The sequence below is a fragment of the Rhodobacter sp. TJ_12 genome, assembly GCF_020023995.1.
Taxonomy (GTDB): domain Bacteria; phylum Pseudomonadota; class Alphaproteobacteria; order Rhodobacterales; family Rhodobacteraceae; genus Rhodobacter.
The window spans coordinates 188,685-246,355 of sequence record NZ_NRRD01000003.1 but is presented as its reverse complement, the minus strand read 5'-3'; the positions used below and the strand labels follow the sequence as shown (position 1 = coordinate 246,355).

The following is a 57,671-nucleotide window of genomic DNA, read 5'->3' as shown; positions in this document are numbered from 1 at the left end:
TGGGCTGCACCCGCACGCGCCTGTTCGCGCGCCTTGCCTTGCCGCTGGCACGCCCGGCCATCGCGGTTGGGGCGAGCCTTGCGTTGATGGAAGCACTCAATGACATCGGGGCCTCTGAATTTCTGGGCGTGCGCACGCTCACCGTGTCGATTTACACAACATGGGTGACGCGGTCAGACCTGCCGGGGGCGGCGCAGATTGCACTGGTGATGCTGATCGTGGTGGCCGCTTTGGTGGCGCTCGAACGCTTCGCGCGGCGCAAACAGCGCTTTGCGGGGGGCGCGCAGCGCATGCGCCCCTTGGTGCCTGAGCGGCTGACGGGCCTGCGCGGTTGGGCGGCACTGGCGCTTGGCGCGCTGCCCGTGGTTTTGGGTTTTGGCGCGCCCCTTTTGTGGCTTTTGTCAGAAGCGGCTGGGCGCATCGGGGAGGCGGGCATTTCCCCACAGCTTTGGGCCGAGATGCGCGCGACGCTAGGCTTGGCCGCGGCGGCGACGGCGGCGGTTTTGGCGGGCGGTATGATCGTGGCCTTTGCCGCACGGCTATGGCCGGGGGGCACCACGGCGACATTTGGCCGATTGGCGAGCCTTGGCTATGCGATGCCGGGAACCGTCGTGGCCTTGGGTGTCTTGGTGCCCGTTGCGGGGCTCGATCGGATGATCGATCAAAGCACGCAGATGCTTTTCGGCTTTGGCACTGGGCTTGTGCTGATCGGCTCCGGTGCGGCCTTGGTCTATGCTTATGTCGTGCGGTTTTTGGCGATGTCTGTGGGCGGGATCGACAGTGGGTTTGCGCAAATCCCCCGCGCGCTGGACCACGCCGCGCGCAGCTTGGGCGATGGGCCGGGGGCTAGCCTAAGGCATGTGCACCTGCCGCTCTTGCGCCCCGCGCTTGTGGCGGCGGCCCTTTTGGTCTTTGTCGATACGATGAAGGAGCTTCCGGCCACGCTGCTCTTGCGCCCGCTGGGGGTTGAGACGCTGGCCACCCACCTTTACAGCGAGGCCGCGCGCGGCACCTATGAAGATGGCGCGATCGCCGCGCTGGCCATTGTCGCTGCCGGGATTTTGCCGGTCATTGCGCTGGCGCGTATTGGCCGCCGGACTGGTGCGGACCGCTTGGCGCAGCGCGCTTGAGCGCTTTGCGTGCGGCGATACAGTCTTGGTGAATTGGGCCCCCTTGCGAATTCACCGGACGACGCCGTGAGCAACTAGCCTCGTGGCTCGATGTCTGGTGGGTCGAATACCGTAACGTCAGGAGCCGGTCCCCGGAAACGCTCCACATCCACCAGACAGGTAAGCGCTGAAGGTCCCTGGGCGATGTCCGATGTCGGTCGATCGGCGGTCAGCACATTCGGATTGCCGTGCTTGCACAGCGTCGGGTCGCCGTCGCGGTCGGGGTCATACCATGCGCCGGTTGGAAGGCTCAGAATGCCCGGCCGTAGGTCGTTGCTGAGTTGTGCGACGCTCAGGCAGGCGCCGCGGTCGTTGAAGATACGCACCATGTCGCCCTCGCGAATGCCGCGGGCGGCGGCATCTTCGGGGGTGATGCGACAGGGTTCGCGGTTTTTGCGTTTTTGTGCCCGACTGACGGGACCGTGATCCAATTGGCTATGCAGCCGGGATTCTGGCTGGTGAGAGACAAGATGAAGGGGGAATTTTTGGGCGCGTCGGCAGCCCAGCCATTCTGCCGGCGCGCGCCAGACCGGATGTCCGGGCAGGTCGCCGGCTGCGAAGCCCGCGACCCTCTCGCTGAAGATCTCGATCCGTCCAGACGGCGTCGGCAGCGGCGCGTTTTCGGGATTGGCGCGAAACGCCTCCAGCATGACGCGCGGCTTGTCGGGCGGGGGAATGTCGATGAAGCCCTGCGCTCTGAACCCTTCGTAAGAGGGCCATGCGTCGCCGCCCGGTGTCGCGGCCCGCGTTGCATCATACAATCGGCGCAGCCATCCCTCCTCATCCAATCCTTCGGTGAATTGGTCTTTGAAGCCCGTCTCTTCTTGGCCATTCGCGCGCAGGCGCGCAGCGATGCCAGTGAAAATGTCATGATCGTTCAACGTCTCTCCAAACGGCCTCGACACCTGACGCGACGCCAGCACACGGGTTTCGTTGAAGGTGCCGACAATATCGTTTCGCTCTGCTGGCAATGTGGAGGGCAGGACGATATCGGCGCGTCGCGCCATCGGCGTCCAGAAGGGTTCGTGCACGATAACCGTCTCGATACGTTCCCAGGCGCGGCTAAGTCGGTTAAGATCCTGATGGTGGTGAAAAACATTTCCACCGACCCAGTAGACCAGACGAATATCCGGGTAGGTCAGGGTTTGGCCATCGTAGCGATATGTCGCCCCGGGATTGAGCAACATATCGGAAATCCGCGCCACCGGGATGAAGCTACCCGTCGGGTCGCGCCCCGTCGGCAGCGCGGCAAGCGACAGCGGTGAGAAATCATTGCCGACCCCGTTTAACGCGCCGAGCCCGATCCCGAAGCCTTCGCCAGGGCGACCGATGCCGCCCAGCATGGCAGCCAGCACCACCATCATCCAGTAGACCTGCTCACCGTTTTCCTGCCGGGTCAGTGACCAGCTGGCGTTGAGCAGGGTCGGCCCGCGCGCCATGCGGCGCGCGAGATCTTCGATCGCTGCCGCGGGCAGGCTGGTAATGGTCTCGGCCCAAGCCGCATCTTTGGGCTGGCCGTCGCTTTCGCCGGTAAGATAGGTCAGAAAAACCTCAAACCCGACGCAATGAGTCCGCAGGAAATCCGCATCGTGCAAATCTTCACGCACGAGCGTATGTGCCAGCGCCAGCATCAGCGCCACATCCGTGCCGGGACGGATGGCCAGCCATTCCGGTTCCAGTTCCGCCGAGACATCCGACCGGATCGGCGCGATGTTGACGAAACGGGCACCGCAGCGATGTGCCTCCAGCATGGCTTCCTGCTGGATGTGTCGGCCCAAACCGCCAGCGTTCACCTGACCGTTGCGTTTTGCCAGCCCTCCGAAAGCAATGACCAGCGAACCGGCCTGCGCTATGGATTTCCACGAAGTGTGGTTGGCCAGAAGCTGCATGAACGGCCCGACCACATGCGGAAGGATGACCTCGGCCGCGGCGCAGCTATAGGTATTGACCGAAACGGTGCTGCCGCCGAACATGTTCATGAAACGGCGCAACTGGCTCTTGGCATGGTGGAACCGCCCCGCGCTTGCCCAGCCGTAAGAGCCAGAATAGATGGAGGCATTTCCATGCGCGCTGCGCACCCGTTCCAATTCCGCAGCAACAAGATCAAACGCTTCATCCCAACTGACCGGAACAAAGCTGTCGGCGCCACGTCGTGCCGTATCGTGCCTTAGATCCGGATCAAGGAAGCCCTTGCGCACCATCGGCTGCGGGATACGGCAGGGCCCCGAAAGCGTTTCGACCACCCCTTGGCCGATCGGCGATGGCGCCGGATCGTCCGCCAATCCATGAAGCGCAACCAGTTTGTTTCCCGATTGCGTCGCGCGATAGGCGCCCCAGTGCATCGCCACGATGGGGGCTTCTTCTATCGGTTCCGAAGCATCGTGCGCCGGTTTCTCCCCCATTGCCATGTCGCAAACTATCTCAATCTGTGGTTCAGTTAGGGTGGCTGTTGGTCTTGCTGCGTAACATGAAACCAAGCGCGGGGGAAATCTGGCCGCAGAATATAAACGGCGTTTCTGAGCCGTTCTGGGTTTGCCGCAGGCTGATTTTGGCTAGTTGCGCGGCCATGTTCTCAGTTTCCGAGCCGCGTAGAGGTTGGCCGCGTCAACGGTCATACCATCTGTTCCCCGCCCGCGCGGGGGTGAACCGCTTGCGGCGGATGAAGGATAAGGTTGCCCGCGATCCGCGCGCCAAGGCGCGGGGGCGGGTGTCAGGTGAAATGCCCGCGCTGCAAGCGCAGGTCGAAGATGACATGCGGCTGGAATTGGCCTCCGGCATCCCTGGGCGCGGCCCTGAAGCGTCTGCATCACATCGGCACCGTCTCGGTGCATTCCGCGCCAGATCCGCGCCAGAGGCGAACGCGCGTTGGTTTTCATCGAGCACCGGCAGAAGCAATATCTCCTCCGGATGCGTCGCCTCATCGGACAGGCTGACCGCGAGATTCGAAACCTTCTGTGCATAAATATCCGCATCCCCAGACCGCAGAGCGATGGGATCCGGGGCAGGGGGGGCAGATATATCGTGGCGTAATGGCAGTGGCTTTTCTGTTTTGTTAAGATTCTGGTAACCTAAATTGAGAGAAGCTTGTCCGGCAGTCTCGATGTGGTTTTGTGAGTTTCAGGTTGGACGACGGTTACGAGAGCATCGCGAGGACGGGGTCCTCCGCTTTGGCGCCATCTGGCGCGCTGCGCTCTGCACGCGCGGAACGTGCGATGGGCCATTCGCTGCATGACGGTGCGCGGACGAACGAACTTGCCTGGATCGAAGATATTTTTGCGCAGGCCCAACAGATCGCCACCGTCAGCGGCGCGCTTGGTCTTGGGCTGCGGCTTGTTGATGCCTCTGGCCCTTTTCATCGCGTGCAGATTATCCCGCTTGAGGAAGAATGGCCCACACACGTCTTGCTTGATGCACTACAGCAAGATGTTGCCCCCGATGACGCGCGGGCTGCCGAGGCGCTCGGTTATCACCTGATCCACGCCGATCTTGGCGAGATCGGCGCGTTCACGCAGGCCAAGATCGTGCTGATGGTGTCTGCGGAGCACCCGCTTGAGCCGGCCTACCAGCTTGCCGATGCACTTGGCGCGTTGATCGCAGATCTGCTCCAAGTGCGTCAGGAGCGCAACCAACTTGCGCTGGATATGATCTTTGAAAAACGCCGCGCCGAGCGCTTTAAGCGACTGGCCGAGATGGATCACCTGACCAAGCTCGACAATGCTTCGACTTTCCGCAACAAAGCGCAGGAGATGATAGCGCAAGAAGATATGGTCCATGCGCTGATCCTGATCGATATCAATCATTTCAAGGCTGCAAACGATCTCTATGGCCACGCTTTCGGGGATACTTATCTGGTGCGGGTCGCCGAGGCGATCCGGCGAACCTTTTCCAACGGGGCGCTTGTCGGGCGGCTTGGGGGCGATGAGTTTGGTGTCATGATGCCGCTCTTGCCGATGGCCCAGGCAAAAGTGCGCGAGGTGCCGGAAAACTTTATTCACGAGGCAATGCAGGCCTGCGCCAAGCAGATTCTTGTTTCGGTCAGTAAGCTTGGCAAGCCGGGGATCGGTTTTACCGCGCAGGGCTGCGCGCTTGCACCCTTTGATGCCAGCACGTTCGAGAGCCTGTTTGAGCAAGCCGATGCGGCGCTTTATAGTGGCAAGTCGCGCAAGGGGGCGTCGGCGATCGTCTATGATGAAACCTTGCACGGCGCCTTCTCGAACCGGATTTTGCGCAAGCGCTTCACTGCCGCCTTGAGCGAGCAGCGTTTGCAGCCATGGGTGCAACCGCTTGTGGATTTGCAGTCTGGGGCGATCATCGGCTATGAGGCGCTGGCGCGTTGGCACGACGCGCGTCGCGGCGTGTTGACGCCGGGGCATTTTGAGCCAGTGTTGCGTGACCCGGAACTGGCGCCAAAGCTGACCGATGCGGTCGGGGGTGCGGCCTGTAAATGGCTTGGGCAGCGCAATGATGAGAGGGATGCGCCGCCCGCGTCGATCTGGATCAACCCCTCGGTGTTCGAGTTCATGCACACGGAGTTCGTGTTTGATCTGCAAGGCTATTTAGATCAAGCGGGTCTGGATTGGTCCGCGCTGGTGGTGGAGTTGAACGAAACCATCATGCTGGGGTCGGATGACGGCATGCTGATGCGCAATCTGACCGAGCTACGCTCTCGCGGTGCGCGCATCGCCTTTGATGATTTTGGTGTTGGCTTCAGTTGCTTGCAGCATTTGCGTGAATGGCCGATCGATATCATCAAGATCGATCGCAGCTTTGTTGGCACCGGGGAAATCGATCATCGCGCGCGCGCGGTTTTGCGTTCGGTCATCGATCTGGGGCATGATCTCGGACAAAAAGTGGTTGCCGAGGGGATCGAGAATATTCAAGCGCATGAAACGCTGTGCGCGCTTGGTTGCGATTACGGGCAGGGGTATTTTTATGCGCGCCCGATGCCTTGCGACGAGGCGCTTGGCTATGTGCCTGATCCCTCACTTTTTCCCAATGCGAACCGGGCTGACGCTTTCTCGGATATCGCCTCGTAACGGTCGCGGTTTTCCAGCAGGAGCGCGGCGGCATTGTTCAGCTCGGTCGCAGAGACCGGTTTGGTCAGCGTCAGCCCCGGAGCTTCCACCCCCTTAAGGCGGGGCGGCGCGCCCGGCGGGGCGAGCGAAATCACCGGCAGCGCACCCTGCGCGGCCCGGATCGCCTGCACCAGCCACTCTGCTGTATGCAGGCCTTCCAGATCAAGGACGCACAAATCAATTCGCGTGCCGCTCTTGGCGCTTTCTAGGGCGGCATCGGCGCTTTCCGCGACGGTGACCGCGGCGCCGGTGAGGCGCAGCCGCTCGGGCATCAACAGCGCGTAATGCGGGTCCGTCGACAAGATCAGCACGGAGCGCCCGGCAAGGGCAATCTTTGCAGGCGCGGCGTCAGCGGCGATTTCATTGGGGTCGGGCGTCCGGTCCCCCCAGCGATCCGTTGGCGTGATTGGCAAAGTCATCGTGACCTCGGTGCCCACGCCTTGAAGCGAATGCACCACGAGGCCGCCACCGTTCCGCCGCGCGAAGCCTTCCACCATTGCAAGGCCGATACCGCTGCCGCCCACCTCTTTGCGCGTGGTAAAAAATGGCTCGGTGGCATGGCGCAACACTTCGGCGCTCATCCCCGGCCCGTTGTCGGCAACGGTGATGCGCACCGCGCCTTGTTCACTGTCTACGCGGATCGTGATCTGCCCGCCGCTGGTGCGCCCGGTTTCGGCAATTGCATGGCTGGCGTTGAGCACGAGGTTCAAAAGTGCGCCCTCCAGTTCGGCGCGATCCACCCAAGCCTGCAGGCCTTTGGGCACCGGAGTAATGTCGAGTGCCACGCCCTTGGCGAGCGAGCCACGCGCCAGTTCGACAAATTCAGAGATCATCGGGGCAAGCGGCACATGACCATCGCCCCCGCTCCCTTCGCGGGTCAGATCAAGAAGGCGGGTGATCAACAGCCCCCCCCGTTCGCAGGCCCGCCCGATTGCCTCAAGCTCGGCGCGCGCGCGCGCGGGCAGGTCCGTCAATTGTGCGCTGTCGCTTGATAGGCGGATCGCTCCAAGAAAATTGCCCATCTCATGGGCGACCGACCCCGCCATTTCGCGCAGCATATCCGTGCGCTCGACCTCATGATAGCGGCTGCGCAACTGCCATGTTTCGGTGTCGTCGACCACGGTCACAACAAACTGTGCCAGCGCGTGATCCGAAGTTTTGAGGCGGCGCGCAGAGAGCCGAAGCGCGCGTTCCGCCCCGGTCGGGTCCAGCCAGCCAACGTAAAAGGCACCCGTCGGCGGGTCGTTCAGCAGGCGGCGCAGCGGATGCGCCGCCCCCGTAAGCCTAGCGTGATCGCCAAGGCGGTGAAACTGCGCGCGCTTTAGCCAATCGCCCGGATCATCGCGCACCATTGTTTGCGCCGATTGGTTGGAGGCGAGAACCGCACCCTCGGCATCGACCAACAAGGCGGCGACATCGGTCCCGTCCAAAAGCACCATCTGGCGCACAATCTGCGCGCGCCGCAGGTTGCGCGTGCGGGTTGCGTGGATCCCCACCACCACCGCCAGCGCGGCAAGCGCAATCGCAAGAATGGCCATCGCCACTGCCGCGCTCAGATGACCGAGCGCGATCATGTGGAACATCCCCCAGCTTGCAAAGATCAGCAACGCGATCAATAACGGCAGGCTGCGGCGTGCGCGGGCGCTGGCCGGGGTATCGCGCAGCAGCACCGCAATCCAGTTCTGGGCCCCGCGATCCAGCACCAGGGCGGTGAACAGCAAAGACAGACAAAACGCGGTGTGCAGCGCCGTGGCCGAGAGCACGAAAAATTCATAAAGTGCCGGGGCATCAAATAGATATCCGACAAGCGCAATCACGCCGACCATCAACCCGAAAGTGCTGAAAACCGTTTGCACCCACACACAGCCCGCGCGTGGACAGCCCGAGATCAACACGGCAAGTGCGGCGATGGCCAGCTCGCCTGAACTGGTGACGGACATACGGTCGGTATGCGCGTCGATCTGCGCCATCTGTGCAAAAGTGGTGCCAAGCTTGAACAGGCTGACCCCCAGCACCGCCAGCGCCAAAAGTTGCGATAGCCGCCGCCGCCAGCGCGGCGGGTCGGGGTGCAAGATCAGCAAGAGCGCAACACCGATGGTAAAGATCGCCCCCGCAGTCGAGGGCACCATCGCGGGAAAGTTTGGCGACAAACGCACCAGCACATCGATCCCGAGGCCCCAGCCGCCGACCAGCACGATGCCGGAAATCGCCAGCGCCAATGCCGCAAAGACGCGCCCCAGCCGTTCGGGCGCATAGGCCAGCGTTTCTTCCTCCAAAGTGGGCTCTGGCGCGCGCGGGGGGGCAAGGGCGGCAGGGTCGGGCAGGGCGCTCATACTGCGGTAAGGCGCCGGATCAGTGCATCTATTTCTTTCAATGGGGTGTTTTTGCGCAGCCGCTCGCTGGCATAGCGCAGCCCGCCCAGAAACAGGGGGGAGTCATAAAGCTCGTCGCGTCCGGTGATCAGCACCACAGGCAGATCGGCGTGATCGCCGTGCAGCCGATGCAACGTGGTTGCGCCGCCGCCCTCGGGCATCATCAAATCGAGAAACACCACATCAAAGGGTGGATTGGCCATTTCGACCGTGGCAACCACCTGCCCACCATCCTTTAGTGCCGTCACATCATGCCCAAGCGCCTCAAGCGCCGATGCGAAGGCGCGCCGGAAATCGGGGTCATCATCTGCAAGTAGAACGCGGGACATGGGGGACTCGTAAAGGGCGTGCGCCCTGCACAGGTTTGAATGTGTATTGCGACCCTTCAAATCTGTGTTATTTTTTGCCCCATAACAAGTAATAGTTTGGGGGGATCGATGGCGCAGCGGGCAACGGGCGCAACGCCGGGGCAAAACAGCAAGGGCGCAGCCGCTTCCCAAAAACAAGAAAATGCCGCCCCCGATGCCATTGCGGCGCCAGATGAAGTGACGGCACTTGTGGCAATTGGTGCCTCCGCCGGTGGGCTTGAACCGCTTGAGCGTCTGTTCTCTGCCGTGCGCGCCGATACCGGCTGGTGCTTTGTGGTGATCCAGCATCTATCGCCCGATTACCGATCGATGATGCATGAGCTTCTGGGGCGCAAGACGCGGCTAAAGATTCGCCATATCGAGGAGGGCGCGCGCCCCGAACCGAACACGATCTTTCTTAACCGGCCCAATACCGCGACGGAATTGGTCGATGGAGCCTTCCGCGTGCGCGAATACGATGCGCGCGACGAGAACCCGCATCTGCCGATCGACAGGTTCTTCACCTCCTTGATTGGGCGCGACATGAAGCGCACGATCGCGGTGATCCTGTCTGGCTCGGGCAGTGATGGCACGCGTGGTGCGCAAAACCTGCATGTCGCGGGCGGGCGGGTGATCGCGCAACTGCCGGCTGAGGCGGCCTTTCCTTCGATGCCGCAATCGGCCATCGCCACGAATGTTGTGGATCACGTTTTCATGGCGGGGGCGATTCCGGATGCGATTGGCACGTTGCTGGAGGCCTCAGATCCCGCCAGGCCTGACGTCGGCGGTTCAGAACCGGGCAGCGTGCAGCAGATTTTGAAGCTTCTGGAGGATCACCACGCGCTCGATTTCTCGCATTACAAATCCGAAAATGTGTTGCGCCGGATCCAGCGCCGCCAGCACTTGCGCGGCCTTGCCACGCTTGAGGAATATCTTGCGCAAATGTTGGTGGATTCCGAGGCCATCGACGAACTTTACCGTGACCTGCTGATTGGCGTCACCGCTTTTTATCGTGATCCGGATGCTTTCGATGCCTTGCGCAAACAGGCGATTGCGCAGTTGGTGGAACGTTCAAGCCAAGACAAGCCATTGCGGGTCTGGGTGGCGGGCTGTGCTTCCGGCGAAGAGGCTTACACGATTGCGATTGAGCTTTCAGAGGCGCTGATCGCGGCCAATAAACCTCTGAATTTCAGAGTGATTGCAACAGATGTTCACCGCCATTCGCTGGATATCGCCTCTGCGGGCATCTATTCCAACGATCAGGTGCGCAAGGTGCCTCAGGCTCTGCGTGACCGGTATTTTACCTGCGGGCAAAACGGATGGGCGGTGACGCACGAACTGCGGCAGCGCGTGATCTTTTCTGTGCATAATGCGCTCACCGACCCGCCGTTTCTTGACCTTGATCTAATTTCGTGCCGTAACCTTTTGATTTACCTCAATGACGAGGCGCAGGCGCGCACGCTCTCGTTGTTCCTCTTCGGGCTTCAGCGCAATGGTTTTCTGTTCCTTGGTTCCTCAGAGAGCCTTGGGCGTTTTTCCGAGGAATTCGAAACGATCGAGACGCGCTGGCGGCTGTTTCGCAAATCCTCCTCGAAACGGCTTTATGACCCGGCATTGCTTGCCGCAACGATTTCGCGCCGCGTAAACCGCCCCTATCAGGAGGCGCTCAACAACGTGCCTGTATCTGCGAGCGGGCTTCCTGCGGCCGATGGCGGGTTGCGCGACCTTGCCGCGCGCCGCTCGCGCGATGCGCTGATGCGCAGCTATGACCTGCTGCTTAAGCATTATGCGCCTTCCTCTATTCTTGTTACTTCGGATGGCGATGTGCTGAACTGGTTCGGCACCGCCTCGATCCTGATCGACACGATGAACAACCTCGCCGACTGGACGGTGGAGGGGATCGTCAATGCGGATCTGCATTTCGTAATCAACGTCGGAATCGAGAAGCTGCGCAGCGGTGAGTTGGTGGAACTGACGCGCCAAATCGACGTCAACCTTGGGGATGGCCGAATTCAGCCCTGCACGCTGACGCTGGAATCGCTCGATGTGAGCCCGGCCAAGCCGCGGCTGATGCTGGTCAAGCTGCGTCTCGAAAATGAGGCGGAGCGGCACGAACCCGATCTGGCACAGGGCCTGCCGGTGGTGCAGGAAGATTTCAATGTGCTTACGCGCCGGATCTACGAACTGGAGCGCGACCTAAAGCTGACAGAGGAAACGTTGCAACATGTCACCGAACGGCTTGAGGCCTCGGGGGAAGAGTTGCAGGCCTCAAACGAGGAGTTGCAGGCCTCAAACGAGGAACTTCAGGCCTCGAACGAGGAATTGCAGGCCTCGAACGAAGAGCTTCAGGCGGTGAACGAGGAACTGATCACGCTTTCCGCCGAGCATGAGCGCAAGATCAGGCTGTTGTCGGAACTCAATCAGCAAACGGAATACCTGCTGGGCATTCTGAAAGTTGGGGTGATCTTCGTCGATGAAGATCTGCAAATCGCGCGGTTCTCGCGCCTGCTCGGCCAGTTTCTGGGCGATGAATTCTCTTTGCAAGACCAAGATATTGGCCGCAGTTTGCGACAGATCGGGCCGCGCCTTGATGGGCTCGATCTGCCAAAATTCTGCGCGCAGGTGATCGCAGACGGCGGCAGCCGTCGGGCCCGGGCGCAACATGAGGGGCACGATTTGGAGATTGAGGTTCATGCGCTGCCCGATACCGGCTCTGGCGCATCGCGCGCCGGGGCGGTTGTGTTGTTTCGCAATTGGGAGCCGCAGGCGTAGACGCGTGTGATGTGATCCGGCGCGGCGCGGTGTGGTTTTGTTCCACGCGGTGCAATGCGCAAGCAGGTGGAGAAGGGCCTGTGCGCATCCGTCACGCAAAAGAGCTCAGACAGGCGCCCGCGCGTTGTAAGACTTGGCACATGCTGAACCGCTAGAACCGTTTCGTCAGACCCAGAAAAAGCGTCTCGCGATCATAGGCGGCGCGTTTTTCGCGCGCGATCGTGGCGCGCAAGGTCAGCGTGTCATCCACCTTGTAAGACAGCCCGACAAAAGCGCTTTGCGTGTCAATCACGGTTGCGCTGTCAATCTCGGGCGCGTCGGCGTAGCCGATGACCCCAACCAAGCGTTCCGAAAGACGCCCCTCTAGCCGCGCCATGAACCCGTCAGAATGGAGCCCGTTTTCCCCCTGGCCGTGCAACCAATCGGCGGAAAGCACCATATCGCCGCCAAAAAGCACAAGCTGCGGGCCCAGACGTGTCAAGTCGACCCGGCCATTTTGTCCAAACTCGGCCCGTGCCTGCGCGCGCACCCAAAAGGCCGCGCGCTCATCTGCCGAAGCCCAGACGCGGACCTGCCCGCCCAGGCCAACAACGACTTCGGGCAGAAAATCCGGATCGGGCGTGGCCCCGATCAGGCCAAAAAACGATACTTTGGGGGAAACGCGATGGCTGAGGCGGGCGCTGATTTGCGTGTTCTGGGTCGTCCCGCGATCTGCATGCCGCAAGGTGCCAGACACAACCGTATCGGGCGAGAGCCTGTAGGACAGCGTGGTGATCGCTTCGCGCCATGCCGGGCGCCCCGCAGTCAACCGATGATATTCCTCGCCAATATCCAGCCGCCATTTGGGCGGCGGCGGGGCTGCCAGCCGGTCGCGCAAGGCCAAGGCCTCGATACGGTCCGGTTGGGCGGCCAGCACGATCTCGACCAATTGCGTGGCGCGGGGCCGGTTTTCTTGCCGGAACGCCAATTGCGCAAGACCGAGCCGCGCATCTTGGTAATCCGGGGCGATCTTGAGCGCGGCTTCAAATGCGGCCTGTGCTTTGGGGCCATCTTCCAGCGCCAGATGGCTATAGCCCAACAGCACATAGGCATCGGTATTTCGCGGGTTCAGCCGCAAAACCGCTTCGAACAGGCGGGCGGCGGCCGCGAAATCCTGCTGTTCACGGGCGGCAACGGCCTGCGCGTAAAGCTGCGCCTCTGACGGGCCGGCATGGGCCAAATTGGGGGGCGCGAAGATCAGGCCAAGCATCAACAAAGCCGGGGCCACCGAGGAACCTGCGCGCGTCACTGGCCAAAAGGGAAGGTTCAGCATCCTCATTACTCCGCACACTGCGCTACCAAGAATCGATCCCACGGGGAAAGTTTAGCGGCGTGACCTCTGCCGAGATAGACGCCACACAATGGCGCTTTAGCCATCGCGCACACGCTTGGCGCCTTTGCGGCGCATCTCCCCCCAATCATGGGTGCCGATCAAGAACTCCCAAAGGCCCCGGATCCGCCACAGGCTGTTCAACTGCCGGTATCCAAAATTCTCGACCACCGCGACCAGCCCCAGCAACAGCAAGCCCGAAACATGCGGTGTGCGTTTCAGCTCCAGCTCCTCGATCACCAGCGCCATCACGCTGTAAAAAACACCAAAGACGACAAACAGGCCAAAAAAAGCCAACAGAAATTCGCCCTCAATAGCGCCCGCAGCGAAGAACAACGGCAGCAAGAGGAAACCCGCGATTTCTGCCACAGGCGCAATCAGATCGACCAGTAGGCTATGCGTCAGCCCAAGCAGGCCGAACCGGCCATAACGTGGATTTCCGATCATGTCGGCGTTGCTCACCAGCACTTGTAGCGCGCCGCGTTGCCAGCGCTTTCGCTGCGTTGCCAGCGTGCGCAGATCTTCGGGCGCTTCCGTCCAGCAAACTGGCTCGGGCACATAGCGCATGGCGTAAGGCCGTTTCGTCGCCTGCATGTGGCGGTGCAGGCGCACGATGAAGTCGTAATCCTCTCCGTGCGAGGCCTTGTTAAACCCCCCGATTTCCAGCGCAAGATCGCGGCGAAACAAGCCAAACGCCCCCGAGATGATGGAAAGCATTTGCCAATGGCTCCAAGCCAGACGGTTCACCAAGAAGGCCCGGATATATTCAAGGCTTTGTATCAGCGGCAAGAACGACCTTGGCAGACCAATCTCGACGATCTGCCCATTTTGCACGGTGCAGCCGTTCAAAACCCGAACCGTTCCGCCCACAGCGGTCATCCCTTTGGGATCTTCCATGAAGGGACGTGCAGCCTTCAGCAGGGATTCCACCTCCAGCAGTGAATCCGCATCCACCACACAAAAGAGCGGGTTTCGCGACAGGTTTATCGCTGCATTGATCGCATCGGCCTTGCTGCCCCCATTTTGTTTGTCCACCACCAAAAGCCCGGGATAGGCCCGCGACGCATAAAGCCCGCGGATCGGTGCATGATGCAGGTGCAGTTCATGCGCGCGCAGTGTCTGTTCCAGCGAAAAAGCCTCAACAAGCTGCGCCAATGTGCGGTCGGATGAGCCATCGTTGACAACGATCACTTCCAAATCCGGATATTGCAAAAACAGCATGGAGCGGACGTTGTCGACGATCGTCGCTTCCTCGTTATAGGCGGGGACCAAGACACTGACCGGCAAGGTCGCATCAGAAATAAGCATGTCCCATGTCGCATCGCTGTCTTCGACCATGGAGTAGCGCCGCAGTTCGCGCAGGGCCGCGGGCAGTTGCACGAAGCTGATGAGGTTGATCAGCAAGCCAACCGCCAAAATCCCCCAAGAGATCGTCTCGATCACGGCGCGATGCTCTTGCAGCACAAGGGAGGGCACAGACCACAAACCGTCCACCATCACAGCACCGCCATTTCCGCCAAAACTTGGCCCGCGATGTCGCCTTTGACATCCTTTTCGCGGCTTATGGCGCGCAAAATCGCAATGCCGCGATCTTCGAACTTCGCCAAGGCGCAGGCTGCATGGAAGCGCGCCCACCACGCCGTGTCGCCCAAGGCGTCAACCAAGGCGGGCAGGGTGCTTTCGTCTTGTAGCAATCCAAGCGCTTGCGCCGATTGAATCCGCACCTCGACCTCTTTATCGCGCAAAAGCGCAGATAAGTCCCATGCGATCGCGGGGTCGCCGATGCGCCCCAGCGCGGTGACCGCCGCGGCGCGGACATGGGCGTTTTCATCGTGCAAAAGCGGCAAGAGCGCCGCAGACGACGACAAGGCGCCGATATTGCCGATTGCCGTGATGGCTGCCACGCGCACATGCTCATAGGTCTTGCGGCGATGGCGTTCACGGCGCAAAGCGTGGAAGGTGGCGTTGGTTCTCCACTGCGGGCGTGGCACCGGCGCAGCCAGGGCGTGCAGTTCGGGCAGGGCACGCTCTCCGAATTGGTGCAAGACATCGGCAAGCATCAGGGAATTGGTGTGCAACGTCGCCCCCAGCGCCCTAAGGGCCTCGGCGTTGACGCTGGCATCGGGGTGGCGCGCCAATCCCCGCAGCGCTGTCAGTTGCACATAGGGATCGGCATCATCGACATGGGCAAGCAACAGCGCCCGGCTTTGCGATGGTGGGAAATACCCCAGCATAATAAGTGCCTTGCGCCGTGAACGCCCCTTGCTGCGCCGCAAGACAGTCTGGAGATAGGGATAAAGCCCAAGGTCCGAGACAAGCGAAACGATTTCATCGACATAGCTGCCCCGCACCATGCGGATCATTTCGAGTGCCAGATCAAGCACGATCGGGAAATCACCGCGCCGCAAAGCCGGCAATGCAGTGGCCCCCAGCGGGACGGGGCTGTGCAGAACCGATTGCAGAATTTTGTCCAATTCCTGACGGCGCCGAAGGCGTTTTTGCGCGCGCAAACTGGAGATGGCGCGCCAAACAACAAGCACCAGAAAAACCACCCCCGCGGCCAAGGCCAAAAGCAGTGTCACCTGCCAGATCGCCCGAAGCAGGTCTTGTTCCACATCCATCGCGATGCCTCAGGCCGCCGTGGGGGGCGGCGCATCCAGCAACCGAACGCAACGGGCCACCATTTCCTGCGGGTTGAAGGGCTTCACGACATAATCGGTTGCGCCAAGGGCCAAGCCGCTGAGCACATCGCGTTCGTGCCGCCGCGCGGATAAAATCACCACCGGAATATCTTGCAGCCTTGGATGGGCGCGGATTTTTTGCAAGATTGTGGCGCCATCCAGCCCCGGCAGCATCTGGTCCAGAACAATCAGATCCGGGCAAGCCTCTTCAATGGCCGCGAGGGCCGTCAACCCATCGCCAAAGATACGCACCGAATAGCCCGCGCTGCGCAGCTTGCGCGACAAAAGATCGGTGATCGCAAGATCATCATCGACCACGAACACCATCTGCGCGAGCCGCCGAAGCCGCGTGTGCAAGCGCGCCACGACATCCGCGGTGTCGAAGGGTTTGACGATGTAATCGATCGCCCCCGCATTGAGCGCACGCATCACCGCTTCGGAGCGGTTGCTGGCGGTGATCATGACCGTGCGCACGCCTTGCAAGGCCGGTGTGTCCGAAATTTTTTCTTGAAGTTGCAAGCCGGACAAAGCCCCGGGCATTTGATCGTCCAAAAGCAAAAGATCGGGATGCGCCTCGTGCATGATGTTCAGCGCCGCTTCTGCATCGCTGGCCGTCGACACCTCTGCCACAGACTGCAAGGCATCCCCCAGCGCGCCCAGGATCAGCGGGTCGTCATCCACGATCAAAACATTGGGGCGGCGCGACGACACCGGCTGCGCGGCGGCGGCGTCATCTGTGGCGGGGGCCGAGGCAACGGCCGCCACACCCTGCTGCTGTGTTTCGCTGGCGCTTTCACAAGCCGCTTTCAACCCCTGTAGCAGCGTGGACAGGTCGGCATCACCGACATTTGGCTGTGCATCTAACGCCTCTTCCAAAGCGCGGGCCGTCTGGCTAACGGCGTCAAAGCCATAGGTCGCGCCATTGCCCGCCAGCTTGTGTGCGCGCGCGCGCAAATCCTGCCGCGTGCTGGCTGGAAACCCCGACTGCGCGGCCTTTTGCGCCGTCTCGTCGAAATAGTGTTGCTGTTCCTGCAGATAGACAAGATATCGCGCGCGCAACGTATCATGGAAACCGGCATCGGCATTGGGCGACATGACGGGCACCTTTTTTCACTCGTAAACACATCGACCACAAAGGCGCCACACGATCCGCGCACCGGCCGATTAAAAATGCGCTGGTTTGTCGCGCCCCTTCAAGATGGACGATCAGCGTTTATCACGCGTTAATTTTGTGCATAAGGCAGAAAATGATGCATCAATATGCGAAATATGGGCGGTAAAATATAATTAATTTTAATGGCCTTATAATTATTGCGCAGCCTGCCATAAGTCTTTGACTTTCTGAGACAGCACAAGTGGATCGAAAGGTTTCGCAATAACGCCGGAAGCGCCGATTTCAAAATATCCCTGACGTTCGTGCGCTTGCACCTTCGCCGTCATGAAAATGACCGGTATTTTTTTGGCTTTGGGATTTTTCCGAAGCGCCTTGAGCGTGTCGGGCCCATCCATGCCCGGCATCATCACATCCATCAAGACAACTTGGGGCGCAAAGGTATCAAACGCATCGATGGCGGCACTGCCATTATCACAATGAAGCACCTCAAACCCGCCGATTTCCTCTAGCGCCATAACGGTCATGAAGGCGATTTGCTCGTCATCTTCCACAAGCATGATTTTCCGAAGATCTTCAGACATGGTCAGGCGCTCTTTCTTTCAAGGGTGAAAATGGGAAAATCGAAGAAAAAGGTGGTTCCTTTTCCTTCTTCCGTCTCATAGTCGATCTGCCCGCCCATCTCTTCGACGAGAGATTTGGTGATGTTCAGCCCAAGGCCCGACCCTTCGGTGTTGCGCTTCGAAGACCCGTCGGCTTGGGCGAATTGGGAAAACAGGCGCGAGCGGAAAGCCTCGGAAATACCCGGCCCGAAATCCTTTACCGCAATGCGGACGCTGTTGTTGGCCCGTTCAGACACCGACAGGATGATCTTGTCCCCACGTTCAGAGAATTTGGCCGCATTGGAAACGACATTGATCACCGCTTGGGTGAGGCGATCCGGGTCGACCCAAAGGGGCAGCGCCTTGTTCGGCAGCACGGTTTCAATTTCGACCCCAAATTTGTCGGTCATGGGCCGATGGCTTTCAACGACATCCTCAACCAGTTGACACACATCGATAGCCGCAAAGTTATATTCGATCTTGCCCTGCCGAATTTGCTGAACATCCAAGATGTCGTTCACCAGACGCGACAAGCGCTGACAGCTTTCATGCGAATTTGCGAGAAGCCGCATCTCTTTGTCGTCGATCTTTTCGGCAAGTTTGGCTTGCAATATCGCCAAAGACCCCTGAATGGAGGTCAGGGGCGTGCGCAATTCATGATTGACAGTGGAAATAAATTCGCTTTGCAGCCGTTCGGTTTCGCGCTGTTGCGAGATATCCAAGATTTGTTTGATGAAATAAGCTGGCTGCCCCTCTGTATCGCGCGCGACCGAAACACTGACCCGCCCCCAGACGGAAGACCCATCTTTGCGCAGGTAGCATTTTTCTTCTTCGTAAGTATCGATCTCGCCCTGCACGAGGCGCTGCATCTGCGACACATTGTTCTCGACGGATTTCTGCACCGTCACATCCTTGGAATTCAGCCGCAGCAATTCGTTTTGGTCGTAGCCAAGCAAAAGGCAAATCGCCTCGTTCACCTTGATCCAGTTGCCCTCCAGATCCAGCAGCGCCATCGCGATGGGCGCATTGTCGATTGCCATGCGCAACCGCTCTTCGCTGGCCTTCAGCGCGGCCTCGGCCATTTTCAGCCCGGAAATATCCATTTGAACGCCAACGAAGCGAAGCGGGGCGCTGTTCTCGCCCCATTTCGTGACACGGCCGAAGGTGCGCAACCAGATCCAGCGCCCATCATTGTGGCGCAAGCGATGCTCTGTGACCGCACTTTGGGCGCGGCCTTCAAAGCAGGCCTGATTGGCCGCCAGCACAAGATCGCGATCATCCGGATGGATGCGCTTTTCCCATTCTTCTTGAGCATCGACTTCGGCATCGGCGGGCAAGCCCAAGATTTGACACCAAATATCCGAAACGATGGTTTTCTGTGTTTGCAAATCCACATCGAACACACCGATCTGCGCGGCATCCAGCGCCAAAGCCCAGCGTTCCTCTAGCGTCTCCAAAGCGATGCGCATGCGGTGCTGTTCGGAGACGTCGCGCATGATGCAGCTGTAAAGCGATCTGCGCCCCAGATCGACGCAGCCAACAGAGAATTCAACGGTCACATCACGTCCATCCTTATGGCGCGCGGTGATCCTTTGCGTTTTGTTCAGGCTGGCCTGCAGCGCCACACCCTGCTGCGCAAAATCGGGAAACAGGCAGTGAATGCCCTTGCCAAGCAATTCATGCTCCGGGTAGCCGAATATGCGGGCACAGCTTGCGTTGCAGTTCTGAATCACGCCATTGCGGTCGAGCGTAACAAGCCCATCGAACATATTTTCCAAAATCGCACGGGCTTGCGCTTCGCTATCGAGCAAAGCATGCGCCCGGGCTTTGAACGCGCGCGCCAAAGCGCCGATCTCATCATGGCGGTCGATGGGCAGGTTATTCGGCACGGTATGGCCTTTTGCCGCCTCGATCTTTTGCGTCATTTCCAGAAGCGGGCGCATAAAACGCCGTGCCAGATGGAACGAGATGACAAGGCTGACCGCCAGAAAAAAGATCCCGAGCAGCAGGCTTAGCATTAAGGTTTGCTGCGCGGGTGCCCGGAATTCGTCTTTAGACATTTGCACGATAATGCCAAGGTAACTTCTGGGGTCGCTGGCATCGAGGTTTAACCGCACAAAATAGGCAATTTGATCTTCGCCGACCAAAAGCGTATCATTCTCTTCGATCGCCTGAACCTTGGTGACAATGGCAGGTGGTGGCGCGCTATAATTGCCGCGCATTTCAAAGGGCTGCATGCCGGTCTCGGCGGTGCTTTGCACATAGTCGCCCAAGTTGTTCACCAAAAAGGTCTGCTTGTCGGGCGCGATGGTGTCAAATTGTTGCTGCAACAAATGCGCGTAATTCGCATTGATGACCAAAAGCGCAGACAGGGGGCCGGTGTCGGAAAAGATCGGAATGACCACGCGAATGGTGGGCGTATGGGTTTCTTCGACCTGCCCATGTTCGCGGTTATAGGTCACCTCCGAAAAGTAGATTTGCCCCGGTTGAAGCCCGATGCTTTCGCGCACATAAGGTTCTGCCGACTTGTTTTGCAGCGCGCCTGCGGGCACGAATTCAAAGCCATCTTCGGTGCGATTGACGCGCACAAGTTCCTGACCATCCGCCCCAAGCAGGCGCATCTGTGTGTAATGCGCGCGCCTTTGCATCACGGATTGAAAGATGCTGCTCAGCTGCGGCCCCCAGGTGTCATGCGGCGCAACTTGCCCCGGTCGGCCATAGGGCCCTTGATAAGCGCGGATAATTCGGGGGATTTGCGGCGTGCTGGCCAGAACTTGGCCATCATGCTTCATTTGGCTGAAGGCTGTTTTGAAGCTTTGCGCCAAAAGACGGGTTTCCCCCGCCAATTCGGTCACCGCCGCATCGCGCGCAAGCTGCGAAATACGCACATAAAAGCTGCCCGCAATCAAGACGGCGGTCACGAAGACCGCACCAAGGGTCAATAGGATGATCCGGTTCTTCAGCGAATAAAAAAGCTGTCTGCCGGGCCATATCCTCGGGATCACTCTGCGGGCCATTTTTCCCCCATTGCAATGTGACACGGGAACAGGCGGGCCCAACCCCTGGCCCCAACACTCAAGCGTGTCGGTGTGTAGGCGTGTGGCGCCGCGCCGTTTGCAAGATCCATCAGCATTGCAGCAGCAAGCTTTCCACTTGCCCCGCAAGCGCCATTGGATCAAAGGGCTTGGGAATGACTGAGCATGCGCCCATGCCCATAAGCTCGGCAACCTGATGGGTTTGTGTCCGGGCGGTGATGAATGCGACCGGCGTCTGCTGAAGCGCGGGGTCGAGCTTCACAAGCCGGTAGGTCGCGGGGCCATCCAAGCCCGGCATCATCACATCCAACAAGATCAGATCCGGGGTATATTCCCGCGCGATCTCCAACCCGCTGGCGCCAGACGCGGCACTGCGCACCTCGAACAACTCATTCAGCTCAAGCGCCATCACGGCGATTTCGCGAATGTCGTTGTCATCATCGATATAAAGAATCCGGGCCATGGTTTATTTCACCTGTGCGGACCGTTCAGAGGGCAACAGCAGATTGCGCACCGAGCGCATTACCTCGGCTTCCGTATTGCGGCCCTTGCTCATCACCGCCTTGATTTGGGACGGAACCTGCCCGCGCATCTCTGCGCCAGAAAAAACAATCACCGGGATGTTTTCGGCAATGACCCCCAAAAGATCATAGCCTTTGCCATCGGGCAGGCTGACATCAAGGATCACCAAATCGAAATGGCGTTCTGAAAGTTGCTGGCGCGCCGCCTCGACCGTTCGGGCCGCAACGATTTTGGCATGTGCCCCACAGCTTTCGGCCATAATGGCCAAGATGTCGGCATCGTCTTCCACATGCAGGATTTGCGGCCTGCACAGATCGGGGTCTCCAATCGTGGTGCGCACCGCCGCGCAGAGCCCATCCAGATCGACGGGCTGCGTCAGCCAGTTGATGTTTCGGCTTTTCTGCTCCGCATCGTCGCCCTGTGCGTCTTGCGAGAACAAAATGATCGGGGCGTTCTTGCTGTCGCTTTGCGCAAGAAGTGCCTTTATCATGTCAGAGGCTTGGTCGTTGACCTGCGCCCGGTCAAAGGCAAGCGCAGCATAGGATCGGCTGCGCAACAGCATCTGCATCGTTGCCAAATCGGGCGCAAGATCAGCTACATAGCCATCTTCGCATAGCCGGGCGGCAACCTGTGACGCCACGCCGGGGTCCGGCTCACACACCAGAACCCGTGCGCTTGAAAGAGATTGTGCCGCCGGATGCGGGCTTTCCGCATCGCGCGCGACGACGGGTAGATCTACGAAAAACGTCGCGCCCTCACCCTCGCGGGTTTCGAAAAAGATCTTGCCCTGCATCTTCTCGGTCAGGCTTTTGGCGATGCTCAAGCCAAGCCCGCTTCCGCTGGTTCCGCGCGTGTTCGACGGGTCGGCCTGCTCAAACTTTTTGAAGATCCGGTTTTGGAATTCGGCGGGGATCCCCTTTCCGCTATCGCTGACGGAAATCCGAACCCAATCATCCACGAAACGCAGCCCCACCTGCACGGTGCCCCCCTCTGGCGAAAACTTGATCGCATTGGACAAAAGATTTGCAACCACCTGCTGCAATCGGCTGCTGTCGACATGCACAATTGCGCCGGGGGCATTGTCGGTCAGCACCAGCTTGATCATGGCGTCGGGGCGGTAATTGTTGGCGTTAAGCATCGCATCATCGATGATCTCGCGCAGCGGCTGATCCGCCATATCGAACGACATTTTGCCCGACTCGATCTTTTCCATGTCGAGGATGTCATTGATCAAAATCACCAGACGCTCGCTGTTGCGATGCGCGATGCGCAGCAGGTTAGCGGCTTTGGGGTCCAAGTTGTCTTGGCTGCTCGCCACCAAAAGGCTCAGAGAGCCTCGGATCGACGTCATCGGGGTGCGCAACTCATGACTGACCGTCGACAAAAAACTGGACATGGATTCTGTCGCGCGGTCCGAAAGGGCCTTGGCTTTTTTGAGATCGTTTTCGTAATGCGACCGTTCCGTAAGATAGGCCGAGGCGATCAGGCTGAAAAAGACGCAACTGGCCAAAAACACTTGCAGCGTTGCCATTTTCATATGTTCCGAACCTTGGATCATCGCGATCGGCCCTTGGTCGAACTGGCTAAAGGTGATCGCGATCACCGTCATCGACAGGTTGCTGACAACCGCGCCCGCCGGACCGCATTTGAGAGCCGTCAAAAAGATCCCCGGCATCATCAGGAATAAAAGCGGGCTTTGGACTTGACTGAAAACGACCAAGGCCAATCCGATATTCCCAAACAAATAAAGCGCCTTTTGCGACGCGATCAGGCTGGTGAAATCACGTTGCGGAACGTTTTGACTGAAGGCGGTCATGACAAGGGGCATGAAAACCAAAAGCCCAAGCGCATTCGCCGGGTACCAGGTTATGGTGCTGCCCAGAAAATCCGCATCTGCAAAAAGATGAAGACTGCCCGCAGCCAAAAGACTGCTGACCGCAGGGGCGATAACGCCCGCAACAAGGGCGAAAAACATCAAATCACGCAAAACCGTAAAATCGATCCTGGGGCGCAGCCGCGTCAACACCGCGGTGACGATGAAAATCTCGACCGAGTTGCACGCCGAAAGCGATAGCGCAATGGAAAGCGAATCGCCTGAAAAGGTATTGGCGGCGACGTTTCCAGCATAAGCCGCCAGAAAAATTGCCCAGCGGTTTTGCCGCCCCGACAGCAAAATCATTGATATAATCAACGCATTAACCGGCCAAATCGCGGCAATGCTGTCACTTTCCCGCGTCAACCAAATGCTGCCCCAAGCGACGAAAAGCATCGTGCAGAAGGCCATGACCGGAAGCCATTTGGAGATCGTTCGATCCTCGGTTTCCGTCGCGATAACGGCACTTTGGACGTTTTTGGGCTTCGAAGCAGAAAACAACACAGGCGCCTCGCGATACTCATACACGGACTCAAGGCTAAGTTGACGCCGTTAAGACAAGATAAACAAACATGGGGAACCTGCTCTGTTTGGCCAAAACCACGCCGCTGGGCAGACATTTCTAATGTGCTGGGGGGGCGTATTTCGCCCCAAAACCGGCCTGTGGCCACCGCGCCGTAATCAGGGGGGCCCGCCCGCCCGTGGCGGTCCACCGCTTAGCGGGCGAATTTTATCGACAGCGAAAAGGCGTAGCTGGGTTTGCTCAGCCCGGCGGGGGCGGCGGGGAACCGGCCAGCCTTGCGCACTGCGGCGAGGGCTGCGGCATCAAGCGCCGGATGCCCAGAAGAGCGCCCGACCGCGGTCGAGATCAGCGCGCCCTCGCGGCTGACCACAAGCGTGACCCCTACCGCGCCCGCGGCGCGGCCTGCGCTTGCCGGATAGCGCTTGCGGCGCTCGATCCGGCTGCGGATTTGCATCCCCCACCGGCTCAACAGCTTTTGCGCCTGACCTGGCGCCAGCGCGGGCTGCGCGGTTTGGCCCGAAGTGCTTGCCTGTTCGGTTTCCCCCGTGCCCGCAGCCCGTGTGGCTGCGCGGCTTTCGCTTGGTTGCGGGGCAGGGGGGCGCTGCGCGACCTTCTGCGCGGGTTTCGGTTTTGGGCGCAGGTGCGGCGGCGGCGTGTTGGGCTTAATCTCTGGCGGCTGCGGGGCGGGTTGGATTTTGGGCGGCGTGCGGGGCAGCAAGACCGGATCGGGCAAGCGGATCTGGGGCACGGTTATTTCGGGCGCGCGAAGCGGCAGGGTCATTTCCGGGGCGGGCAAGGACAGACTTGGCGGTGGCAAGTCCACGAACCGCGCCTCCAGCGCGGCCAGCGTTTGCACATCTTGCCCGCGATCGCCTGCGGAAACCGCGCCGCCCCCGCCTTCGTCGCGCGCGATCAGCGCGACCGCCGCGCCATGCAGCACCAGCGAAACAAGCAGCCCAACACCAAGCGCCCACGCGTGAAAGGGCCGGGTGGGCCGGGGCAGCGCAAGGCTCATTTTGCGGCCTTTTCCAAGCCGACAAGACCGACCTTCAGATACCCCCCCGCGCGCAGGCGATTCAGCACCCCGATCATCTCGCCATAGGGGACGGATTTATCCGCGGAAACGAAAATCCGTGTGTCAAGTTTGCCGCCCGTCGCCGCGGTCAGTTTTGCGGGCAGATCATCGTGGGATACCGTGTCACGCCCCAGCAATAGGCCCTTTTCCGCTGTTAGGCTAAGCACCACGGGTTCGGGCGGGCGTGGCTGTGGCGTGCCCGTTGCCACCGGCAGATCGACCGGCACATCCACGGTGGAAAGCGGCGCCGCCACCATGAAGATGATCAAAAGCACCAGCATCACATCGATGAAAGGGGTGATGTTGATCGCGGCCTCGGGGGTCAGATCATCTTCTGCAAAAAGCCGCCCCGCCATTATTCGGCCACCAAATGCAACGCGGTGGGCGGATTATGCCGCGCCCTGTCCAGATCGCGCGAAAGCGTGCGTTCCACAAGTGCGGCCGCATCGGCCAAAGCCGTGCGATACCCCCCCAGTGCGCGGGTCAGATGGTTGTAAAGCAGCACCGCGGGGATCGCCGCAACCAAGCCCAATGCGGTGGCCATCAGCGCTTCGGCAATCCCCGGTGCGACCACCGCAAGGCTGGATGAGCCGCTTTGCGCAATGCCGACAAACGCGTTCATAATGCCCCAAACCGTGCCGAAAAGCCCGATAAACGGGGCGGTGGCCCCGATTGAGCCGATCACCGTGACCCCGGCTTGCATGATCCGGGCGGCGCCCGCCTCGATCCGGGCAAGCTCAATGGCAACGCGTTCTTTCACCCCCGCATCGGGCAAACCTGCGGACGCGCGCATTTCCGCGCGGGCGGCCTGTGTCATCTGCGCGATCAGCCCGGTTGCGTTTCCATCCGGGCCAAGCTGCCCCTGCGCGGACAGCTGGCGGTAATCGCGCCGCAAACGATGCTGCGCGCGCGCAAGCTGCCACAACTTGCCTGCCCAAAGCGCCCAAGCCAGAACCGAGGCGGCCAGAAGCCCCAGCATCACCGCCTTCACCACCCAATCGGCAGCCATGAACATGGCCAGCGGTGTCAGCGCCTCTGACGCGGCGGCATCGCGCAGGGTCTGCGCAAGCTCTGTCGCCCCAAGGCGGTCAAGAAACAAGATCAACGGATCGTCGCCGGGCGTCATGGCATACCTCGCAGGCTGGGGCAAAGAAAGGCGCTGGCGACGGGCTGGCGATCAGGGCGTGTTTCGTATCAAGGTAAAAGAGTCAAGTATCGAGATGTCAGCCCGCAGGCGTCTTGCGCTGGATCGAAGTGAAGGCCTCGAATTGCGGGCTGCCCGCATGCAGCTTGCGGGTGTCACCGGCACGGGCATGGGCGGCGCGGAATTGTTCCGATGTGGTCCAATTACGGAAATCGGCCTCACTCTCCCAGACGGTATGGGAGGCATAAAGCCGGGTGCCATCCTCACCCTCTGGCCCACGCAGCATATTGAATTCCACAAAGCCGGGCAGTTCATGCAGGCGCGAGTCGCGGCCCAGCCAAAGCGCCTCAAAGGCCTCGGCATTTTCCAGCGGGACGGTGAAACGGTTCATGGCAAGGAACATGGGGCAGACTTTCGATAAGGAGCGATTCCGCGCCATCGTGACCCGAAAAAAGATGTTTTTCAAATCTTGACTTTATCAGTCAGATTTTTAATTGAAGGCCAAACCGCCATGCCAGCGCTGTGCCAGCAAAGCGACAACCCGCTTGTTTCTGGAGACACCCATGCGCCATGCATCGCGGCATCTGGCCGCCTTTTTGCTTTGTTCCACCGCCCTTGCCGTGCCGGTTGCGGCACAGGACGCCAGCGATATCACCTATCTTGGGCAAATCGTGATTGGCTATGCCGAAGATGGCACGCCGATCTTTGCGGGAGAGAACGCGACCCATTTGGGGGGCGATGATCTGCGCGGCGCCGCCTCCACCACCGATCTGGATGGGCTGCTTCGCCAGCAAACCTCTGTCTTCACGCAAAAAGACCCCGGCAATCCGGGCGTTTCCGTCAATATTCGTGGTTTTGAGGGCTCGGGCCGGGTGGCGATGTCGGTTGATGGCGTGCCGCAGACCTATCGGCTGACCGGACACGCCGCGCAAGGCTATGTTTTTGTCGATGAAAACCTGCTGGCCGGCGTGGATGTGACGCGCGGCCCGGTCACCGCGCTGGGCGGCTCCGGGTTTGCGGGCGCGGCCGATTTCCGCACGCTTGAGCCGGGCGATGTGCTCACAGAGGGCGCGACGCAAGGCGGCATGGTGCGGCTTGAACAAACCGACAATGGCGATGCGAGCTCTGGCATGGCGGCGGCGGCGTTGCAGGCGGGGCGGTTTGACATGCTTTTTGCCGCCTCGCGCCACACGGGCGACGATTATGAAGATGGCGCGGGGGCAACGGTCGCCAATACCTATCAGGATATTTCCTCGCAGCTTTTCAAGCTGGGCTATGACCTGTCCGAAAGCACCCGGATCAGCTTTTCGCTGATGCATTACGACAGCGATTTCTTTGCCACGGGCTATGGGCAAAGCCTGACGAATGACATTGCGAAACTGGGGCTGCGCTACACGCCGGGCTCTGCGCTGGTGGATTTGCGCGCCAATATCTACACCGGCAAAACCGAAACCGATTGGATTTCCGGCACCGGCTCTTACGTGGGCCGCCAATTGTCGACTCGCACCACTGGCTTTGATCTGACCAATACGTCGGATTTTGCCTTTGGTGCCTGGACGCTGACCAGCGCGAACGGGATCGAGGCGTCGCAAGACAGGCTGGGCGGCACGGCGGGCGGGGTGAACCCGACCACGGGCACCGCCAAACGGGGCGCGCTCTTTTCTGAAAACGTGTTTGCCAATGGTCCGTGGGAAGTGACCGCCGGGTTGCGCGCCAATTTTTACAGCCTGAAAGGCACGGCCTCCCAAGGCGATATCGACATTTCGGATCAGTCGCTCGACCCAAAGCTGACGGTTGCCTATCAACTGACCGATTGGGTCCAGCCCTATGCCACGCTGTCCAAGGGGATGCGCGCGCCGACGCTGCAAGAAACCATGCTTGGCGGTAGCCATCCGGGTGGCGGCGTGGGGATGGTGGCAAATCCCAACCTCGAACCCGAAACGGAACAGGGTTATGAAATCGGCTTTAACCTGAACCGCGACGGGATGTTTGCGGCGGGCGACCGGCTGAGCGGGCGGGTGAACTACTACCACATGGATGTGGAAAATTACGTGGTGGCCCGGTTCACCACCAATAGCTGGGGGCAAACGGGCTATGCCTTTGCCAATTTGCCGGGCAATTCGCGCACCGAAGGTCTGGAGGTTGAACTGAGCTATGAACATCCCGGCTTCGATCTTGGTCTAAGCTACACCCACAACAGCGCCCAGCTGCCAAGCCAGCTACCGGGTCTTGGCGCGGGGCAATATCTGCCCGATGACACGCTGTCTTTGCGGCTGTCGCGCGATCTGCTGGACGCGCGGCTGACGCTGGGCGCGCAATATACCTATGTTTCGGGGGGGCTGTTCACCGATACCTACACCACCACCCCCTACCAAAAAGACGACAGCTACGAATTGGTGGACCTGTTTGCGAGCTACGCGCTGACCGACAATGCCGTGCTTTATGCCAAGGTCACCAATGTTTTCGACACGGTCTATGTGCCGTGGCTTTCCGCCTCGGCCACCGAAAACGGCCAAGGCCGCACCCTCCACATCGGCACATCGCTGCGCTTTTGATCTTGAAAGGATATCCCATGACGCTTTCCATCGAAGAGATCCGCGCCGCAAGACAGGCCGCCCCCAAGGCGCGCCCGCGTGACTTGGCGCGCGACTTGGGCGTTCCGGAAGCGGCGCTTTGTGCGGCCCGGATCGGGCAGGGGGCAACCCGCATCGACGTGGCGCCCGATGCGCTGATCCCCCGCCTGACCGCGCTTGGGCCGGTGATGGCGCTGACCCGCAACGAAAGCTGCGTGATCGAAAAGGTCGGGGTCTATGACGATTACCGCTCGGGTGCGCATGCGGCGCTGGTGGTGAACGCAGAAATCGACCTGCGTCTTTTCCCGGCCCATTGGGTGCAGGGGTTTGCGCTGGAAGAAGAGACCGCGCAAGGCGTCAAACGTTCGGTGCAAATCTTCGATGCGGCGGGCGATGCAATCCACAAAATCCATTTGCGCGATGAAAGCGATGCAGCGCAATGGCCGGGGTTGGTCGATGCGCTGCGCCTGCCCGATCAAAATCCGGTCTTGCACTACGCCCCCCGCAAACCGACCGAGGTGGCCAAGCTCAACCCCGGCAAGTTGGACGAGCTGCGCGCGGGTTGGGAAGCGCTTGAGGATACACATCAATTCCTGCGGCTCTGTTCCAAGCTGAAAATGAACCGGCTCGGCGCCTATCGGTTGGCGGGCGCGCCTTTCGTGCGGCCCTTGGCCAATCAGGCGGTGGAACAGCTGCTGCACCACGCCGCGCAGCAAGCGGTGCCGATCATGGTTTTTGTCGGCAATGCGGGGTGCATTGAAATTCATACCGGGCCGATCCAGCGCGTGGTGGAAACCGGGGCATGGATCAATGTGCTTGATCCGGGGTTTGATCTGCATTTGCGGCGCGATCACATTGCCGAAACCTATGCGGTGGTCAAAAACACTGCCCGCGGCCCGGCCCATTCAGTGGAGTTTTTCGACGCCGAAGGCGGGCTGATCGCGCAAATCTTTGGCGTGTTGCGCGCGGGTGAAGCGGCGGTGATGGGCTGGAACAGCCTTGTCGCCGATTTGCCGGATGCCGCGCAGATGGAGGCGGCGCAATGACCCGTTTCTTTCTTGCGCTAACACTGATTTTTGCGCCGCTGGCCGCCGCCGCGCAAGAGCGTGTGCTTTCCATCGGCGGCAGCCTGACCGAAGTGGTTGCGGCGCTGGGGCAAGAGGCGCGGCTTGTTGGGCGCGATACCACCTCCACCTATCCCGAAACCATCACGGATCTACCCGATGTGGGCTATATGCGCCAACTCTCGCCCGAGGGCGTGCTGTCGGTCGCGCCTGATCTGATTTTGCTAACCGATGGGGCGGGGCCGCGCGAAACGCTTGCCACCTTGCGCAGCGCGGGGGTGAAAATGGTCACCGTGCACGAAGGCCATAGCCCCGAAGCGGTCACCGCGAAGATCCGCACGGTCGCCCAAGCGCTGGGCGTGGCGCAAGAGGGGGAGGTTTTGGTCAAGCGTGTGGCCGAAGACATCGCCGCCGCGCAGCGGGCGGCGGCGCAAGCGTCGGGGCCCAAGCCGCGTGTGCTTTTTCTGCTTAGCAATGCCGGTGGGCGGCTGACGGGCGCGGGCACCGACACCGCCGCGCAGGCGATGATCGCGCTGGCTGGCGGGGAAAATGCGCTGAGCGGTTTCGCAGGCTATAAAGCGCTGACCGATGAGGCGATTGCCAGCGCTGCGCCGGATGTTCTTTTGGTGATGGACCGCGGCGCGGCAGGGCCGCAGACGGGGGCTGAATACCTGCGCCACCCGGCCTTGGCCGCGACCCCGGCAGGGCAGGCGGGGCGCGTGGTGCAGATGGACGGGATGTTTCTTTTGGGCTTTGGGCCGCGCACCGGGCAAGCGATTGTCGCGCTGCATGCCGCGCTTTACCCGGAGCCGCGCTGACATGGCCGCGCATCGTCTGCCCGGTCCGCTGGTTGGGGGGGCACTTGGCCTTTTGCTTGGCGCCGCGACCATGGCGAGCCTGAGCTTTGGGGCCTCTGGGCTTTTGCCATGGGAGCCGCTTTTGCGAGAGATTTCGGTGGCGGAGCGGGCGATCTTGCTGGATATCCGGCTGCCGCGCCTGCTTTTGGGCGCCTTGGTGGGCGCGGGGCTCGCGGTGTCCGGCGCCTTGATGCAGGGGCTGTTTCGTAACCCTTTGGCCGATCCGGGGCTTGTGGGTGTGGGGGCCGGTGCGGGGCTTGGCGCGGTGATTGCCATCGTTTTGGGCGGCGCGCTGCCGGTGGCGCTTCAGGCCGTAACGGGCATTTATCTGGTGCCGATCTTTGCCTTTACGGGCGGCTGGGCGGCGACGCTGATCCTTTATCGCGTCGCCAGCGCGCGCGGGCAAACTTCGATCGCCACAATGCTTTTGGCGGGCATCGTGCTGAGTGCGCTGGCAGGCGCGCTTACCGGGCTTTTGATCTTTGCCGCCGATGATGCGCAATTGCGCGATCTGACCTTTTGGGGGCTTGGCTCGCTTGCGGGGGCCAATTGGGTCAAGCTTGCGGCGGCCGCGCCAATCTTGCTTGTGGGGCTGGCGGTGACCCCGCTTTTGGCGCGCGGATTGGATGCCATGGCCTTGGGTGAGCCGGTCGCGCGGCATATGGGGGTGCCGGTGGAGCGGGTCAAACGCGGCGCGATCCTTGCCGTGGCGGCGATGACCGGGGCCGCGGTCGCGGTGTCGGGCGGCATCGGATTTCTGGGCATCGTTGTGCCGCATATCCTGCGTTTGGCGATTGGTCCGGGGCACCGGTTGCTGTTGCCGCTGTCGGCGCTTTTTGGGGCGGCGCTGCTGGTTGCGGCGGATACGGCCGCGCGGCTTTTGGTGGCCCCGGCAGAATTGCCTATCGGCATCTTGATGGCGCTGATCGGGGCGCCGGTGTTCTTGTGGATTTTGCTCGCGCGGCGCGCCCATCTGGAGATTTGACATGCTCAAGGCCGAACAGCTTGGCGCAACCTTGGGTGGGCGGACTGTGTTGCATGCGGTGCATCTGCGCGCCCGCCCGGGGGAAATCACCGCCATCGTCGGGCCGAATGGTTCGGGCAAGACCACGCTTTTGCGCCGCCTGACCGGCGATTTGACTGGCCCGGGGGAGGTGCGGCTTGAAGGCATTTCCCTGGCGCGCCTTGCCCCTGCCGCACTGGCGCGCCGCCGCGCGGTGCTGCCGCAATCGGTGTCGGTCGGTTTTCCCTTCACCTTGCGTGAGGTGGTCACGATGGGCCACGCCTCGGGCAATGCCGCGCCGCTTCCCGGCGTGGTCGAGGCCGCCCTCGACGAGGTCGGGCTGCTGGACAAGATCGATACCTTCTTTCACGACATGTCGGGGGGCGAACAGGCGCGCGGGCATCTGGCACGGGTGCGTGCGCAGGTCTGGGCCCCGGTGCACGAGGGGCGCCCGGCTTGGCTGTTTGTCGATGAACCGGTGGCCGCGCTTGATATCGGCCACCAGCTTCAAGTGATGGCGGTGCTGCGCCGCTTTGCCGATGCGGGCGGCGGGGTGATCGCGGTGATGCATGATCTCAATCTGACCGCGATGCATGCCGAACAAATGGTGCTGATGGAGGCAGGCCAGATTTCCGCCGCAGGCCCCCCCGCCGAGGTGATGACCGCGCCGCTTTTGTCGCGCGCCTATCGCTGTCAGCTTTGCATGAACACCGCGCCGAAAGAGGGGGTCTGGCTGTTGCCGCAGGTGGCCTCTATGCTTTAGCGCCAGACGCTTTCGGGGCGCCTGACGCTTAGATTTTTGCCTGTCAGCCTTTGCCCTTTGGCGGCGCAAGGAAATCATGGCGCGCTGTTGGGCAGCTTCCGCTGCAACCGCCGCAGCCCGAGCAAGCCGGACCTGCTGTCGCCCGGTTGCGCCCAAATAGACGGCGGCGGAACAAAATGGCCAAGGCCAGCAACAGCCCCCCAACAACAATGCCTATGTCGGTCGGGGACATGGTGGTTTCATGGGCTAGCTCGATGCTTGGAACAGTGGTGGTTGCGTTGGTCATAGGGGGTCTCCGGCTGCGGGGATCGGGGCGCGATCCCAAGGTTTTGGCAAAGCCACCAGCACCAGAAGCACCAGCGCGCTGAGGTAGATTGCCGTCATCGCCTGCACGCCCGTCAGCCCCAGCGCCGCGCCCAGCGTGAAGACCGCACTGGCCACGCCAAGGCCAAGGATCGTTGGAAATACGATCGAAAAGCCCATCCACGCATAGCTGTCGGTCTGCACGCGGACCATGATCACCGTGGCAAGGCAGGGCGGGTAAAGCGCGAAGAACAACATCAGCGCGACCGCCGATAGCGCGGTGCGTCCGCCCGCCTTTTGTTCCGCCCCCATCCGTTCTTCCAGCGTTACGTTTTGCCCAGCGTCTTGATCAAACAGCACCCCCAAGGTGGAGACAGAGCTTTCTCGCGCGGCAAAAGAGGCCAGAAGCGCCACGTTGATCTTCCAATCGAAATCGGCAAACTGCGTCACCGGCTCAAGGCTGCGCCCGACCATGCCCAGAAAGCTTGTTTCGATCCGTTCCTTGCGCATCTCGCTGCGGATCACGCTGCGGCTATTGGCCAGCGTCTTGAGCGCGCGGGCGGCCGCTTTGTCCGCCGCCTCGCGCGAGCGCAGCACGAAGGGCGCGAATTGCGGGTGATCCGCGCGGATGCCCGCATCCAACGCCTGCGCGGCCGCGCGGCTTTGTGCGTTCAGGCGCGCGGCCTTGTAGTCGGTGTAAACATTGACCAGATCGACCAGCGCAGTCTGATCGGGCACGGCGGTCCGGTTGGGGGTGCCCTCTAGCGCTTGGTAGAAGTTGGCAATCGCGGCTTCCGCGCGCGCGTCATACATCGCCTGACGCTCGGCGGGCACGCCGGGGAATTGCAACAGCACATAGATCACCACCGCAATCGCCATCACCACGGTGCCCACCTTTTTGATGTAAAGCCAAGTGCGGTCAATCGCGCGGCGCAAGACGCCCGTCAGCGTGGGAATGTGATAGCTGGGCAGGTCCATCACGAAAGGCGCGGTGTCATAGCTGCGCAGAACCGTGCCGGTCAGCAGGCGCGCCACCAAAAGCGCGGCCAGCATGGTGAATGTGGCCAGATAGAACAGCATCAAGCCTTTGTTTTCGGGGAAATAGATATTGATCAACAGCGTATAGAGCGGGATCTTCGCCATGCAGTTCATGTAAGGCACGGTCAGGATCGTAGCCATCCGCGCCCGGGCATCGGGAATGCCCTTGGTCGCCATGACGCCCGGCACCGCGCAGCCGCCCGCAAAGACCCCGGCCAGAATGAAGGGCAGGGTCGATTGGCCATGCAGCCCGAAACGGTGCAAAATCCGGTCCAATATGAAGGCGATCCGCGCCATATAGCCGGAATCTTCCACAATCGCGATCAGCGCGAACAGGATCAGGAAGATCGGCACATAGTTGAGCAGCGTATTGGCGCTATCGACAAGCCACAGCCCAAGCGCGCGGATCTGCGGATCGGCCAGAAACCCGGCATCGGGCAGCCAATCGGCCACCATCATCCGCATCCCTGCCAAGACCGGCCACGTGATCTTGGTCAGCTCGTAGCCTTGCACGATCGACAGTTGATAGATCACCCAGACCGTGGCGACCAAAACCACCGGCGCCAAAAGCCGGTGCAGCACCAGCCGGTCGATGCGTTCGGAAAGGGGCACATGGCCGGTGCGGGTGGGGGCGGCGGCGGCCTCGGCCAAGCGCGCGGCCAGCGCATCGCGCGCGGCAAATATCTGATCTGCGGTGCTGTCGCGCGATGGGGCCGCAGCTTTTACGCCTTGCGCCTCAAACGGGGCGGGGTCAAGGCCGCGCGCCTGCACACGCCGCGCGGCTGCGGGGTCTTCTTCCAAAAGCGTCAGCGCCAGCCACCGCGCGGGCAGATCCGACAGGGCGGGTTGGGCGGCAAGTTGCGCGGTCAGATCATCGATCAGCGGGTCCAGCGCGCCATAGCGCGGCGCTTGGCCCGGGCGCGCGGCATGGGCGATGGCGTCGCGCAGCGCCGCGCCGCCTTCGCCCTTGCGGCCCACCAGCGGCACCACCGGCACCCCCAGCGCCTGTTCCAGCGCTTGCGGATCAATGCGCAGCCCGTTGTGCGCGGCCACATCGGTCATGTTCAGCGCCACAACCATCGGCAGGCCAAGTTCCAGAAGTTGGAAGGTCAAGATCAACGAGCGGCGCAGGTTGGAGGCATCAAGCACATTGACGACCACATCGGGTCGGTCGTCCAGCAGCGCTTGCCGGGCGACCCGTTCTTCGGGCGAAAACGAGCTCAGCGAATAGCAGCCGGGCAGGTCCATCACGCGCACCCGCTGACCGGCATGGCTGTAGCTGCCGGATTTCTTGTCGACGGTGACACCGGGGTAATTGGCAATATGCTGGTTCAGCCCGGTCAGCAGGTTGAACAGTGTGGATTTGCCCGCGTTTTGCTGACCGGCCAGAACCACAAGACGTTGTGCCGTGGTTTGGCCGGGTATGGGACGGGGGGCAGAGGGGCTGGGATCAGACATGTTCAACTTCGATCTGTGCTGCCTCGCGCCGCCGCAAGACGATGAAACTATCCCCCACGCGCAATTCGAGCGGATCAAACAGCGGGGCGGAGCGTAAAACGACCACGTCACGGTCGGGGCGAAGGCCCAAATCCAAAAGGCGCCGCCGGATGGCACCAGCGCCGTGCAGCCGCAAAATGCGGCAGGTGGTGCCGGGGGGCGCATCGCACAGCGTCTGGCAGGCCTGGCACGCGGGCCGCGGATCGGGGCAGGGGGGGCTCTGTGCCGCCATGCCCGCGTGTTTGCCACGGCCCCCAAAAAAGCTGCGGCGCCCGAAACCACGGCCGCCAAAGCCGCTGCCGCAAAAACCGCTGCCGTCGGGGGCCTTTCGCCCGTGACCGCCGCCTCCGCGGCCAAAGCGTTTTCTGAACATCCTGCGCTCCTTTCGATGCGATGCGCCGGGGCGGCAGGGCCCCGGGCACACCTGTCTTGCAGCCAGCGCGGGCGGCGTTAGTCCATCTCGTAGGCGGTGACCCAGATCACCGCGTCTTGGCTCAGTTCCTTGCCGTCATGTTCGGTGGCTGGGCCAACACCCAATGCGGCAAAGCCCCATTGACCCGCTTTCGGAATGCCAAAGGTAAAAAGCCCATCCTCATCGGTGATCGCCACCACCGCACCGCCCGCCATCGGCGCGACCGTGGCATCGCCTGCGGCCAAACTGTCCATATCCGGCGCAGCGGCAAGATATTCGATTTCGATCTCGGCGCCCGCGACCGGTTCGCCCTCAGAGAGCAACTGGCCGGTGAAAGAAGAGCCCGCGATGATATTGGTGGGCTTGTTCAGCGGCACGATCTCGGTGGGCAGGCCCACTGGTTTGTCCCAACCGGTCGGGATGCCGCCTTTGTTGAAATAGACCTTGGTGATCTGCTGAATATAGATGTCTTCTGAGCCTTCGTAATAAGGCGCGGGCGTCAGGGCGACGATGTAATCGCCATTGCGCTTGACCGGCAGCGTCGCGGTGAAGGCGGCGGCTTCATTGTCAGCGCCCTTAAATGTGGCTGGGGTCAGCGAGCCCGTTAGATCGGTCTTTTCGCCCTTGAACACCGAAAAGAACTCAAGCGGCTGGCCCATATCCATCGCATGGCCGTTTTCGAACGGATGCCAAAAGGCCAACAGCAGCGGCACATCGCCGGGGCGGTCAAGATTGGCCTCGGGGGCATAGACAAGCTGGAAATGCGCCTGCGCGGGCAGGGCGAAAAGGGCCGTCACGGCGGCGCTGGCAAGAAGGCGTTTCATAGGATGTCTCCGGGTTTGCTCAATAGATTTCTTCTGCGGGGATCTCGATCTTGTGGCCTTCACCGGCATCGAACAGCACGGTGTAATCGCCCTCGGGCTTGTCGAAGGTGAATTCGCTGCTCGCGCCCATCGCGCCTTCGGTGACCACGGCGCCATCGGCCCCCGTCACCCGCATCGCCACGCCGGTGGCAGAGGAGCCATCCGAAAAGCCGCCCTCGCACAGCACCGTGCCATCGCCATTGTCATAGCAGGCGCACAGCGGCGTATGCGCGGCGGCGACAGAGGGCAGGGCGATCATTGCGGCAGCGGCCAGAAGAGCTTTGGGTTTCAAAGCTTTGGCGGCCAGAATGTTGGGGAAAGGTGTCATGAAAATCTCCGCGATTGTGCTGTCGACGGCGGGCCGCCGAAGCTGTGAGGTCAAACGTCGGTGCGACGCAACGCAACCGAAGTTAGGCGATAAACATGACTAAAGTAATCGGGAATATAATACCTGAGACGTTTTGTCACCAATTGGCACGGGACTTGCACCGCGGCGCGCTGGCTACGGGGGCGTGGGAAAGTGCACGTGGCATGAGCTCTTGTCATTTGGATGGGTTACTTTATAACATTTTGTTATAGTATTACAGGAGATGCCCATGCCTGACCAGAGATCCGACCGCCTGCCCGTCACCGTTCTTTCCGGCTTCCTTGGGGCAGGAAAAACGACGCTTCTCAACCACATACTGGCCAATCGCGCGGGCTTGCGGGTGGCGGTGATCGTCAATGACATGTCCGAAGTGAATATCGATGCCGATCTGGTGCGCGCGGGTGCCAGCCTGACGCGTGGCGAGGAAAAGCTGATCGAAATGACCAATGGCTGCATTTGCTGCACCTTGCGTGACGATCTTTTGGTGGAGGTGCGCCGCTTGGCGGAAGAGGGGCGGTTCGATTATCTGCTGATCGAATCCACCGGCGTGTCAGAGCCGTTGCCGGTCGCCGCGACCTTTGAATTCCGCGATGATACGGGCGCGGCACTGGATGATATCGCGCGGCTTGACACAATGGTGACGGTGGTCGATGCGGCGAACCTGACGCGCGATTTCTCGGCGCAGGATTTTCTGGCCGATCGTGGCGTGGACCTGGGCCCCGAGGATGCGCGCAGCCTTGTGCAATTGCTGACCGAGCAGATCGAATTCGCCGATGTGATCGTGCTCAACAAAGTGTCTGCGGCCAGCACCGAAGAATTGGCCAATGCCCGCGCGATCCTGCGCGCGCTGAATGCCGATGCGAAGATCATCGAAACCGATCACGGCAAGGTCGATCCGGGCGAGATCCTTGGCACAGGGCGCTTCAGCTTCGAGGCGGCGCATCGCCACCCGACTTGGGCGCAGGAGCTTTATGGCTTTGCCGATCATGTGCCCGAAGATGCCGAATACGGGATCACCTCTTTCGTCTATCGCGCCGAGCGCCCCTTTGATCCGGCGAAACTGGCCGAGTTTTTTCAAACCCCGCTGCCCGGGGTGATCCGCGCCAAGGGGCATTTCTGGCTGGCCACGCGCCCCGATTGGGTGGGCGAATTTTCCGCCGCCGGGCCGATGCTGGAGGTCAAGGCGCTGGGCTTGTGGTGGGCGGCGGTGCCGCAGAGCCATTGGCCCGAAGAGGCGCGCGACCGGATGGCCGCAAAGGTGGCGCAGGAATTTGGCGACCGACGCCAAGAGATGGTGTTCATCGGCACGTTGGGGGCGATGAACCGCGCCCGGATCGACACCATGCTGACCCGCTGTTTGGTGCCCGAAACCAGCTTCGCGCCCGAGCTATGGGCGGATCTGGACGATCCCTTCCCGCATTGGGGCCGCGCGGCATGAGGCGCAACCTGACCACGCGCCTGCGCGCGCGACGGCGCACCAATCCGATGGCGACCCATGACCGTTTGCCTGCGCCCGCCCGCGCTTGGGTGGCGCAGGCGGTGCTGCCATGGTCGGCCGCCTCGGTCGCGCGGATTTGGGCTAAGGCAATGGCGGAAACCGGTTGCGAACGGGCCGCCTTGGCGCGGCTGGCCGAGCGCGAGGCGCAAACGCTGGCGCGAGAAACGCCCCCCACCGCGCGCGGATCGGGCGGGCGCGGGGGCGGCCAAAAGGACGGGGCCCACCACGCCGCAAAAGATTGACAAAGCCCACAGCGCGGCGCGATATGGGGGCGTCAACGGTTCGGCGCTGGGCTTAGCTTTGCGCCGAAGCAATAGGGAATGCGGTGAGGTGTAGCCATCAGGCGCCGAAACCGCAGCTGCCCCCGCAACTGTGAGCGGAGAGTGACACCGAAAACACCACTGGCGCCCCAGAGGCCCCGGGAAGGTCGGTGAAACGAAGACCCGCAAGCCAGGAAACCTGCCGCTGACTCGTGGACGTTTTGCGCCGCGATGCAACCGGACGCCGGGGTGTGCGTCTGGCTCAGCACGGCCCCAGACCGTCTGTGCCGCTCCCCGTTGTCCTTTCGGAATGTGTCCGGCTGTGCCGGGCCAGAGAGAGGATAAGATGATTAAGACCAAGACCCGTATGGCCTCGGCCATTCTGGCCCTGATGGGCTTCACGTTTTTACCCGGTGCGGCTGCGGCCCACTTTCAGCTTGTCTATTCCCCCCAAACCACGCTCCACCGCCCCGGCGATGTGCCGCTGCTTTTGGCTTTCTGGCATCCGTTTGAAAACGGTCATGCGATGGATATGGGCCAGCCACTGGAATTCTTTTCGGTGTTCAAGGGCGAAAAGATCGATCTGATGGGCACGCTTGCGCCCGCGACCTTCAAGGGCGCCAATAACGAAGCCGCCGCCTTCACCGCGACGCTGCCGGTCAAGCGCAATGGCGATTACATCGTCGCTCTGACACCTGCGCCTTATTACGAAGGCTCGGAAGACATCTATATCCAGCAGATCACCAAAGCCTATTTCAACAAGAACGGTATCCCCAGCGGGTGGAATGCGCCTTTGGGCCTGCCCACCGAGATCGTGCCGCTGAACAAGCCGACCAATATTTTGGCAGGCTCCACCTTCACCGGCCAGTTGCTCTCCGAAGGCAAGCCCGTTGCGGGCGCTGAGATCGAGATCGAATATCTTGCCGCCGCGCCGGATATGGCGACGCTGGCCGCCAGCGCGCCAAGCGTGGGCCCGATGCCGGGCGGTGCCGTGGTGGCGATCACCGATGCCAATGGGCTTTTTACCTTTGGCATTCCGAAGGCGGGCCAATGGGGCTTTGCGGCATTGGGCACGGGCCCGGCCACCGAATATGATGGCAAGGAACTGAGCCAAGACGCGGTGATCTGGATCACCGCCCACGATGTGGAGTAACCCCCATGCATATCGTTGATGGTGCGCTGAGCGCACCGGTGCTGGTGGCAGGGGCGGCGCTGACGGTCGGGGGGATCACCCTCGGCCTGCGCCAGATGACGCTGGAGCGGATCCCGGCGGCAGGCGTGCTGTCGGCCAGCTTTTTCGTCGCTTCTCTGATCCATGTCGCTGTGGGGCCAAGCTCGGTGCATTTGATCTTGAACGGGCTGGCGGGGTTGGTGTTGGGCTGGACGGCCTTTCCCGCTTTGTTCGTGGCATTGGTGCTGCAAGCGGTGTTCTTTGGCTTTGGCGGGATCACCGTTTTGGGCGTGAACACCTTTAATATTGCCATGCCGGCGGTGCTGCTTGGGCTGGCGTTGCGCTCGCTGATCGCCAATGCCGCGCCCACGATGGCGGCGGTCTGGGGCGCGCTGGGCGGGGGCGGGGCGATTGCGCTGACCACGCTTTTTGTGGCGGCATCGCTTGTCTTCAGCGGCGAGGCCTTTGTGCCCGCCGCCAAGCTTGTCTTCTTTGCACATATCCCGGTGATGGTGATCGAGGCGGCGGTGAGTGCGGCGGCGATCTTGCTGATCAAGCGGGTCAAGCCCGAGCTTTTCACGGGCGCGCCCGCGACGGCCTTTGCCTGAAGGATGTCAAAATGAAACGTATTCTTCTTTCGACCGTTGTTGTGGGGGCATTGCTCGCCCCGTTGCCCGCGCTGGCGCATAAGGTGATTGCCTCGGTCTTCCCCTCGGGCAAGGTGATCGAGGGCGAGGTGGGCTTTTCCGATGGCAAGATGGGCGAGAATGTGCCTGTTGCGGTCACGGCGCCCGATGGCACGGTTTTGGCAACCGTGACCACTGATGACGAGGGGTATTTTTCCTATAGCCCGACGCAGGCGGTGGATCTGACCTTTCGGGCCGATTTCGGGGCAGGCCATGTGGCCGAAACGATGATGCCAAAGGCGGATGTCGCCAAAATCCTAGGCAAGGCCGAGGCGCTGGCCGCCGTGCAACCGCAAGCCGCTGCGCCCGCTGGCGCACCGCACCCCGCCGCGCCGGTTGCGATGACCGACGCCGAGCGCATGGTGGAACGTGAAGCCATTGCCGCCATGTTGCGCGATGAATTGCGCCCGCTGCGCAAGGAGATCGCCGCCTATAAGGAAAAGAATGATCTGCAAACGATCCTTGGCGGGATCGGCTATATCGTCGGTCTGTTTGGTCTGGGCTTTTATATGGCGGCCAAACGCCGCTTGGCGCGGGGCTGATCCATGGCATTGGTCAGCGCCAACCCCCCCGAAATTCGGCTGAGCGCGCTTAGCACCGCCTGTGCCCGGCTGGACCCGCGTTTGCGGGTCTGCGCCACGCTTGTTTTTGCGATTGTGATGAGCCAGTTGGATGTGTTGGGGGCGCTTGCCTTGGGGCTTGCGGCCAGTTTCGCGTTGCTGGCCGCTTCCGGCCAACCTTGGCGCCCGATCTTGCGGCGCATGGCGGCGATGGATGGGTTTATCCTGTTCATGCTGGTGTTGCTGCCCTTCACCACGCCGGGCACGCCGCTGTTTTCGATCTGGGGATATGGCGCAAGCCTTGAGGGGCTTTGGGCGGCGGTCGATATCTTGATCACCGCGAATGCCGTGGTGCTGATGGTGCTGGTGCTGCCCGGTACGCTGGAGCCCGTGACATTGGGCCATGCGCTTGCCCGGCTGGGGGTGCCGCTGCAACTGGTCAATCTGCTTTTGTTTACCGTGCGCTATATCACGGTGCTGGAAGGCGAATACCAGCGTATGCGGCAGGCGATGCGCGCGCGCGCCTTCGCGATGCGCACCAATCTGCATACGCTGATCAGTCTTGGCTATCTGGTGGGGATGATGCTGGTGCGCGCGCAGGAACGGTCTGAGCGGGTGTTGCAGGCGATGAAATGCCGGGGCTTCAAAGGGGCGCTGCCGTTGATCGATGCGATGCGGTGGCGCGCAGCGGATACGATCTGGGCCTTTGGCTTTGGCGCCTTGATCCTTGCGCTGATTGCGCTGGAGGCGGCACATGTCTTCGGCGCTTGAGCTAGAAGGGATTCACTTCGCCTATCCCGGGCGTCCGCCGGTGCTCGCTGGCGCCGCGCTAACGGTGGGGGCGGCGGATCGGATCGCGCTGGTGGGGCCGAATGGTTCGGGCAAATCCACGCTTTTGCGCATTGCGGTGGGGCTGTTGCGCCCCAGCGCAGGCCAAGTCACGGGCTTTGGGCGGCTGTGCCGGACCGAGGCCGATTTTCAAGCTTTGCGCCGCGATGTCGGCTTGGTGTTCCAAGACCCAGATGACCAGCTCTTTTGTCCCACGGTGATCGAGGATATGGCTTTTGGCCCGCTTAATCTTGGGCAAAGCCGGGCGCAGGCATTGGCCACCAGCGAAGCGGTGCTGGAAGAGTTGGACCTGATGCATCTGCGCAATCGCGTCACGCATCATTTGTCGGGCGGGGAAAAGCGGCTGGTGACCTTGGCCACGGTTTTGGCAATGCGCCCCAAGGTTTTGCTGCTGGATGAGCCAACCAATGCGCTTGATCCCGATAATGCCGAACGGTTGCTATCGATCTTGCGCGGGCTTGATCTGGCCTTGGTGATGGTCAGTCATGACACTGCCTTTCGCGCCCAGCTTGAGTTGACCGAGGTACATCTGTCCGCCGGGCGGGTGCTGCCCGGCGCGACGGATGCGGGCTAGCCAATCCGGGCCGGTGCCGCAGCGCGGCACCGTTTGCGCCACCATGCTCCACCCGAAATATCGCGGCGGCTTCAGCCTGTCTTAATCGCGCGCCATCTGGTCGGATTCGTGCGGTGCAGCATGCGACATTCTGGCACCTTTGGGGGGTCAGGGTGGTCGGTCGTAAGGCCGGAAAATTGGGAAGCCGGTGCAAAACCGGCGCGGTCTGCGCAAAGGACGGCGCCATCACCGAACCGTATTGAAGGTTCGGCGCGGGTGTCTTCGGTGCTTCGGCTCAGCGCGCAAACTTACCCCGCCCCCCAGACATCACCGGGCCACGGCCCATCCGTCTAACCAGCCCTTGCGGGGAGGCCGGGGCAAGTGAGGTGTTCGATGCTGGATGCATCCGGAATTCGTGCGCAACTGGCCGCACGCCAAAAGAATTATGCCCTGCCGCGTGATCTTTATTGTGACGAGGCCGTTTTTCAGGCCGATCTGGACCATGTCTTCGCGCGCGAATGGCTGTTTGCCGTGCCCTCTTGCCAATTGGTCAAGGCGGGGGATTATGCCACGCTGCAAGTGGGTGCCTATCCGGTGATCGTGGTGCGCGGCGCCGATGGCATGATCCGCGCGTTTCACAATGTCTGCCGCCACCGTGGCCAACGTCTGTGCGCCAAGGCGGGCGGCACCGCCCCCAAGCTGGTCTGCCCTTATCACCAGTGGACTTATGATCTGGATGGCAAGCTGCTGTGGGCCAAGGACATGCAAGAGGATTTCGATCCGCGCGCGCATGGGCTCAAAAAGGTGCATTGCGTCGATATCGGCGGGATGGTCTTCATTTGTTTGGCCGAGGTGCCGCCCTCCATCGCCGAACTGGCGGGCGCTCTGGGCCGGTACTTGGCCCCCGCAGGCCTGAAAGAGGCACGCGTCGCCCATGTTTCGACCATCGTCGAGAAGGGCAACTGGAAGCTGGTGGTCGAAAACAACCGCGAATGCTATCATTGCGGCGGCGCGCATCCGTCTTTGTGCCGCACCTATTCGGACAATCCGCGCATGACGGCGATGGAAGGCCCCGATGCCGCCAGCCCCGATATCTTGGCCCATTGGGAACGGTGCGAGGCGGCGGGCCTGCCCTCGCGTTTCGTCAACCACCCCGAGATGCAATGGCGGCTGGCGCGTATCCCGCTTTTGAATGAAGCCGAAAGCTACACGATGAGCACCAAGCCCGCCGTGCGTGGCAAACGGCTGGGCACGATCCCGTTCAACGATGCGGGCAGCTTGCTGTTCTTTCACTATCCCAACACTTGGAACCATTTCTTGGCCGATCATGCGATCGTCTTCCGGGTGCTGCCGATCTCGGCCACCGAAACCGAGGTGACGACCACCTGGCTGGTGCCGGGCGATGCCGTGGAAGGGGTGGATTACGACCTGAAGGAATTGACCGAGGTCTGGATGGCCACCAATGACGAAGACCGTCAGGTTGTGGAAGAAAATCAGGTCGGTGTGCGTTCGCCCGCCTATGTGCCCGGCCCTTATTCGCTGGTGCAAGAAGAGGGTGTGATCCAATTCGTCGATTGGTATTGCAACACGCTGGGGGCGCGGCTTGGCCCGGACCCGGCCTTGGCGGCGGAGTAACGACATGCGGCGTCATAACTGGACCGGAGAACCTTGGACCGACACCGAGCTTTTGGAATGCTCGATGGTGGTGCCCGAAACCGCCGATACGGCGACCTTCACCTTTCGCGCGCCGTCGGGCGCGTGGTTTGACTACCTGCCGGGGCAATTTCTGACCCTTGATCTGCCGGTGCCGGGCAATCCGGTCAGCCGCACCTATACGATCTCCTCTTCGCCCTCGCGGCCGCTGTCGATCTCGGTCACCGTTAAGGCGCAGACCGGCTCGGTGGGCACGCGCTGGATGCTGGATCATCTTAAGCCCGGGATGCGGCTCAAGGCGCATGGTCCGGCGGGCAATTTCACCTTCCGCCGCCATCCGGCGGAAAAATACCTGTTCATCTCGGCGGGCTCGGGAATCACGCCGATGATGTCGATGGCCACCTGGGCGTGGGACAGCGGCGAAAGGACCGATATTTCCTTTGTCCATGCCGCGCGCAGCCCGTCTGACATTATCTTTCGGCCCCGGTTGGAGCATTTCGCCGCCCGCGTGCCGGGGCTGCAATTGCATCTGACGGTGGAAGAGGCCGACGCGCTTGAGGTCTGGCACGGCTATACCGGGCGGCTGAACCAGATCATGCTGGCGCTGATGGCGCCCGATTATCTGGAACGCGAGGTGTTTTGCTGCGGTCCCGAACCCTTCATGCAAGCGGTGCGCGAGATTTTGGCCGCGCTGGGCTTTGATTTGGCGCATTACCACCAAGAAAGCTTTGGCGCGCCCGAGATCGCCTTTGACGCGCTGGCCGAGGCTGAAGCGGCTGCCGCCGCCGTGGCGGGCAATTCCGAGGTGTGCTTCACCGCCTCAGGCGTCACCGCCGTTTGCGCGGAAGAGGAAACCATTCTGGCGGCGGCGAAACGCTCTGGTCTGAATATCCCTTCGGGGTGCAATTTCGGGCTGTGCGGCACCTGCAAGATCAAGAAAACCGAGGGCGAGGTGCAGATGTTGCACAATGGCGGCATTTCCGAAGATGAGATCGCCGAGGGCTATATTCTGGCCTGTTGTTCGCGCCCCAGCGGCAAGGTGGCGGTCGAGGTATAAGCGCGGCACCACAGCCAAGCTGCCCTTCCTATCGGCCCGGCCAACCGGGCCGATCGCTTTCGCATCTGGGCGGCCGATTGGCCGTGCTCGCCCAGATGCGACAATGACTGTCCTTCACAACGCGGATGCAGCCAGTACCTTGTGCGCGATGGTGTGCGGGCCGCGCGATGCGGTCGCGCCAAAAGGGAATACGGTGCGCCCTTGGGCAAATCCGTGGCTGCCCCCGCAACTGTAAGCGGCGAGCGAGGCTGAAACCGCCACTGGGCCCATGCCCGGGAAGGCCCGGCCAAGCATCGACCCGCAAGCCAGAAGACCTGCCATCACAGACGTTTTCGGGCGGGGTGAACCGGGGAGACGTGCGCCATGGGCGGATCTGCCCTGTCGCGCTGTCTCGCTGTGCGGCCCATGGGATGGATGGAATGGGCGTTTTGGATACAGCTTCGAATGCGAAGAACCCGATCTTGCGGGTCGTTTTGGCTTCGCGCATGCAAGGCGCGCCCGCGGCAGAATCTTTGTCGCAGATCGCGCGCGAGCAAAGCGTGCAGAACCACGCCCGGGGCGTGACGGGGGCTTTGGTCGCTTTCCCGACCGGGTTTCTTTATTGGCTTGAGGCGCCGGGAAGCCAGCTTTGCGAACGCATTCCCCAATTGATCGCGGCGCCGTGGTTTGGCGAAGGGGAGCTTGTCGCCATCGGCTGGACCGCCGCGCGCCGCTTTGCCCGCCGCTCCATGCCCTATATGGAGGCGCCTGCGGGGCTTGGCTTGCCCGCGCAAAACACCAATGACCGCACCGCGACGCTGGAAACGGCGTTGCGGGCCTTTGACCAGATCGCGCAGTCCGACGGCGGGCTGCTGCCGGGGCCGCTGCTGGCGCGGGTGCCCGAATTCGTGGCGGCCCTATGTGCGGGAGGCGAAACCGCCAGACTGCCCGAAGCCGGGGCGCGCGATCTGCGCCTGCGCGCCGCCTTTGTGGAGGCGTGTCTGGCGCATATGGCCCAGATGCGGGCACAGCAAAGCCTCGACAGCGCGCAGATCATGCTGGCCCTGACCCATCTTAACGGGCTTTGGCAACGGCAGGGGCGGCTGGCCCAGCCCGCGCAGGCGCGGGGGCAGGTGTGCCTTGTGCTGCCGCCCGGTGAGACCGAACTGATCGGGGTCAAGGTCAAGGCCGATTTGCTGCGCGCGGCCGGATTTTGCGTGCGGGTGGTGCTGGAAGAGACCGTGGATGCTACGCTCAGCGCGGTGCGGGCCTGCCCCGATGCGCTGGTGCTGGTTGCGGGGCCGCGGGTGGCCCCGGATCTGCCCGGCGGCAGCGCCGATCAATTGGCGGCGCATTTGCGTGATGCCTGCCCGGGGCGACACATCTGGCTGGGCGGGCACCGCGCCGGGCCGCTTTCCGAGGTGGCACAGCGGCTGAACCTGATCCGCCACCGGGCCGAGGGGATGGCGCTGTCCGAGGTCGATTGGGGCGGGATCGGCAGCCTTGTGCAATTGATGGAGGTGGGCCCCGGGAATGGCGGCCTTGCGCTCAACCTTTAGCGCCCCGAAGGCGCCGGATCGGGGGGCCGTTTGCGATTGCGGCGCCCCCGTGGCACCGTTGACTCTCTGCGGGACAGACCCCATCTTGGCGGGGCCTTGGTTTCGCGGGAGCCCCGTGGACGAAGAGGGAAGCCGGTGCAACTCCGGCGCTGCCCCCGCAACTGTAAGCGGCAAGCCCAAAGCACGGCCACGGATCGCAAGATCGGGAAGGCGCCGCGGGCGTTGGAGCCGTAAGCCAGGAGACCTACCGGGCCATTGACCATCCCGGGCGGCGGGCCCGGCGGCATGGCGCTTCGGTTCGTGCCCGCAGCGATGCCCCGTTTCCGCCCCCAGCAACCAGACAGCGACGGAGCCAGAGGACCGGTATGGAGCCCAAAGACACGACGATCAGCGAGGCCTTCAAGGGTTTCACCAACGAAAAATGCCCGTTCCTGCCCTGCCATCAGGGCGTGAAGCGCGAGTTCAACTGCCTGTTTTGCTATTGCCCGCTGATCGCCTATGAATGCCCCGGTCCCTATAAAACCTATACCGACCGCAACGGCCTGACGCGCAAGGATTGTTCGGGCTGTGCGCTGCCGCATGACGGCTATGTGCAATCGTGGAATTTCATCCAGAAATGGCTGGAATATCCGCAACCTTGGTCGGGCAAGCCGCAGACCGATCCGCCGGTGGCGCGGCCCAAACCCGCCCCGGGCGCGGCCGAGGCCGCCGCGGCCGCGCATCGCCGCCCAAAGGCCGACTAGGGCACGCCAAGGCGGCGCCAGGCGCGGGGCCGCGAGGGCGCGCGCGAAACGGGGGCGTGCAAAGCGCGGGCTTGGCCAGATTTCTTCGCCTCAGTTGCGGGCCTTGCACGTTCTGCGTGCAGCGAAAAATGCCATACCTGCTTGGCCTTTCGGTGCGAGGCTTCTAGGTTCGCGGCCATTGACTGCCTGAATGACCGAACGGACCTAGAAATGACTTCCGACTTGCCTGCCCATGATCCGGTGCCGCCGCTTCCGGACCTTGATTTGCCCTTTCTCACCCCGCCGCCGCCGCGCCGGGGACGGGCATTGATGATCCAAGGCACCAGTTCGGATGTGGGCAAAAGCCTGTTGGTGGCGGGGTTGTGCCGGGCCTATGCGCGGCGCGGGCTGAAAGTCGCGCCGTTCAAGGCGCAGAACATGTCCAACAATGCCGCCGTGACCAAGGATAGCGATCTGCCGCCGCGCGCGGACGGGCAGCAAAACCGTGGCGAGATCGGGCGCGCGCAGGCGCTTCAGGCGCGGGCGGCGGGGCTTGATCCGTCGATCCATATGAACCCGGTGCTGCTTAAGCCGCAGGCGATGGTTGGCTCTCAGGTGGTGTTGCGGGGTCGGCCCTTGGGCAATTGGCCCGCGCGCCATTACCACCACCTTAAACCCTACCTTTTGCCCGCCGTTTTGGACAGCTATCGCCGCGTCGCCGCCGAGGCCGATCTGGTGCTGGTCGAAGGCGCGGGGGCGGCAACGGAAACCTGGATCAAAAAGACCGACATCACCAATATGCGGCTTGCCAAAGAAGCCGATCTGCCGGTGGTGCTGGTGACGGATAATGACCGCGGCGGGGCGCTGGCCGCCGTGGTGGGCAGTTGGATGCTGCATGATGAAGAAGAACGCGCCCGGGTGAAGGGCATTCTGGTCAACAAATTCCGGGGCTATTTTTCGCTGTACGAACCCGCCTGCCGCACCATGACAGAGATGACCGGCTGGCCCTTCATGGGGGTGGCGCGTTGGTTCGAAGGGGCGACGCAACTGCCCGCCGAGGATTCCTTGGCGCTGGAACGGCCTGCGCAAGCGGGTGGCGCGGGGTTGGTGATCGCGGTGCCGCATCTTGATGGCGTGGCGAATTTCGACGATCTGGACCCGCTTGGCGCGGAGCCCGGCGTGGATTTGCGCTGGGTGCGGCAGGGCCAGCCGATCCCGGCAGAGGCTGATGTGGTGTTGTTGCCCGGCTCCAAGACCACGCGCAAGGCGCTCGAAACCCTGCGCGCGCAGGGCTGGGATGTGGATATTCGCGCCCATTTGCGGCGCGGGGGGCGCGTGGTCGGCATTTGTGCGGGCTATCAAATGTTGGGCCGGGTGGTGCGCGACCCCGAAGGGATCGAGGGCGATCCGGGCGAGACCGAGGGGCTGGGGCTGTTGGATCTGGAAACGGTGATCAGCGGGGAAAAAGCGCTGGTCGAGATTTCCGCGCGCGACACAATCAGCGGCCAGCAGGTGCAGGGCTATGAAATGCATATGGGGCGCACCACGGGGCCGGGGCTGGAGCAGCCGTGGTTCAACCTTGAGGGCCGCCCGGAAGGGGCTGTGTCGCACGATGGTCGGGTGATGGGCGGCTATCTGCACGGCATCTTTGGCGCCGACGGGTTTCGTGATTACTGGCTGGCGCAGATGGGCGGGCGCGCTTCTGGCCGCGATCACGAGGCGCAGATCGAGGCCACGCTTGATGCCTTGGCCGATCAGTTGGAAAACGACCTTGATCTGGATGCACTTTTGGCGCTGGCCAAATAGGGGAGGGCGCTTTTGGCACGCGTCGGACTGGCAGGCGTCGGACTGGCACGCGTCGGACTGGCATGGGGCGGGCTATAGCCCGCCCGGTCGCTTAGGGGTATTCGTAATGGTCCAGAACGAGGTTGGAGCTATGGATTGTCTTTGGTTCGCCCCATGGCACTGGCATAGGGAATTCCGCGCTTTCGTCGCGCCAGATGGTTTTGCGCAGCCGCCCGTCGACGCGTGACCAAGACACGATCCGGTCCCCGCTTGGGGTGATTTCCACCGCCCAGATCAGGTTTTCGAACCGGCCCGCCGAGCCGCTGTTGAGATACCATGACCGTTCCCCATGGTTGGGGTCCACGGCATTGCAGCGCGGCTCATGGGTGTGGCCAAGCACAAGTTTCGGAATATTGGCCTTTGCCTGCCTGACACTCTGGCCTGAATGGTGGCGGTAGCGATCAAAGTAACCGTCACAGAGTGCACGTTCATTCAGATGGCGCAGCTTGAACCACTCATCCCCGGTCGCAACTTCGAGCGCAAGCGCATACCACGGATCTTTGTTTTCGAAATATTCCCAAGCGATTTCATGTTCCAGCAGGGCTTCGACAAAGCCTCTGGTATCGGCCTTGATCTTATCGCGCGCCGTGTCGCCCCCCGCGTTCAGCAGGTTCCATATTGTGTCGTGGGAATAGCCGCTTTCTTCCTCGCGCGCTAAGATATTGCCGATGCTGCCGCCCGCAAGCCACGCGCGGCAATCGCGGTCGGGCCAGAAGCGATCCGGCCCCTCATAAATCCAAGACACCGTTTCCGAAAACACCTCGCCCAGCGACAGCGCATAGGGCACGGCCCCGCTTTGGATTGAAACGGTATCGAATTGATGGCCGTGCAAGATCAGATGCGAGATCTGCCCACCTTGCGACACCGTCGCCACATCCGCCACCGCAACGCCAAGCTCGTCTTCGATCATGTTGCGCAGCACCCGCTCGCGTTCGGTGTTGGAATAGGTGTCATGGTTGCCGGTCAGCCGCACATAGCGGTCCTCGGCAATGAACCGGTCGCGGATCAGGTCGTAATAGGGACGAAAGCTGATAAAAAGCCGCCCCAGCGTGGCTTCGCGCTTGGTGTAACGCACCGCCATGAACGCATCCCAATCCGCATCGGTCTGGGTGATCGGATATTTGCGCGCGGGTTTGCTTAGCGATTTGCGCACCTGCGCATCGCCTGCATCGACCTCATAGATGATGCATTCCTCGACATCGCCATTTTCAACAAGGCACCAGCCGGGCTGATCCGCGTAATGGGTCAGCACCTCAAGATACAGGTCCAGATTGTGGTCCTTGAAGTAATTGGGCAGCGAAAAATCGCTGGAATGATCCATCATGTGCATGTCGGAAAACACCACATAATTCGGGCCCGCCGGGGCCTCGACGATCCGGTCCCATGTTAGGCGCTGCCAAGGGATATTTGGCGGAAGGATCGGATGATTGGGAAAGGGCGTCTGCGTGGCCACCCGCGCCGCCAGATCATAGGCATCTTCCAGATCGCCCGCGATCGTCTCATCCACGTCTTTCTTGTAGGTCTTCGCCTCCCATGTGATGTGCCACAGATCGTCGAAGATATCGGTCTTGCTGGCGCGCAGATTGACGCGCCGGGCGAGCGCCTTTGTCACCTCGCCCTGCGTACCGCGCTGGGCATTGTTCAGACTGTCGATCTTCACCTTCCAGTCTTTGTGAAACGCCAAGAAGTTCCGGTCCGCCACGCTTGCCTTGACGAAATTCAGATAGGAGCCTCCGCTCAGGTTGAAGGGGCGCAGCCCCCCGCGCATCATGAAATTGGTCTTGTCGCCGTAAAAGGGCAGACAATCTTTCAAAACGGAAATCGGCATGTCGGCCCCCGGTTATTGGAGGTTGACAAGAACCGGCACCAGATCGGTGCCCGCGTCCAGCCGCCCCATGGCCTTGCCGATCACCGCCCCCAGCGCGCGGTCGCGGTCCGTGACCTTCATTGCCACGCCTGTAATCTCGGAACTGGTCAGCAGATCGCCCGGGCGAATGGCCCCGTTATGGGCGCTAAGCTGCACCATCACCTTGCCGACCATGGCAATCGACTTGCGCGCCGCGCCGCCTTGGCGGTCCAGCACCAGCGCGGGTTTGTAGCGCCCGCCGCCCGCGACCACGCCGATCACCGCCGTGTCATAGGCCTGGGTTGCGGGCACCAAAAGCCCCTCGTCATCCATCGCCATCACCGTGCCCGGCAGCGCCACGGCAAGGGCGTCTTCTTGGACGGTGAATTCCTCGGCGAAATCGGCATTGAGAAATTGAATATCCCCGGCGCTGCCATTGATCAGCAGGGTATCTTCGTTGAGATTGTTACGCATGACGATATCGCCATTGGTGCCGACCCCGCCGACGATGATCTGCGCGGCATTGCCATTCATCACAATCGCGGCTTCATTGGCCGAGGATTTCACCGTGATATTGCCATCGGCCCCGGTTGTGCCCACGGTCATATTCGCGCCCTGACCGTTGAACGTGAACGCATTATGGCCGGTGGTGGTCTTTAGCGTCAGATCGCCATCCGCCGAGCCGCCGCCCAGGGTCAAATTGCCATGCGCCCCGGTCAGCCGCGCGGTTTCCACACCTTCGCCATCGCGCAAGATCAGCGTGCCGGCGGAGCGTTCCGCGCCGATCGCGGCGATGCCAGTTTTGGCATCCAGCTCCATCGCCATCCTGCCAAGACGGTTGAAAAGGTTCAGCTTTCCGTCACCGCGCCCACTGTTGCCCCCCGCTTCGAAGGTGGCGGTTTTCGCGTCAATCGTCACATTGCGCATATTGATCGTGCCGAGGATACCGCCTTGCGGTTCGCCCACTTTCAACTCGCCGGTATTGGCACTGAGCGTGATCACTGGCACATCTTGCAGCCGTTGGCCGCGCCCATCGACATCGACGGCCTTGTTCAAGCTCAGATAGCCCGAGGCAGCCCCGTCGCCCAAGCGAATGCTCTCGGTGGTCGCGTTTTTCGAATAAACGTCGTCAAAATCAGCCATGAAACACTCCATTTCAAATGGCTTCGCGCCGGGGCACGAACCATGAATATCGGTGGGGCGACCGCAGGGGCGGTTCACCAAGGTCTGTGTGATAAGGCCAGTAGGCTGCACGCCGAATCGATTTGCGTCAACTAAATATTTTTCTGAAATGCGCAATTGACAGACCGGCCACGCGCCCGAATAATCCAATATCACATACCTATATTTAGCCGTTGATCCTGCGCCCGGCGGCGGCGCGATCGGTAAAAGCCCATCGGGTTTTTACCGCCAAGGTTTTGCGCGCCTTTTCGGGGCGTGGCCGTTTCATTGCACAGGGCCATTTTCGCGTGCCCGTTTCAAAAGGGGGCGGAGATACCAATCTCCGAAATGACATGAGCGAATTGCTGCAAACCCTATTTTCGGCGGATCACCCAGATAGTCTCAAGATACGAAAAACGCTGGATAATACCCCGCAGGCGCAGATCGCGGATTTGCTGGCCGAGGTGCAGCGCAGGGCCGATGCGAAAACCGTCGTGCAGGTGGTCATGCCGGTCTTGCACCATCATTGGACCGACAATCCCACCGCGTGTGCGGCAGCCTTTGAATTGGTCTTTGATCGCCGCTTTGATCGGGGGGTGACCTTCGCGCTTTTGCAGGGGCTGGCGCGCGCGGTGGCGGGGCATGAAAAACTGGCCGGGCCGTTTGTCGATTCTATGGAAAAGGTGATCGGGACACCGTCAATTGCGCTGAGCGAGCGCGCCTATGCGCTACGGCTGGTCGGCGCCTATCCGGGGCGCAAGGTGCGGCAGCTTTTGCAAACCGCCGCGCGCGCGCCCGAGCCAGAGCTTCTCAACGCCGCCGCCGATGTTTTGCTGCGCTGGCACAAGGGCGATGCGGGCAAGGCCCCGGCGGTGGCCAAGGCGCTGGTTGCCGCGGCGTTGGAGCATCCAGACCGCGCGCTGCGCGCGCCACGACTTTTGCGCTATTTGGCACAGGCGCGGCCCGGCGGGGCGCTCAAGGCATTTGCGGCGGCACTTTCGGCGGCGAAGACTGGGCAAGATTTTGCCATGCTGTTGCGCGCCAGCGGGCCGTGGATCGCGCCGCGCAGCCTTGCCCAGATCATCGATGCGGCGCGCAAAGACCCGCAAGATGCGCTGGCCCCGGCGTTGCGCGGGCTTTTTTCCGCTTACCCGGAACTGGCCGAAAAGCTGCATCAGGCGGGGCGGTCGGATCTGTTCTTGCAGGCGCTGGTGATGGTGCCAGAGGCGATGCAGCGTTCGTCGTCTATGGCGATGCTGCGCGAGATTTTGCAAGCCCCTGGTGGCAGCAAGAAACGCAAGATCGCCGAAGGGTTGATCATCGGCGAAATCGTCCGACCCGCCGGCGACCACCCGCTTTTGACATGGGACAGGCCGCGCGAGATCGTGGGCACGCAAGCCCCCGCAGTCACGGCACAGGGCTGGGCCTCGGGCATGCAATTGGCGGATGCCGCTTATTGTCAGCTTAACCTCAGCCCGATCGATATTCCCGGCGTGAGCGACGATCTGGGCGAGCATTGGCACGCGGCGCTTGTGGCGGGGTTTGGCCCCACCAGCCAATCCTATCAATTTCAATTCGCGGGGATACAGGTCGATAATTGGTCGGCGCCCTTCAACGAGGTTTTGCCGTTTCGCGCCTATAGCAGCACGATCCAAGCGCGCGATGCCGATCTGGTGGCCGAGGCGCGCGCGCTCAAAGACGGCTGGATCGCGGGGATGCATACCGATGCCGCCAGTTTTGAAGGCGCGCGGGGTATTCCCAGCCTTGATCCCGCAACCCGGCGGCGGATCGTGAACACCGCCGAATTGCTGATCGGCGAGTCGATCACCTATTGCCTTTATGACATGTTGCTGTGGGATGGTTGGCCATTGCCTTGGGGCAGCTTTGATGGAACGCCCTCGGATATATTCGCGCTGCGTTGCGATGGATTGATCGAATATGTCTATGAACGCAATCAAGTCCGGGTCTGTGGGGGCAGCGTGGCCGGGCAATGGAACATCTCTGATTTCCCCCAAAACCATAACAAGTTCCATGGCCATCTTTTGGGCACAAGCTGTGCGGAATGGAATTACACGCAGGGCGAGCTTTGCCCGCGCATTCAAGCGGGTGCGGTGGGCAATGATACCCAGTTGGAAATCCCACCGCTGCTCAAGCCCGAAATTTCAGCGATCCGAAACGCTCAATTCTGCGGCTATCAAAATATCGGGCTGACTCTGTCTGCCTCCGCCTCGCGCTATGTCTATTTGCGGATTTTGGTGGGGCGGCACGGGCGTCCGGGGCGCTATATCCTGAAAACGGTCAATCCGGTCGGTCTTTCGGTGGGCTATGACGATGTTGTCTGGGCCTTGCACGGGGTTGATGTGCAATCGGGCGGCGGGGATGTGAACCTGATGTGGGATGGTCAGACCGTGCGCACGCCCTTACGTCTGTTGCAGACCTATGGTGTGCAGATTGTGGTCACCCCCGAAGAGGCGGGCCCCAATTTCAACGGGCAAGATGGGGTTTATGATTTCGTCTTCCAATGCATCGACGAGGGGGCGAACGTGTCAGATGAATGGACCCATCAGGTGCGGATCAATTGGAAATAGTTGCCAGCCATGTGCCACAGACCCTGCGCGTGCAAAGGCGTAAGCGGGGGGATTGGTCGCCCCATTATTCGCTGATCGGGCTTATGATGCTGATTGGGGCCGCGAAGCCTGGCAGGACAAGGGGATCCACACATGCATTCCTGCTCGCAAGGCGCGCAAGAACCCGTAAAATACGACAAACGCCGCGACAAATGTCGGAACCAGATCGAGATATGTTCGGCAGGCTCAAGGACTGGCGCCGCGTGGCCACCCAATACGACCGCTGTCCAAAGGTCTTCCTCTCTGTCCTCGCGTTGGCCGCTACCGTGATGTTCCGGTTACGAGCCTTAAGCCTAATAAAATAAAGGGCCGAGGCCCGACCTTGGGCGCGGGCCTGTGCTTGGCGTTCCCTCCAATTTTGCGGTGATGCAATGGTCGAAACTGCCCCATGTCTTTTGGACGGGGGCATCGAAAACGGGCATGCCGGGGCGCACGCGGCGCCCCGGCATGGGTTATAGCGGTGGCGAAGGTTCTTCTAGAACCGCGATTGCAGGGTGACCGAGGCCGCGATATCGCCCTGCACGCTGGCGCTCAGACCGGTGCGCAAGGTCGCTTTCAGCGCCTCGATCCGCCGGGCATAGGCCAGTTTCAGCGCCAAACGGCGTTCCGCCTCGGTTGCGCTGGCGTCAATCTCGGCCGACCAGCTTTCCAGCCCATCCGCGCTGTGGCCCGACAGCCCAAGCGCAAGCCCGAAGCCGCAATCCGCCGGGCCCTCGAAATCACCGTCGCACAACAGCGCAGGCGTCAGCGTCAGTTCCGACGCCAGCCCGTCAAAGAGCCCTTTGCCATCGCCCGCCAGCGTCAGATCGTTGCGGAATTCGCTTTCCAAAAACAGCCGCCAGCTGCCGGTCGCGCCCAGATCGAAGCGGCCACTGTCGCGGGTCAGGCCCTGCGTCGCCTCGACCGAGACCTGCGCGCCGGGCGCATAGGCAAGGTCGATCCCCAGCCGCGGCGTGACGATCATATCTTGCCAAGCATAGCTGCGCGACAGGCCCGCGCCCGCCAGCACCGCTGCATAGGTATAAGACCCTTTGGCGGTGATCGTGACGGTTTGCGGGAAGTCAAAGGTGAAGCTGTGCCGCCCCACTGCACCGCCAAGGTAGTAATCGAACATCCCCTCGCCGGGCAGTTTGCGCGCGCCATAAAGCCCGCCAAAGACGCCCAGCCCATGGATGCTGCCATTGGCGGTGCCGGTGGCAATATCGCTGTGGCTGGCATAGGCGCCCCAGAACCGCCCAGCAATCCGGTCATCGCCCTTGAGCCGTTCGACCCGGCGCGTGTAGCTGAGCAGCGTCTGGTTGCCCGCAATATCGTCTTGCAGGGTCGAGGCTTCGAAACTGTCGATACGCCATTCGCGCCGCGTGCAATCATAGACCTCTTTGCCCAAGCTGCCATCGGCGCGCAGCCCCGCATCGTTCAGCTTCAGGTTAAGGTCATTGTCGGCGGTTTCATTGTTCAAACAGCCCTCGGGGGCCCCAGCCCGCAGCCGGCGTGCGGCATCGCGCGCGAAGCCAGAGAAGCTGCGGCCAAGCCGGTCAAGCGTTTGGGTCAGGTCATCGCGCAGGATGTCTTCCAGTTCGGGGCGGATTTCGTCGATCAGCCCTTGCAGTGTCACCACGGTGGCGATGCCATTGCCGCTGCCCAAGTTGGTGTTGCCATCGGGGCTGCTTTCCAGCGTGAGCGGCTGCCCCCAAGCATCGGTGGCGCTCAGCGTGGCCAAGTTCGTGATCTGATCTTGGGTGACCGTTTGCGCATCAAGCGTGATGCTGGCCGTCCAGACCCAACTTTCGCCGGGATCAAGCGTGCCATCCGCGGTTTCGGCGCTTGTCGTCAGGGCCTCGTCCGTCGTCAGCGGGTCCTCAAGGCTGACCCCCGTGATCGGCAGCGCCCCATTGTTGCGCGCGGTGATCGTGTAGCGGATCACGTCGCCCACCTGCGCGGGCGTCGACAGGCCCGCGACATCGGCCGTTTTGGTCAGGCTGAGCTCGGTTGTGACGCCGACCGGATCAAGCGGAATGTGGTTGTGGATGATGCCTTTCGACAGCGTCGTGGCATCGGACCAATCCGGAAAGCTCATGTTGAAGGCGGTGTAATAGGTGGTATCGCCGCCCGCCGCCGGGGCATTGTTTGCGGCCACGACCGCCTCCACCCCAAGGCCGATGGCCGGGGTCATCGCGCCCGGCTGGGCCGGGATCAGGGTCGAGTTTTCATAGTCGGTGGCGGAAACTTGCAGCGTGTAAATGCCGCTTTGCGCGGGCGATTGCAGCAAGAACGAATAGCGCCCGTCGCTGCCCGTGACCTTGTTGTTGCTATCGCCGGTCGCGGCCAGCCAGCTATTGGGCACGGGGGTGCCATTGTGCAGCAAGGTCACGGTGGCCCCGGCCAGCGGCGTGCGGGTGACCGCATCATAGATCACCCCGCTCGGGTCCACCATCACCGCATCGACGCCAGTGATCGTGCGACCGGCGCCCGGCACGATATCAAGCCCGCAAACCTGATCGCCTGCGGAGCGGCCATTTTCGGCCGTGCCGGTGATCGAAACCACGGCTTCGGATTCCGCATGCACGAAGCTGATGCAGAAGGACCCGGCCTCAAGCCCGATAAAAGCATAATTGCCCTGTGCATCGGTGGTGGTTTCGGCGACCATCATCCCGGTGGCCGGGTCGGTCAGGCGCACAATCGCGCCATCCCGCGCGCCCGTGGCGTCGGCCACTTTGCCCGCGATCGAGCCAAGGAAGGTGACGGTTTGTGTGTCGTCATCGCGCGTTATCCCCGAAAGGTCGCTGATCGCGGCGCCACTCGCGGGTGCCGCTTCCGCCGTGGCTTGGTTCGTCACGAAACCGGTGCTGACATCGGCGGCGGTCACGGCATAGCGTGCGGTGAAATGTGTCCCGCTGTCGGCGCCCGGAGCCAAAGCGGCAAGCGTCGTGCCCACGGCCCCGCCCAGCATCGGGTCGGTGACGGTGACATTGCTCAGCGTCACGGCGCCGGTGTTGATGACGGTGAAGGCATACTCGATGGTGTCGCCGACGCTCACACCCGGGGTGCCATCGTCGTCCTTGAGCGTCGCGGTTTTGACGAGCGCAATGCCCGGCGCGGCGGCAAGCGGCGTCACGGTGGCCGTGTCATTGTCGGGCGCGGTGCCCGAGGTATCGGTGATCGCGCTGCCGGTGGGCGGTTGCGCGGTGACGGTGGCGGTATTGGTCACGCCGCCCGCATCCAGATCGGCCTGGGT

The 57,671-nt window shown here is 61.7% G+C and carries 43 protein-coding genes, 1 pseudogene and 3 riboswitches (1 of these 47 only partly in view); of the genes and pseudogenes, 22 read left to right on the top strand and 22 right to left on the bottom strand.

Annotation, left to right across the window (positions count from 1 at the left end):
* Positions 1-1,130 carry the 3' portion of an ABC transporter permease gene (locus CKO11_RS04815; protein WP_223633547.1) on the top strand. The gene continues 580 nt to the left of window position 1, outside the view, so the window shows 1,130 of its 1,710 coding nt (coding positions 581-1,710); its start codon lies beyond the left edge, outside the window; its stop codon occupies positions 1,128-1,130.
* Positions 1,131-1,204: 74 nt separating this feature from the next.
* Here CKO11_RS04815 and CKO11_RS04810 read toward each other — a convergent pair whose 3' ends face one another.
* Positions 1,205-3,571 (bottom strand): molybdopterin-dependent oxidoreductase, encoded by a 2,367-nt coding sequence (locus CKO11_RS04810; RefSeq protein ID WP_223633545.1) that lies wholly within the window; start codon positions 3,569-3,571, stop codon positions 1,205-1,207.
* Positions 3,572-4,381: 810 nt separating this feature from the next.
* Between CKO11_RS04810 and CKO11_RS04805 the strand changes: the two genes are divergently transcribed.
* On the top strand, positions 4,382-6,205 hold the full coding sequence (locus CKO11_RS04805) for a putative bifunctional diguanylate cyclase/phosphodiesterase (protein WP_223633543.1): 1,824 nt from the start codon (positions 4,382-4,384) through the stop codon (positions 6,203-6,205).
* On the opposite strand, the gene CKO11_RS04800 is transcribed toward CKO11_RS04805, so the two are convergent.
* Positions 6,136-8,577 (bottom strand): hybrid sensor histidine kinase/response regulator, encoded by a 2,442-nt coding sequence (locus CKO11_RS04800; protein WP_223633541.1) that lies wholly within the window; start codon positions 8,575-8,577, stop codon positions 6,136-6,138. The two genes, CKO11_RS04805 and CKO11_RS04800, sit on opposite strands and share 70 nt — an antisense overlap.
* Positions 8,574-8,945: a response regulator transcription factor gene (locus CKO11_RS04795; RefSeq protein ID WP_223633539.1), complete on the bottom strand. Its 372-nt coding sequence runs from the start codon at positions 8,943-8,945 to the stop codon at positions 8,574-8,576. Before CKO11_RS04795 ends, CKO11_RS04800 begins: the two co-directional genes overlap by 4 nt.
* A 108-nt stretch (positions 8,946-9,053) precedes the next feature.
* Here CKO11_RS04795 and CKO11_RS04790 point away from each other — a divergent pair, with 108 nt between their 5' ends.
* Positions 9,054-11,735: a CheR family methyltransferase gene (locus CKO11_RS04790; protein WP_223633537.1), complete on the top strand. Its 2,682-nt coding sequence runs from the start codon at positions 9,054-9,056 to the stop codon at positions 11,733-11,735.
* A gap of 151 nt (positions 11,736-11,886) precedes the next feature.
* On the opposite strand, the gene CKO11_RS04785 is transcribed toward CKO11_RS04790, so the two are convergent.
* From CKO11_RS04785 to CKO11_RS04730, 12 genes are all read right to left on the bottom strand, one after another.
* Complete coding sequence (locus tag CKO11_RS04785; RefSeq protein ID WP_223633535.1) at positions 11,887-13,047, bottom strand: YaiO family outer membrane beta-barrel protein; 1,161 nt, start codon at positions 13,045-13,047, stop codon at positions 11,887-11,889.
* Between the two features lie 96 nt (positions 13,048-13,143).
* On the bottom strand, positions 13,144-14,601 hold the full coding sequence (locus CKO11_RS04780) for a glycosyltransferase family 2 protein (RefSeq protein WP_223633533.1): 1,458 nt from the start codon (positions 14,599-14,601) through the stop codon (positions 13,144-13,146).
* The gene (locus CKO11_RS04775) at positions 14,601-15,725 is read right to left on the bottom strand and encodes a HEAT repeat domain-containing protein (protein WP_223633530.1); all 1,125 of its coding nucleotides are present in this window, start codon (positions 15,723-15,725) and stop codon (positions 14,601-14,603) included. The genes CKO11_RS04780 and CKO11_RS04775 overlap by 1 nt, the downstream gene beginning before the upstream one ends.
* Positions 15,726-15,734: 9 nt before the next feature.
* Positions 15,735-16,880: a response regulator gene (locus tag CKO11_RS04770; protein WP_223633527.1), complete on the bottom strand. Its 1,146-nt coding sequence runs from the start codon at positions 16,878-16,880 to the stop codon at positions 15,735-15,737.
* 213 nt (positions 16,881-17,093) lie between these two features.
* Complete coding sequence (locus tag CKO11_RS04765; protein WP_223633524.1) at positions 17,094-17,480, bottom strand: response regulator; 387 nt, start codon at positions 17,478-17,480, stop codon at positions 17,094-17,096.
* Positions 17,481-17,482: 2 nt separating this feature from the next.
* Complete coding sequence (locus CKO11_RS04760; protein WP_223633521.1) at positions 17,483-20,515, bottom strand: PAS domain S-box protein; 3,033 nt, start codon at positions 20,513-20,515, stop codon at positions 17,483-17,485.
* A 109-nt stretch (positions 20,516-20,624) separates the two neighbouring features.
* Positions 20,625-20,996 carry a response regulator gene (locus CKO11_RS04755; RefSeq protein ID WP_223633519.1) on the bottom strand — a complete coding sequence of 124 codons (372 nt, stop codon included), beginning with the start codon at positions 20,994-20,996 and terminating at the stop codon, positions 20,625-20,627.
* A 3-nt stretch (positions 20,997-20,999) separates the two neighbouring features.
* The gene (locus CKO11_RS04750) at positions 21,000-23,324 is read right to left on the bottom strand and encodes an ATP-binding protein (protein ID WP_223633577.1); all 2,325 of its coding nucleotides are present in this window, start codon (positions 23,322-23,324) and stop codon (positions 21,000-21,002) included.
* Positions 23,325-23,644: 320 nt separating this feature from the next.
* Positions 23,645-24,466, bottom strand: coding sequence for a TonB family protein (locus tag CKO11_RS04745; protein ID WP_223633517.1), 822 nt, complete (start codon positions 24,464-24,466; stop codon positions 23,645-23,647).
* Positions 24,463-24,882 (bottom strand): TonB system transport protein ExbD, encoded by a 420-nt coding sequence (exbD, locus tag CKO11_RS04740; RefSeq protein ID WP_223633514.1) that lies wholly within the window; start codon positions 24,880-24,882, stop codon positions 24,463-24,465. The genes CKO11_RS04745 and exbD overlap by 4 nt, the downstream gene beginning before the upstream one ends.
* Positions 24,882-25,652 carry a tonB-system energizer ExbB gene (gene exbB, locus CKO11_RS04735; protein WP_317851794.1) on the bottom strand — a complete coding sequence of 257 codons (771 nt, stop codon included), beginning with the start codon at positions 25,650-25,652 and terminating at the stop codon, positions 24,882-24,884. The genes exbD and exbB overlap by 1 nt, the downstream gene beginning before the upstream one ends.
* A 97-nt stretch (positions 25,653-25,749) precedes the next feature.
* Positions 25,750-26,073 carry an antibiotic biosynthesis monooxygenase family protein gene (locus tag CKO11_RS04730; RefSeq protein ID WP_223633512.1) on the bottom strand — a complete coding sequence of 108 codons (324 nt, stop codon included), beginning with the start codon at positions 26,071-26,073 and terminating at the stop codon, positions 25,750-25,752.
* Between the two features lie 160 nt (positions 26,074-26,233).
* On the opposite strand from CKO11_RS04730, the gene CKO11_RS04725 reads away from it, so the two are divergent.
* From CKO11_RS04725 to CKO11_RS04705, 5 genes are read left to right on the top strand one after another with little or no spacing between them, the layout of a single operon-like run.
* On the top strand, positions 26,234-28,225 hold the full coding sequence (locus CKO11_RS04725) for a TonB-dependent receptor domain-containing protein (RefSeq protein ID WP_223633510.1): 1,992 nt from the start codon (positions 26,234-26,236) through the stop codon (positions 28,223-28,225).
* 17 nt (positions 28,226-28,242) lie between these two features.
* Positions 28,243-29,289 carry a hemin-degrading factor gene (locus tag CKO11_RS04720; RefSeq protein ID WP_223633507.1) on the top strand — a complete coding sequence of 349 codons (1,047 nt, stop codon included), beginning with the start codon at positions 28,243-28,245 and terminating at the stop codon, positions 29,287-29,289.
* Complete coding sequence (locus CKO11_RS04715; protein WP_223633504.1) at positions 29,286-30,125, top strand: hemin ABC transporter substrate-binding protein; 840 nt, start codon at positions 29,286-29,288, stop codon at positions 30,123-30,125. The genes CKO11_RS04720 and CKO11_RS04715 overlap by 4 nt, the downstream gene beginning before the upstream one ends.
* 1 nt (position 30,126) lies before the next feature.
* Positions 30,127-31,149 carry a FecCD family ABC transporter permease gene (locus tag CKO11_RS04710; protein ID WP_223633501.1) on the top strand — a complete coding sequence of 341 codons (1,023 nt, stop codon included), beginning with the start codon at positions 30,127-30,129 and terminating at the stop codon, positions 31,147-31,149.
* A gap of 1 nt (position 31,150) precedes the next feature.
* Positions 31,151-31,930: a heme ABC transporter ATP-binding protein gene (locus CKO11_RS04705; RefSeq protein WP_223633499.1), complete on the top strand. Its 780-nt coding sequence runs from the start codon at positions 31,151-31,153 to the stop codon at positions 31,928-31,930.
* 282 nt (positions 31,931-32,212) lie between these two features.
* Here CKO11_RS04705 and feoB read toward each other — a convergent pair whose 3' ends face one another.
* From feoB to CKO11_RS04685, 4 genes are all read right to left on the bottom strand, one after another.
* Complete coding sequence (gene feoB / locus CKO11_RS04700; RefSeq protein ID WP_223633497.1) at positions 32,213-34,729, bottom strand: ferrous iron transport protein B; 2,517 nt, start codon at positions 34,727-34,729, stop codon at positions 32,213-32,215.
* A complete protein-coding gene (locus tag CKO11_RS04695; protein ID WP_223633494.1) occupies positions 34,722-35,000 on the bottom strand; it encodes a ferrous iron transport protein A in 279 nt (92 codons plus the stop codon). Before CKO11_RS04695 ends, feoB begins: the two co-directional genes overlap by 8 nt.
* A 218-nt stretch (positions 35,001-35,218) precedes the next feature.
* Positions 35,219-36,004, bottom strand: coding sequence for a DUF4198 domain-containing protein (locus CKO11_RS04690; RefSeq protein ID WP_223633491.1), 786 nt, complete (start codon positions 36,002-36,004; stop codon positions 35,219-35,221).
* A gap of 19 nt (positions 36,005-36,023) precedes the next feature.
* Positions 36,024-36,371 (bottom strand): hypothetical protein, encoded by a 348-nt coding sequence (locus CKO11_RS04685; RefSeq protein WP_223633489.1) that lies wholly within the window; start codon positions 36,369-36,371, stop codon positions 36,024-36,026.
* Positions 36,372-36,633: 262 nt separating this feature from the next.
* Between CKO11_RS04685 and CKO11_RS04680 the strand changes: the two genes are divergently transcribed.
* The 12 genes from CKO11_RS04680 to CKO11_RS04625 all read left to right on the top strand — a co-directional run bounded on the left by CKO11_RS04680 (position 36,634) and on the right by CKO11_RS04625 (position 48,763).
* Positions 36,634-37,848 (top strand): GTP-binding protein, encoded by a 1,215-nt coding sequence (locus tag CKO11_RS04680; protein ID WP_411741989.1) that lies wholly within the window; start codon positions 36,634-36,636, stop codon positions 37,846-37,848.
* Entirely contained in the window at positions 37,845-38,150 is a 306-nt protein-coding gene (locus tag CKO11_RS04675; RefSeq protein WP_223633485.1) for a DUF6525 family protein, read from the top strand. Before CKO11_RS04680 ends, CKO11_RS04675 begins: the two co-directional genes overlap by 4 nt.
* Before the next feature lie 19 nt (positions 38,151-38,169).
* Positions 38,170-38,390: riboswitch (cobalamin riboswitch) on the top strand.
* A gap of 124 nt (positions 38,391-38,514) precedes the next feature.
* On the top strand, positions 38,515-39,321 hold the full coding sequence (locus tag CKO11_RS04670) for a DUF4198 domain-containing protein (RefSeq protein ID WP_223633483.1): 807 nt from the start codon (positions 38,515-38,517) through the stop codon (positions 39,319-39,321).
* A 5-nt stretch (positions 39,322-39,326) separates the two neighbouring features.
* The gene (gene cbiM / locus CKO11_RS04665; RefSeq protein ID WP_223633480.1) at positions 39,327-39,947 is read left to right on the top strand and encodes a cobalt transporter CbiM; all 621 of its coding nucleotides are present in this window, start codon (positions 39,327-39,329) and stop codon (positions 39,945-39,947) included.
* Positions 39,948-39,958: 11 nt separating this feature from the next.
* Positions 39,959-40,567, top strand: a complete 609-nt coding sequence (locus CKO11_RS04660) for a cobalt ABC transporter permease (RefSeq protein WP_223633477.1) — start codon at positions 39,959-39,961, stop codon at positions 40,565-40,567.
* 3 nt (positions 40,568-40,570) lie between these two features.
* Entirely contained in the window at positions 40,571-41,356 is a 786-nt protein-coding gene (gene cbiQ / locus CKO11_RS04655) for a cobalt ECF transporter T component CbiQ (RefSeq protein ID WP_223633474.1), read from the top strand.
* Complete coding sequence (locus tag CKO11_RS04650) at positions 41,340-42,008, top strand: energy-coupling factor ABC transporter ATP-binding protein (RefSeq protein WP_223633472.1); 669 nt, start codon at positions 41,340-41,342, stop codon at positions 42,006-42,008. Before cbiQ ends, CKO11_RS04650 begins: the two co-directional genes overlap by 17 nt.
* A gap of 372 nt (positions 42,009-42,380) precedes the next feature.
* Positions 42,381-43,622 carry an aromatic ring-hydroxylating oxygenase subunit alpha gene (locus CKO11_RS04645; RefSeq protein ID WP_223633470.1) on the top strand — a complete coding sequence of 414 codons (1,242 nt, stop codon included), beginning with the start codon at positions 42,381-42,383 and terminating at the stop codon, positions 43,620-43,622.
* A 4-nt stretch (positions 43,623-43,626) separates the two neighbouring features.
* Positions 43,627-44,697 (top strand): hybrid-cluster NAD(P)-dependent oxidoreductase, encoded by a 1,071-nt coding sequence (locus CKO11_RS04640; protein WP_223633468.1) that lies wholly within the window; start codon positions 43,627-43,629, stop codon positions 44,695-44,697.
* A 132-nt stretch (positions 44,698-44,829) separates the two neighbouring features.
* A riboswitch (cobalamin riboswitch) is annotated at positions 44,830-45,034 on the top strand.
* An 82-nt stretch (positions 45,035-45,116) separates the two neighbouring features.
* On the top strand, positions 45,117-46,235 hold the full coding sequence (locus tag CKO11_RS04635; protein ID WP_223633467.1) for a hypothetical protein: 1,119 nt from the start codon (positions 45,117-45,119) through the stop codon (positions 46,233-46,235).
* 80 nt (positions 46,236-46,315) lie between these two features.
* A riboswitch (cobalamin riboswitch) is annotated at positions 46,316-46,502 on the top strand.
* 98 nt (positions 46,503-46,600) lie between these two features.
* Positions 46,601-46,978 (top strand): cysteine-rich small domain-containing protein, encoded by a 378-nt coding sequence (locus tag CKO11_RS04630; RefSeq protein WP_223633466.1) that lies wholly within the window; start codon positions 46,601-46,603, stop codon positions 46,976-46,978.
* 210 nt (positions 46,979-47,188) lie between these two features.
* Positions 47,189-48,763 (top strand): cobyric acid synthase, encoded by a 1,575-nt coding sequence (locus tag CKO11_RS04625; protein WP_223633465.1) that lies wholly within the window; start codon positions 47,189-47,191, stop codon positions 48,761-48,763.
* 91 nt (positions 48,764-48,854) lie between these two features.
* Here CKO11_RS04625 and CKO11_RS04620 read toward each other — a convergent pair whose 3' ends face one another.
* Complete coding sequence (locus CKO11_RS04620; RefSeq protein ID WP_223633463.1) at positions 48,855-50,630, bottom strand: hypothetical protein; 1,776 nt, start codon at positions 50,628-50,630, stop codon at positions 48,855-48,857.
* A gap of 12 nt (positions 50,631-50,642) precedes the next feature.
* Positions 50,643-51,791, bottom strand: a complete 1,149-nt coding sequence (locus tag CKO11_RS04615; RefSeq protein ID WP_223633461.1) for a hypothetical protein — start codon at positions 51,789-51,791, stop codon at positions 50,643-50,645.
* A 371-nt stretch (positions 51,792-52,162) separates the two neighbouring features.
* Between CKO11_RS04615 and CKO11_RS04610 the strand changes: the two genes are divergently transcribed.
* Together CKO11_RS04610 and CKO11_RS04605 are read left to right on the top strand one after the other, a co-directional pair.
* Entirely contained in the window at positions 52,163-54,397 is a 2,235-nt protein-coding gene (locus CKO11_RS04610; RefSeq protein ID WP_223633459.1) for a hypothetical protein, read from the top strand.
* 64 nt (positions 54,398-54,461) lie between these two features.
* A pseudogene (locus CKO11_RS04605) lies at positions 54,462-54,741 on the top strand (transposase); the annotation flags it as partial.
* Between the two features lie 170 nt (positions 54,742-54,911).
* Here CKO11_RS04605 and CKO11_RS04600 read toward each other — a convergent pair.
* A partial coding sequence (locus CKO11_RS04600; protein ID WP_223633457.1) for a DUF11 domain-containing protein occupies positions 54,912-57,671 on the bottom strand: 2,760 nt, incomplete at its 5' end.

Coding starts and splice junctions, on each gene's coding strand:
- CKO11_RS04810 (WP_223633545.1), bottom strand. CDS start 3,571: ATGGGGGAGAAACCGGCGCACGATGCTTCGGAACCGATAGAAGAAGCC.
- CKO11_RS04805 (WP_223633543.1), top strand. CDS start 4,382: ATGGGCCATTCGCTGCATGACGGTGCGCGGACGAACGAACTTGCCTGG.
- CKO11_RS04800 (WP_223633541.1), bottom strand. CDS start 8,577: ATGAGCGCCCTGCCCGACCCTGCCGCCCTTGCCCCCCCGCGCGCGCCA.
- CKO11_RS04795 (WP_223633539.1), bottom strand. CDS start 8,945: ATGTCCCGCGTTCTACTTGCAGATGATGACCCCGATTTCCGGCGCGCC.
- CKO11_RS04790 (WP_223633537.1), top strand. CDS start 9,054: ATGGCGCAGCGGGCAACGGGCGCAACGCCGGGGCAAAACAGCAAGGGC.
- CKO11_RS04785 (WP_223633535.1), bottom strand. CDS start 13,047: ATGCTGAACCTTCCCTTTTGGCCAGTGACGCGCGCAGGTTCCTCGGTG.
- CKO11_RS04780 (WP_223633533.1), bottom strand. CDS start 14,601: ATGGTGGACGGTTTGTGGTCTGTGCCCTCCCTTGTGCTGCAAGAGCAT.
- CKO11_RS04775 (WP_223633530.1), bottom strand. CDS start 15,725: ATGGATGTGGAACAAGACCTGCTTCGGGCGATCTGGCAGGTGACACTG.
- CKO11_RS04770 (WP_223633527.1), bottom strand. CDS start 16,880: ATGTCGCCCAATGCCGATGCCGGTTTCCATGATACGTTGCGCGCGCGA.
- CKO11_RS04765 (WP_223633524.1), bottom strand. CDS start 17,480: ATGTCTGAAGATCTTCGGAAAATCATGCTTGTGGAAGATGACGAGCAA.
- CKO11_RS04760 (WP_223633521.1), bottom strand. CDS start 20,515: ATGGCCCGCAGAGTGATCCCGAGGATATGGCCCGGCAGACAGCTTTTT.
- CKO11_RS04755 (WP_223633519.1), bottom strand. CDS start 20,996: ATGGCCCGGATTCTTTATATCGATGATGACAACGACATTCGCGAAATC.
- CKO11_RS04750 (WP_223633577.1), bottom strand. CDS start 23,324: ATGCTTTTCGTCGCTTGGGGCAGCATTTGGTTGACGCGGGAAAGTGAC.
- CKO11_RS04745 (WP_223633517.1), bottom strand. CDS start 24,466: ATGAGCCTTGCGCTGCCCCGGCCCACCCGGCCCTTTCACGCGTGGGCG.
- exbD (WP_223633514.1), bottom strand. CDS start 24,882: ATGGCGGGGCGGCTTTTTGCAGAAGATGATCTGACCCCCGAGGCCGCG.
- exbB (WP_317851794.1), bottom strand. CDS start 25,652: ATGACGCCCGGCGACGATCCGTTGATCTTGTTTCTTGACCGCCTTGGG.
- CKO11_RS04730 (WP_223633512.1), bottom strand. CDS start 26,073: ATGTTCCTTGCCATGAACCGTTTCACCGTCCCGCTGGAAAATGCCGAG.
- CKO11_RS04725 (WP_223633510.1), top strand. CDS start 26,234: ATGCGCCATGCATCGCGGCATCTGGCCGCCTTTTTGCTTTGTTCCACC.
- CKO11_RS04720 (WP_223633507.1), top strand. CDS start 28,243: ATGACGCTTTCCATCGAAGAGATCCGCGCCGCAAGACAGGCCGCCCCC.
- CKO11_RS04715 (WP_223633504.1), top strand. CDS start 29,286: ATGACCCGTTTCTTTCTTGCGCTAACACTGATTTTTGCGCCGCTGGCC.
- CKO11_RS04710 (WP_223633501.1), top strand. CDS start 30,127: ATGGCCGCGCATCGTCTGCCCGGTCCGCTGGTTGGGGGGGCACTTGGC.
- CKO11_RS04705 (WP_223633499.1), top strand. CDS start 31,151: ATGCTCAAGGCCGAACAGCTTGGCGCAACCTTGGGTGGGCGGACTGTG.
- feoB (WP_223633497.1), bottom strand. CDS start 34,729: ATGTCTGATCCCAGCCCCTCTGCCCCCCGTCCCATACCCGGCCAAACC.
- CKO11_RS04695 (WP_223633494.1), bottom strand. CDS start 35,000: ATGGCGGCACAGAGCCCCCCCTGCCCCGATCCGCGGCCCGCGTGCCAG.
- CKO11_RS04690 (WP_223633491.1), bottom strand. CDS start 36,004: ATGAAACGCCTTCTTGCCAGCGCCGCCGTGACGGCCCTTTTCGCCCTG.
- CKO11_RS04685 (WP_223633489.1), bottom strand. CDS start 36,371: ATGACACCTTTCCCCAACATTCTGGCCGCCAAAGCTTTGAAACCCAAA.
- CKO11_RS04680 (WP_411741989.1), top strand. CDS start 36,634: ATGCCCATGCCTGACCAGAGATCCGACCGCCTGCCCGTCACCGTTCTT.
- CKO11_RS04675 (WP_223633485.1), top strand. CDS start 37,845: ATGAGGCGCAACCTGACCACGCGCCTGCGCGCGCGACGGCGCACCAAT.
- CKO11_RS04670 (WP_223633483.1), top strand. CDS start 38,515: ATGATTAAGACCAAGACCCGTATGGCCTCGGCCATTCTGGCCCTGATG.
- cbiM (WP_223633480.1), top strand. CDS start 39,327: ATGCATATCGTTGATGGTGCGCTGAGCGCACCGGTGCTGGTGGCAGGG.
- CKO11_RS04660 (WP_223633477.1), top strand. CDS start 39,959: ATGAAACGTATTCTTCTTTCGACCGTTGTTGTGGGGGCATTGCTCGCC.
- cbiQ (WP_223633474.1), top strand. CDS start 40,571: ATGGCATTGGTCAGCGCCAACCCCCCCGAAATTCGGCTGAGCGCGCTT.
- CKO11_RS04650 (WP_223633472.1), top strand. CDS start 41,340: ATGTCTTCGGCGCTTGAGCTAGAAGGGATTCACTTCGCCTATCCCGGG.
- CKO11_RS04645 (WP_223633470.1), top strand. CDS start 42,381: ATGCTGGATGCATCCGGAATTCGTGCGCAACTGGCCGCACGCCAAAAG.
- CKO11_RS04640 (WP_223633468.1), top strand. CDS start 43,627: ATGCGGCGTCATAACTGGACCGGAGAACCTTGGACCGACACCGAGCTT.
- CKO11_RS04635 (WP_223633467.1), top strand. CDS start 45,117: ATGGGCGTTTTGGATACAGCTTCGAATGCGAAGAACCCGATCTTGCGG.
- CKO11_RS04630 (WP_223633466.1), top strand. CDS start 46,601: ATGGAGCCCAAAGACACGACGATCAGCGAGGCCTTCAAGGGTTTCACC.
- CKO11_RS04625 (WP_223633465.1), top strand. CDS start 47,189: ATGACTTCCGACTTGCCTGCCCATGATCCGGTGCCGCCGCTTCCGGAC.
- CKO11_RS04620 (WP_223633463.1), bottom strand. CDS start 50,630: ATGCCGATTTCCGTTTTGAAAGATTGTCTGCCCTTTTACGGCGACAAG.
- CKO11_RS04615 (WP_223633461.1), bottom strand. CDS start 51,791: ATGGCTGATTTTGACGACGTTTATTCGAAAAACGCGACCACCGAGAGC.
- CKO11_RS04610 (WP_223633459.1), top strand. CDS start 52,163: ATGAGCGAATTGCTGCAAACCCTATTTTCGGCGGATCACCCAGATAGT.